Source organism: Pseudodesulfovibrio karagichevae (genome assembly GCF_041414475.1).
Taxonomy (GTDB): domain Bacteria; phylum Desulfobacterota; class Desulfovibrionia; order Desulfovibrionales; family Desulfovibrionaceae; genus Pseudodesulfovibrio; species Pseudodesulfovibrio karagichevae.
In genome coordinates this window covers 1-49,493 of sequence record NZ_JBGLYH010000025.1, presented here as the reverse complement: position 1 = coordinate 49,493, position 49,493 = coordinate 1, and the positions used below count along the sequence as shown (strand labels likewise).

51 protein-coding genes are annotated in these 49,493 nt (G+C 66.7%); 34 read left to right on the top strand and 17 right to left on the bottom strand.

Annotated features, from left to right (window positions below; all coding sequences use genetic code 11):
• Positions 1 to 149: 149 nt before the first annotated feature.
• The 5 genes from AB6M95_RS10365 (at position 150) to AB6M95_RS10345 (ending at position 5,356) form a co-directional block, all read left to right on the top strand.
• Positions 150 to 1,340, top strand: a complete 1,191-nt coding sequence (locus AB6M95_RS10365; protein ID WP_371386673.1) for a cystathionine gamma-synthase family protein — start codon at positions 150 to 152, stop codon at positions 1,338 to 1,340.
• 30 nt (positions 1,341 to 1,370) lie between these two features.
• A complete protein-coding gene (locus AB6M95_RS10360) occupies positions 1,371 to 2,429 on the top strand; it encodes a hypothetical protein (RefSeq protein ID WP_371386672.1) in 1,059 nt (352 codons plus the stop codon).
• 63 nt (positions 2,430 to 2,492) lie between these two features.
• Entirely contained in the window at positions 2,493 to 3,071 is a 579-nt protein-coding gene (locus tag AB6M95_RS10355; RefSeq protein ID WP_371386671.1) for a flavin reductase family protein, read from the top strand.
• A 3-nt stretch (positions 3,072 to 3,074) separates the two neighbouring features.
• Positions 3,075 to 4,421 carry an SH3 domain-containing protein gene (locus AB6M95_RS10350; protein ID WP_371386670.1) on the top strand — a complete coding sequence of 449 codons (1,347 nt, stop codon included), beginning with the start codon at positions 3,075 to 3,077 and terminating at the stop codon, positions 4,419 to 4,421.
• A gap of 113 nt (positions 4,422 to 4,534) precedes the next feature.
• The gene (locus AB6M95_RS10345; RefSeq protein ID WP_371386669.1) at positions 4,535 to 5,356 is read left to right on the top strand and encodes a hypothetical protein; all 822 of its coding nucleotides are present in this window, start codon (positions 4,535 to 4,537) and stop codon (positions 5,354 to 5,356) included.
• 29 nt (positions 5,357 to 5,385) lie between these two features.
• Here AB6M95_RS10345 and AB6M95_RS10340 read toward each other — a convergent pair whose 3' ends face one another.
• Entirely contained in the window at positions 5,386 to 5,592 is a 207-nt protein-coding gene (locus AB6M95_RS10340) for a helix-turn-helix domain-containing protein (RefSeq protein WP_371386668.1), read from the bottom strand.
• Positions 5,593 to 5,606: 14 nt separating this feature from the next.
• Positions 5,607 to 5,984, bottom strand: coding sequence for a DUF5675 family protein (locus tag AB6M95_RS10335; protein ID WP_371386667.1), 378 nt, complete (start codon positions 5,982 to 5,984; stop codon positions 5,607 to 5,609).
• 174 nt (positions 5,985 to 6,158) lie between these two features.
• On the opposite strand from AB6M95_RS10335, the gene AB6M95_RS10330 reads away from it, so the two are divergent.
• From AB6M95_RS10330 to AB6M95_RS10315, 4 genes are all read left to right on the top strand, one after another.
• A complete protein-coding gene (locus AB6M95_RS10330) occupies positions 6,159 to 6,905 on the top strand; it encodes a S24 family peptidase (protein ID WP_371386666.1) in 747 nt (248 codons plus the stop codon).
• 25 nt (positions 6,906 to 6,930) lie between these two features.
• On the top strand, positions 6,931 to 7,914 hold the full coding sequence (locus AB6M95_RS10325) for a HEAT repeat domain-containing protein (protein WP_371386665.1): 984 nt from the start codon (positions 6,931 to 6,933) through the stop codon (positions 7,912 to 7,914).
• 12 nt (positions 7,915 to 7,926) lie between these two features.
• Positions 7,927 to 8,328 (top strand): DUF6941 family protein, encoded by a 402-nt coding sequence (locus AB6M95_RS10320; protein ID WP_371386664.1) that lies wholly within the window; start codon positions 7,927 to 7,929, stop codon positions 8,326 to 8,328.
• Between the two features lie 332 nt (positions 8,329 to 8,660).
• Positions 8,661 to 8,882: a hypothetical protein gene (locus AB6M95_RS10315; RefSeq protein WP_371386663.1), complete on the top strand. Its 222-nt coding sequence runs from the start codon at positions 8,661 to 8,663 to the stop codon at positions 8,880 to 8,882.
• 51 nt (positions 8,883 to 8,933) lie between these two features.
• Here AB6M95_RS10315 and AB6M95_RS10310 read toward each other — a convergent pair whose 3' ends face one another.
• Positions 8,934 to 9,737 carry a 2-amino-3,7-dideoxy-D-threo-hept-6-ulosonate synthase gene (locus AB6M95_RS10310; protein WP_371386661.1) on the bottom strand — a complete coding sequence of 268 codons (804 nt, stop codon included), beginning with the start codon at positions 9,735 to 9,737 and terminating at the stop codon, positions 8,934 to 8,936.
• A gap of 223 nt (positions 9,738 to 9,960) precedes the next feature.
• On the opposite strand from AB6M95_RS10310, the gene AB6M95_RS10305 reads away from it, so the two are divergent.
• Both AB6M95_RS10305 and AB6M95_RS10300 read left to right on the top strand, forming a co-directional pair.
• Entirely contained in the window at positions 9,961 to 11,211 is a 1,251-nt protein-coding gene (locus AB6M95_RS10305; protein ID WP_371386660.1) for an EAL and HDOD domain-containing protein, read from the top strand.
• 769 nt (positions 11,212 to 11,980) lie between these two features.
• A complete protein-coding gene (locus AB6M95_RS10300; protein WP_371386659.1) occupies positions 11,981 to 12,415 on the top strand; it encodes an amidohydrolase family protein in 435 nt (144 codons plus the stop codon).
• Positions 12,416 to 12,427: 12 nt separating this feature from the next.
• On the opposite strand, the gene AB6M95_RS10295 is transcribed toward AB6M95_RS10300, so the two are convergent.
• Positions 12,428 to 13,297 (bottom strand): radical SAM protein, encoded by an 870-nt coding sequence (locus AB6M95_RS10295; RefSeq protein WP_371386658.1) that lies wholly within the window; start codon positions 13,295 to 13,297, stop codon positions 12,428 to 12,430.
• A 165-nt stretch (positions 13,298 to 13,462) separates the two neighbouring features.
• Here AB6M95_RS10295 and AB6M95_RS10290 point away from each other — a divergent pair, with 165 nt between their 5' ends.
• On the top strand, positions 13,463 to 15,904 hold the full coding sequence (locus AB6M95_RS10290) for a PAS domain-containing hybrid sensor histidine kinase/response regulator (RefSeq protein ID WP_371386657.1): 2,442 nt from the start codon (positions 13,463 to 13,465) through the stop codon (positions 15,902 to 15,904).
• A 12-nt stretch (positions 15,905 to 15,916) separates the two neighbouring features.
• Positions 15,917 to 16,285, top strand: a complete 369-nt coding sequence (locus AB6M95_RS10285; RefSeq protein ID WP_371386655.1) for a response regulator — start codon at positions 15,917 to 15,919, stop codon at positions 16,283 to 16,285.
• Positions 16,286 to 16,426: 141 nt separating this feature from the next.
• Here AB6M95_RS10285 and AB6M95_RS10280 read toward each other — a convergent pair whose 3' ends face one another.
• Genes AB6M95_RS10280 through AB6M95_RS10270 form a run of 3 tightly spaced genes read right to left on the bottom strand, consistent with a single transcriptional unit; the run spans position 16,427 to position 20,240 of the window.
• Positions 16,427 to 17,989 (bottom strand): c-type cytochrome, encoded by a 1,563-nt coding sequence (locus AB6M95_RS10280; protein ID WP_371386654.1) that lies wholly within the window; start codon positions 17,987 to 17,989, stop codon positions 16,427 to 16,429.
• Positions 17,989 to 19,344 (bottom strand): cytochrome ubiquinol oxidase subunit I, encoded by a 1,356-nt coding sequence (locus AB6M95_RS10275; protein ID WP_371386653.1) that lies wholly within the window; start codon positions 19,342 to 19,344, stop codon positions 17,989 to 17,991. The genes AB6M95_RS10280 and AB6M95_RS10275 overlap by 1 nt, the downstream gene beginning before the upstream one ends.
• A complete protein-coding gene (locus AB6M95_RS10270; protein WP_371386652.1) occupies positions 19,341 to 20,240 on the bottom strand; it encodes a c-type cytochrome in 900 nt (299 codons plus the stop codon). The genes AB6M95_RS10275 and AB6M95_RS10270 overlap by 4 nt, the downstream gene beginning before the upstream one ends.
• Before the next feature lie 277 nt (positions 20,241 to 20,517).
• Between AB6M95_RS10270 and AB6M95_RS10265 the strand changes: the two genes are divergently transcribed.
• From AB6M95_RS10265 to AB6M95_RS10250, 4 genes are all read left to right on the top strand, one after another.
• Entirely contained in the window at positions 20,518 to 21,942 is a 1,425-nt protein-coding gene (locus AB6M95_RS10265; RefSeq protein ID WP_371386651.1) for a DNA integrity scanning protein DisA nucleotide-binding domain protein, read from the top strand.
• An 18-nt stretch (positions 21,943 to 21,960) separates the two neighbouring features.
• Positions 21,961 to 22,188, top strand: a complete 228-nt coding sequence (locus tag AB6M95_RS10260) for a competence protein ComEC (RefSeq protein ID WP_371386650.1) — start codon at positions 21,961 to 21,963, stop codon at positions 22,186 to 22,188.
• A 177-nt stretch (positions 22,189 to 22,365) separates the two neighbouring features.
• Positions 22,366 to 24,921 carry a methyl-accepting chemotaxis protein gene (locus AB6M95_RS10255; protein ID WP_371386649.1) on the top strand — a complete coding sequence of 852 codons (2,556 nt, stop codon included), beginning with the start codon at positions 22,366 to 22,368 and terminating at the stop codon, positions 24,919 to 24,921.
• A gap of 295 nt (positions 24,922 to 25,216) precedes the next feature.
• Positions 25,217 to 25,381, top strand: a complete 165-nt coding sequence (locus AB6M95_RS10250; protein ID WP_371386648.1) for a hypothetical protein — start codon at positions 25,217 to 25,219, stop codon at positions 25,379 to 25,381.
• Here AB6M95_RS10250 and AB6M95_RS10245 read toward each other — a convergent pair.
• The 5 genes from AB6M95_RS10245 to AB6M95_RS10225 all read right to left on the bottom strand — a co-directional run bounded on the left by AB6M95_RS10245 (position 25,369) and on the right by AB6M95_RS10225 (position 29,801).
• Positions 25,369 to 26,478 (bottom strand): ABC transporter substrate-binding protein, encoded by a 1,110-nt coding sequence (locus AB6M95_RS10245; protein ID WP_371386647.1) that lies wholly within the window; start codon positions 26,476 to 26,478, stop codon positions 25,369 to 25,371. The two genes, AB6M95_RS10250 and AB6M95_RS10245, sit on opposite strands and share 13 nt — an antisense overlap.
• Positions 26,479 to 26,523: 45 nt before the next feature.
• On the bottom strand, positions 26,524 to 27,570 hold the full coding sequence (locus AB6M95_RS10240; RefSeq protein WP_371386646.1) for a GGDEF domain-containing protein: 1,047 nt from the start codon (positions 27,568 to 27,570) through the stop codon (positions 26,524 to 26,526).
• 618 nt (positions 27,571 to 28,188) lie between these two features.
• Positions 28,189 to 28,455, bottom strand: a complete 267-nt coding sequence (locus AB6M95_RS10235; RefSeq protein ID WP_371386645.1) for a hypothetical protein — start codon at positions 28,453 to 28,455, stop codon at positions 28,189 to 28,191.
• Between the two features lie 66 nt (positions 28,456 to 28,521).
• On the bottom strand, positions 28,522 to 28,968 hold the full coding sequence (locus AB6M95_RS10230) for a DUF2784 domain-containing protein (RefSeq protein ID WP_371386644.1): 447 nt from the start codon (positions 28,966 to 28,968) through the stop codon (positions 28,522 to 28,524).
• Positions 28,965 to 29,801, bottom strand: coding sequence for an alpha/beta hydrolase (locus tag AB6M95_RS10225; RefSeq protein ID WP_371386643.1), 837 nt, complete (start codon positions 29,799 to 29,801; stop codon positions 28,965 to 28,967). The genes AB6M95_RS10230 and AB6M95_RS10225 overlap by 4 nt, the downstream gene beginning before the upstream one ends.
• Before the next feature lie 72 nt (positions 29,802 to 29,873).
• Here AB6M95_RS10225 and mobA point away from each other — a divergent pair, with 72 nt between their 5' ends.
• Positions 29,874 to 30,479 carry a molybdenum cofactor guanylyltransferase gene (mobA, locus tag AB6M95_RS10220; RefSeq protein ID WP_371386642.1) on the top strand — a complete coding sequence of 202 codons (606 nt, stop codon included), beginning with the start codon at positions 29,874 to 29,876 and terminating at the stop codon, positions 30,477 to 30,479.
• 601 nt (positions 30,480 to 31,080) lie between these two features.
• Here mobA and AB6M95_RS10215 read toward each other — a convergent pair.
• Together AB6M95_RS10215 and AB6M95_RS10210 are read right to left on the bottom strand one after the other, a co-directional pair.
• Complete coding sequence (locus tag AB6M95_RS10215; protein ID WP_371386641.1) at positions 31,081 to 31,716, bottom strand: cyclase family protein; 636 nt, start codon at positions 31,714 to 31,716, stop codon at positions 31,081 to 31,083.
• Between the two features lie 12 nt (positions 31,717 to 31,728).
• Complete coding sequence (locus tag AB6M95_RS10210) at positions 31,729 to 32,775, bottom strand: tRNA dihydrouridine synthase (RefSeq protein WP_371386640.1); 1,047 nt, start codon at positions 32,773 to 32,775, stop codon at positions 31,729 to 31,731.
• A gap of 255 nt (positions 32,776 to 33,030) precedes the next feature.
• Here AB6M95_RS10210 and AB6M95_RS10205 point away from each other — a divergent pair, with 255 nt between their 5' ends.
• From AB6M95_RS10205 to AB6M95_RS10180, 6 genes are all read left to right on the top strand, one after another.
• Positions 33,031 to 33,864: a phage capsid protein gene (locus AB6M95_RS10205; RefSeq protein WP_371386639.1), complete on the top strand. Its 834-nt coding sequence runs from the start codon at positions 33,031 to 33,033 to the stop codon at positions 33,862 to 33,864.
• A gap of 43 nt (positions 33,865 to 33,907) precedes the next feature.
• Positions 33,908 to 34,153, top strand: a complete 246-nt coding sequence (locus AB6M95_RS10200) for a hypothetical protein (protein ID WP_371386638.1) — start codon at positions 33,908 to 33,910, stop codon at positions 34,151 to 34,153.
• A 291-nt stretch (positions 34,154 to 34,444) separates the two neighbouring features.
• On the top strand, positions 34,445 to 35,182 hold the full coding sequence (locus AB6M95_RS10195; RefSeq protein ID WP_371386637.1) for a hypothetical protein: 738 nt from the start codon (positions 34,445 to 34,447) through the stop codon (positions 35,180 to 35,182).
• The gene (locus tag AB6M95_RS10190; protein ID WP_371386636.1) at positions 35,182 to 35,400 is read left to right on the top strand and encodes a hypothetical protein; all 219 of its coding nucleotides are present in this window, start codon (positions 35,182 to 35,184) and stop codon (positions 35,398 to 35,400) included. Before AB6M95_RS10195 ends, AB6M95_RS10190 begins: the two co-directional genes overlap by 1 nt.
• A 52-nt stretch (positions 35,401 to 35,452) precedes the next feature.
• Complete coding sequence (locus AB6M95_RS10185) at positions 35,453 to 36,190, top strand: hypothetical protein (RefSeq protein WP_371386635.1); 738 nt, start codon at positions 35,453 to 35,455, stop codon at positions 36,188 to 36,190.
• Positions 36,191 to 36,337: 147 nt separating this feature from the next.
• Positions 36,338 to 36,556, top strand: coding sequence for a hypothetical protein (locus AB6M95_RS10180; protein ID WP_371386634.1), 219 nt, complete (start codon positions 36,338 to 36,340; stop codon positions 36,554 to 36,556).
• 57 nt (positions 36,557 to 36,613) lie between these two features.
• On the opposite strand, the gene AB6M95_RS10175 is transcribed toward AB6M95_RS10180, so the two are convergent.
• On the bottom strand, positions 36,614 to 37,444 hold the full coding sequence (locus tag AB6M95_RS10175; protein ID WP_371386633.1) for an MBL fold metallo-hydrolase: 831 nt from the start codon (positions 37,442 to 37,444) through the stop codon (positions 36,614 to 36,616).
• A gap of 100 nt (positions 37,445 to 37,544) precedes the next feature.
• Here AB6M95_RS10175 and AB6M95_RS10170 point away from each other — a divergent pair, with 100 nt between their 5' ends.
• Positions 37,545 to 38,027 carry a thermonuclease family protein gene (locus AB6M95_RS10170; RefSeq protein ID WP_371386632.1) on the top strand — a complete coding sequence of 161 codons (483 nt, stop codon included), beginning with the start codon at positions 37,545 to 37,547 and terminating at the stop codon, positions 38,025 to 38,027.
• Here AB6M95_RS10170 and AB6M95_RS10165 read toward each other — a convergent pair whose 3' ends face one another.
• Positions 38,028 to 38,819 (bottom strand): HAD hydrolase family protein, encoded by a 792-nt coding sequence (locus AB6M95_RS10165; protein WP_371386631.1) that lies wholly within the window; start codon positions 38,817 to 38,819, stop codon positions 38,028 to 38,030. It abuts the gene before it with no gap.
• Positions 38,820 to 39,567: 748 nt separating this feature from the next.
• Between AB6M95_RS10165 and AB6M95_RS10160 the strand changes: the two genes are divergently transcribed.
• The 9 genes from AB6M95_RS10160 (at position 39,568) to AB6M95_RS10120 (ending at position 47,990) form a co-directional block, all read left to right on the top strand.
• Complete coding sequence (locus AB6M95_RS10160) at positions 39,568 to 40,281, top strand: DUF6125 family protein (RefSeq protein ID WP_371386630.1); 714 nt, start codon at positions 39,568 to 39,570, stop codon at positions 40,279 to 40,281.
• Positions 40,282 to 40,393: 112 nt separating this feature from the next.
• Positions 40,394 to 41,212, top strand: coding sequence for a bifunctional DNA-formamidopyrimidine glycosylase/DNA-(apurinic or apyrimidinic site) lyase (gene mutM, locus AB6M95_RS10155; protein WP_371386629.1), 819 nt, complete (start codon positions 40,394 to 40,396; stop codon positions 41,210 to 41,212).
• A gap of 267 nt (positions 41,213 to 41,479) precedes the next feature.
• A complete protein-coding gene (gene murJ, locus AB6M95_RS10150) occupies positions 41,480 to 43,024 on the top strand; it encodes a murein biosynthesis integral membrane protein MurJ (protein WP_371386628.1) in 1,545 nt (514 codons plus the stop codon).
• Complete coding sequence (locus AB6M95_RS10145) at positions 43,021 to 43,794, top strand: tRNA1(Val) (adenine(37)-N6)-methyltransferase (protein ID WP_371386627.1); 774 nt, start codon at positions 43,021 to 43,023, stop codon at positions 43,792 to 43,794. The genes murJ and AB6M95_RS10145 overlap by 4 nt, the downstream gene beginning before the upstream one ends.
• Complete coding sequence (locus tag AB6M95_RS10140; RefSeq protein ID WP_371386626.1) at positions 43,795 to 44,700, top strand: C-GCAxxG-C-C family (seleno)protein; 906 nt, start codon at positions 43,795 to 43,797, stop codon at positions 44,698 to 44,700.
• A gap of 3 nt (positions 44,701 to 44,703) precedes the next feature.
• Positions 44,704 to 46,062 carry an AAA family ATPase gene (locus AB6M95_RS10135; RefSeq protein WP_371386625.1) on the top strand — a complete coding sequence of 453 codons (1,359 nt, stop codon included), beginning with the start codon at positions 44,704 to 44,706 and terminating at the stop codon, positions 46,060 to 46,062.
• Entirely contained in the window at positions 46,052 to 47,011 is a 960-nt protein-coding gene (locus AB6M95_RS10130; protein ID WP_371386624.1) for a metallophosphoesterase family protein, read from the top strand. Before AB6M95_RS10135 ends, AB6M95_RS10130 begins: the two co-directional genes overlap by 11 nt.
• Positions 47,004 to 47,324 (top strand): hypothetical protein, encoded by a 321-nt coding sequence (locus AB6M95_RS10125; protein WP_371386623.1) that lies wholly within the window; start codon positions 47,004 to 47,006, stop codon positions 47,322 to 47,324. Before AB6M95_RS10130 ends, AB6M95_RS10125 begins: the two co-directional genes overlap by 8 nt.
• Positions 47,325 to 47,990: a hypothetical protein gene (locus tag AB6M95_RS10120; protein ID WP_371386622.1), complete on the top strand. Its 666-nt coding sequence runs from the start codon at positions 47,325 to 47,327 to the stop codon at positions 47,988 to 47,990. It abuts the gene before it with no gap.
• Positions 47,991 to 48,023: 33 nt separating this feature from the next.
• On the opposite strand, the gene AB6M95_RS10115 is transcribed toward AB6M95_RS10120, so the two are convergent.
• Positions 48,024 to 48,803 carry a nitroreductase family protein gene (locus AB6M95_RS10115; protein ID WP_371386621.1) on the bottom strand — a complete coding sequence of 260 codons (780 nt, stop codon included), beginning with the start codon at positions 48,801 to 48,803 and terminating at the stop codon, positions 48,024 to 48,026.
• Positions 48,804 to 49,493 lie beyond the last annotated feature (690 nt).

Sequence of the window (49,493 nt, the reverse complement as noted above, 5' to 3'; positions counted from 1 at the left end):
ACCCTTTTCAAAGGGTTCCCCCTGGCGGGGTCTGGGGCAGCGCCCCAGCAGCCGGAGGCATCCTCCTCCCGCCCCCAGCCGCACTTGTTTCCCGTGCACGACTTTGGTATTTCTCTGCGATCATTGTGAAATCGATTTGGGAGGGGCATATGGGCAAGGAGCGAAAATACGCCATGGGGACCGAGGCGGTCTGGGGTGGCGAGGAAGGGTTGTTCGAGGGCAACGCCACGCAGGTGCCGGTGGTGCACAGCGTGTCGTTCGGGTACGAGGGCATGGACGAGTGGCTGGACGTGGCTCTGGGCAAGCGGCCGGGGCATATCTATACGCGCAACACCAACCCCACGGTGACGGTGTTCGAGGAGAAGGTCCGGCTGCTGGAGGGCGGCGAGGCGGCCACGAGCGCGTCCTCGGGCATGGGCATCATTTCCAACGCGCTGTTTTCGCTGTTGAAGCCGGGGGACCGGGTGGTTTCGGTCAAGGACACGTACGGCGGCACGAACAGGATGTTCACGGAATTCCTGCCCCGGGTGAACGTGGACGTGACGTTGTGCGACACCACGGACCACGCGGCCATCGAGGCCGAGGTGGCCAAGGGGTGCACGGTGCTCTACCTGGAGACCCCGACCAACCCGACGATCAAGGTGCTGGACATCGAGCGCCTGGCCAGGGCGGGCAAGGCGGTGAGGGCCGTGGTCATGGCGGACAACACCTTCGCCACGCCGGTGAACCAGAACCCGCTGGCCCTGGGCGCGGACCTGGTGCTGCACAGCGCGACCAAGTACCTGGGCGGGCACGCGGACGCCCTGGGCGGGGTGGCCGTGGGCAGCGCCGGGCTGATCAAGACCATCTATTCGTACCGCGAGATCGTGGGCAACGTGCTGGAGCCCATGAGCGCGTATCTGTTGCTGCGCGGCATGAAGACGCTGCACCTGCGCATCGAGCGGCAGAACGCCAACGCCCTGGAGATCGCCCGGTTCCTGGAGGGGCATCCGGGCGTGGAGCAGGTCTTTTATCCGGGGCTTAAATCCCATCCGGGGCACGAGATCGCCCGCAGGCAGATGCGCGGCTTCGGCGGGATGCTCAGCTTCGTGGCCAGGGGCGGGACGTACGCGGACGCCTGCCGGGTGCTGTCCAATTTGAAGTTGGCGCGGCGCGCGGCCAATTTGGGCGCGGTGGAGACCATCGCCGGTCCGCCCGCGACCACGAGCCATGTGGAATGCAGCAAGGAGGAGCGGGCGGCCATGGGCATCCCCGAGAGCCTGATCCGCTATTCCGTGGGCATCGAGGACGTGGAGGATTTGAAGGCCGATCTGGACCGGGCGTTGCGACAGGACGCTTGACGCGAGCCCGCCGAGAGGTGAGAACAAGATATGTTGCTGGACGTGCCCTTTTTGCCCCGCGACGACTACGTCACCTTCCTGCGCGAGCGGTCGGACCGCCTCGCGTCGGTCCATTTCTCGTTGAACGACCCGCGCGTGCCGGACGCCCGGCAGCGGCTGGAGGGGCCGGATATCGAAGGGGCCGTGCGCGGCCTGAACCGATTGCCGGGCGTGGACCGGTTCCTGTTGATGAACGGGCGGCTGCACCGGCCGGAGCGGTATTTCGACCGGACGGGCCTGGACGCGACCGCCGACCTCCTGGAGCGGCTTGTTGACGAGGCCGGGCTGACCGGCGTGATTTTTGCGGACGCGTATTTCCTGCAGGCGCTGTCCGACGCCCGGCCCGGGGTCTGCGAGCGGCTGGAGGCGGTGCCGAGCGTCAACGCCATGCCGGACACGCCCGCCAGGGTCTTCGCCCTGCTGGACATGGTCGCGCAGACCGCGTTCCGGCCGCCGTCGCGGCTGGTGGCGGACCGGGCCTTGAACCGCGACCTGGACGGATTGAGCGCCCTGGCCCACGGGCTGCGCGCCCGACATGCGGACGTGCGCCTGTTCCTGCTGGCCAACGAGGGGTGCCTGTACCAATGCCCGTACAAGCCCGCCCACGACGCGCACATCGCGCTGGTGGTGGAGGGGCTGTGCGGCGACCGGACCTTCGCCCTGAACCGGGACCTCGGCTGCGTGCGGCGCATGCTCGAAGAGCCTGGGCTGATGATCGCCTCGCCGTTCATCCGGCCCGAGGACACGGGCCGCTACGAGGGGCTGGTCCACGGGCTCAAGCTCTGCGGGCGCAACCGGGGCGCGGACTTTCTCCTGCGCGCGGTGGCCGCCTACGCGGAGGGGCATTACGAGGGCAACCTCCTGGACCTGATGGACGCCATGGGCGACCTGGCGGACCGGGTCCACATCCCGAACCACGGGCTGCCCGCCGATTTTTTCGAGCAGGTCACGGCGTGCGACAAGGCGTGCCGGGCCTGCGGCCTGTGCGCGGCCCTGGCCGAACGCATCGCCACCCGCACCGACCCCGGCCTGTCCGGGCTCGGGCGCTGACATCGCCGTTTACCCCGGCCCGTCGAGGATGGCGGGCCGCAATGCATATAAGGAGCACCCGCCATGAAGAAATCCCTCGGTCCCAACACCCTGGCCCAGCCCACCCCAGTCTGGGCGGTGGGGTCCTATGACGAGAACGGCAAGCCCAACGCCATGATCGCGGCCTGGGGCGGCATCTGCGGCTCGGACCCGGCCTGCCTGACCGTGTCCGTGCGCCCGTCGCGCCACACCTACGCGGGCATCCTCAAGCACAAGGCGTTCACCGTGTCCGTGAGCTCGGCCCCGCTGGCCGCCGAGGCGGACTTCCTGGGCATGGCCTCGGGCGACAAGGTGGACAAGTTCGCGGTCACCGGCCTGACCCCGGTCAAGGCCGAATTCGTGGACGCCCCGTACATCGAGGAGTTCCCGCTGGTCATCGAGTGCGAGCTGAAGGAGACCGTGGACCTCAACGTGCACGTCATGTTCGTGGGCGAGATCAAGGACGTGAAGTGCGACGAGGACAAGCTGGCCGACGGCAAGTACCCGGACCCGGAAAAGGTCCTGCCGCTGATCTTCTCCCCCGGCACCCGCGCCTACCACACCGTGGGCGAGAAGATCGGCAGGGGGTTCGATCTGGGCAAGAAATTTCTCAAGAAGGGCTAGCGGATGCGTCGCCCCGGCCTGCCCCCGCTTCGGCTAGCCCTCCTGCTCGCGGCCCTGCTCCTGACCGGCGCGGGGTGCGCCGTGCAACGGGCGGACGCCCCGCTGTTCCTGCCCGCGCAGGACGCCGGGGCGTATCACGGGCTGCCGGGAGACGCTCGACTCATGAGCGCGGAGATCCAGGCCGTGGCCTGGTCGGACTTCCTCCTGCGCCACTTCGATCCCTGGAACCGGACGCAGCCCGCCTACCCGGCGGACAAAGTTTTCTGGGGGCTGACCGACTTTGCCGGGAAACGGCTGTACGGGGAAAACCTGCGGCCGCGCGACCCGGCCTGGCTCGACGCCATGGCCGATGCCTCGCGGGTGGCCGAGTATCCGAGCCTGAACCGGCGGGCCATCGCCGTGGCCAACACGGCCATGCGGGTCCTGCCCACGGGCAAGCCCGCGTTCGACGATCCCCGGCAGGCGGGCGAGGGGTTCCCCTTCGACTATCTGCAGAACTCCCTGGTCCTGGCCGGGACGCCGCTGTACGCCACCCACGAGAGCGCGGACCGCGCCTGGGTGCTGGTGGAGTCGCGCTTCGCCTACGGCTGGGTGCGGAGCGCGGACATCGCCTGGGTGGACGACGACTTTGCCGGGGCCTTCCAGACCGGCGCATACGCGGCAGTGGTCCGGGACGGGGTCTCCCTGGCGGACAAGGACGGCGTGTTCCGCTTCAAGGGGTTCATCGGCACCCTGCTGCCCATCGCCCCCGCAGCCTCCAAGGGAGCGCCCGGCAGCGACCTGACCGTCATGGTCCCGGCCCGCGACGACCGGGGCCGGGCGGTCGTCAAATACGCCCGCGTCTCGCAGGGCGACGCGCAGCCCGCGCCGCTCGCGCCCACGCCGGACAACTTCGCGGCGCTGGCCAACCGCATGCTCGGCGAGCCCTACGGCTGGGGCGGACTGTACACGGACCGGGACTGCTCGGCCACGACCATGGACCTGATGGCCGCGTTCGGGGTCTTCCTGCCGCGCAATTCGAGCCAGCAGGCCAAGCTCGGCTGGGTGGAGCCCCTGGACGGCGAGGACGGCCCGGCCAAGAAGGCGCGGCTGCTCAAGGAGGGCGTGCCGTTCCTGACCCTGGTGCGCAAGCCGGGGCACATCATGCTCTACATCGGTTCGAATGACGGCCAGCCCGTGGTCCTCCAGACCATCTGGGGACTCAAGACCCGAAGCGGCGGGAAAGAGGGACGGCGGATCATCGGCCGGACCGTGATCTCCACCCTGGAGCCGGGGGAGAACCTGCGCGACCTGGCCCGGCCCGACGGCGTGCTCCTGTACTCGGTGCGCTCCTTCAACACCCTGCCCTGATCGGCCCGACCTTTTTTTGACGGCGGGCGCGCGGGCGAACAAAAGCTCCTGTGCAATGGCCTGATTTCCCACGCCTTGGCCCGTTTGGGAACAGGCCGTGCAACGCATGGGGCATGCACGGAACGAAACTCGGCAACATCCTGCTCCTGGGGGCCCTCACCGTCCTGCCCGGCTGCCTGATCGCCAACGCGGCCCTGGGCGTGTTCGGGCTCATGGGTCCGCCCGTGGCCCAGCTGGCCGGAGCGGCTTACACCGTGGCCGAATACTCCTATGAATACGGGGCCCACGACCGCACGCCGGACGAGGTCTTTCTGGCCAAGTTCGACTGGCTCCTGGACACCGGGGACGAACCCGACCCGGCCGCCTTCGCCGGTGCGCTGAGCGCGGCCGTGCCCGGCCCGCAGGTCGAGGACGCGCCGCACGCCACGGTGGTCGTGGCGAGCGCCGGGGACGTGACCGGGCCCATTGCCCGGCCAAAAGCCGACCCCGCCATCAAGCCCGTTTTCGTGGCCGAGACGAAACGGCCCGTGGAGCCGGAAAAGACGGCAACGCCCGTCATGCGGAAAAAGACGGCCGCGCCCGTGAAGCGCGCCGCCGTGGTCCGGGCGGCCGCCGCCAAGGTTCCGGCCCGGCCCGTTGTCCGCAAACCGGCCCAGGCCGCGCCGCCGCCCAAGGCCGTCCCGGTCCACCGGTATACGGCCCACGCGCCGGACCCGCTGCTGGCGCGGCTCGACCGCCTGGAGAACGGACTGGCCCAGGCCGAGGCGCTCTATCTCTCGAACTCGGCCGGCGGCCTGCGCTTGTCCGTGCCCCCGTGCGACGGTGATCCCTGCGCCCAGGGCGTGAACGGGGGAAACTCCTTGCGGCTGCCGGTCATGCGCGGCGTGCCCGGCGCTTCCCGCGCCGCCGTCGCCTTCTCCGCGCGGGCGGGCTGAACCGGTCAACTCGGAAGGCCCTCCACACCTTACCGGAACACGTAGTTGCTGATGTGCCGGTCGCGCTGCTCTCGGATCCACCTGTGCAGATCCTCAGGCAGGGCGCGCCACGAGCCCTTGTCGTCCCGCTTCCAGGCGGGCAGCCCCTTGTCCCTGACCAGTTCCGTGATGTTGCGCGGGTTCTCCCCCACGGCCTCGCAGATGTCCTTGGCCCCTTTCAGACAGATTTCCGACATGCGCGCCACCACCCCTATCCCGTGATCTCGACCTGGAAGGACTGGTCCGCAGCGCAGCTGTCCAGGAACTCCCTGAAGGCCGCGCGGGAATCGAGCACGCCGCGTTCGGGGCCGAGCCGGCCGAACCGGCTGCCGAGCAGGATGCAGCCGTGGGTGTCGCGGGCCACGTTGCCCTGGTGGAAGAGGATGGCCGTGCGGCCGGGCACGTCGACCACCTCGAAGGTCGGGCCGAAGGTGGGCGAATCCACCCTGCGGCAGGTATAGACCCCGGCCGGGATGCAGGACACGCCCACCCGGTTGCCCCGCTCGGGCGGCTCCAGGGTGACGCACTGGACCCGGCCGTCCAGGCGGAGCACGCCGAAGGTCCCTTCCTCGCCTTTCTCCAATCGCATAATATCCACTTTCTTCACGGGTTACTCCTTTGTTTTTGTATTTTGACCAAGCTATTTCGGCAGCATATAGTCACTTGTCTATTTGCTAGTCAACCATTTTCCGCATTTCTCTTTAGACATTTGCCAATTTTCATGTATAAGGGTGCACAACCATTACACAGAAAAGGGGAAGACATGGGATTCACCGAAGATGTGCGCCAGGCGCTCCTCGACCGGATCGGGCCGGGCAAACGGTACCCCAACAACAAGCGGATGGCCGACGAGCTTGGAGTCGATCCGTCGCAGCTCAACCGCTTTCTCAAGCGGGAGCGCGGCCTGAACAGCGACTCCCTGGGGCATATCCTGGACCGCGTGGGAGTGAATCTGGCCTTTTGCGACGAACCGGCGGACGCTGCGCGGGAGGTCTGCTTCCTGCCGCCGGACACGGGCAAGGCCGGACCCGGCGCACCCGAGCCCAGGGCCGACGACTACCTGGCCGTGCCCCTGGCCGCCCCGGCGGTGGCCGCTTCGGCCGGGCTGGTCCCGGAGGGGAACGTGGAGGGCTGGGTCCTGGTCTGGCGGCACCAGGAGTCCATCCGCTTCCGGTCCAACCTGGTGGCAGTGGAAGTGGGCCGGGGCGAGTTGTCCATGGCCCCCACCCTGCACCCCGGGGACATCGTACTGGTGGACCGCGACGACCGCGACCCCTGCCCGGCGGGCAAGATCATGCTCGTCCGCGAACCGGGCGAGGACGGGGTCGTGCACATCCGGCGGGTCAGCACCCGTCGGCTGGACGACGACCTGGAGCTGATCTACTACTCGGACAACAGCCGCGAATACCCGCCCGCCACCTACCGGCTCGGCCGGGACTTCGGCGGCGACATAAACAGGGCCATTGGCGGCAACGTGGTCTGGGCCTGGAGCGACATGACCCGAAAATAGCCACTTTTCCATGCAAGGAGACCCGATGTTGGACTTTCGACACGTTTTCGCGGCCAGCAGGCTCGTTCCGGCCCTGCTTTTCACCCTGACACTGGCCCTGACCCCGGCCACGCCCGCCTCGGCCTCCGGGCCGGACGCGCTGCGCATCGCCGGCCAGCTGGGCAGTGCGGACGCGGGCGAGCGGGCCCTGGGGCTGTCCGCCCTGCGCGAGAACGGCCAGGCGGCCCTGCCCGGCCTGCTCCAGGGGCTTTCCGCCCCGGACGCGGATGTGCGGCGCGGCGCGGTCTACGGGCTGGCCCTGCAACCCGCTCCCGCCCTGGCCCTGGACAGGCAGCTCAAGGCCCTGGGCGACCCGGACCCCACGGTCCGGTTCCTGGCCGCCAACACCCTGGCCCAGCTGGGCGGCCTGGCCGCCCCCGACGCGGCCCGGCTGCTGGCCAGCCCGGACGACAAGGTCCGCGTGGCCGCCTCCCTATGCCTCAGCCGCATGGGCCCGGACGCGGTCCCGGCCCTGGCCGCCATGCTGCGCCGCGACGATCCTCCGGTCCAGGCCAAGGCCGCCTGGCTGCTCGGGGCCATGGGGCCCGAGGCCCTGCCAGCGGCCCCGGCCCTGATCCGGGCGCTCAAGACCCGCGACACGCGCCTGATGCACGTCATCGCCGAGGCCCTGGACCTCATCGGCCCGGACCCGGCCCTGGTCTCCCGGCAAATGGCCCTGCTCGGGACCGAGGGGGTCAACCGGCCGTTCGCGCCCATCGGCTCGGCGGCAGCCCCGGCCCTGGTCAGGCTGCTGACCCGGCCCGGCACCCCCATGGGCCTGATGGCCCTGTACACCCTGGCCCGCATGGGCGCGCAGGCAGAACCCGCCCTTCGCGCCGTCCTGGCCACCGGCACCGACGGGCAGAAGGCGGCCGCCGCCATGCTCCTGACCGGGATCGACCCGGACCTGGCGCACACCCTGCCCGAGGACCTGCGCCGCTCCCTGAGCGGCGCCCTTCACCAAAACTGACACGGAGGCACCATGCCCGAACTCGTTTACGCCCTCATCTGCTCGGACCTGATCATCGACAAGGACTCGAGCTCGACCTCGTTCATCCGGACCATCGAACACGCGGTGGTTCCGGCCTTCCCGGCGACCCTGCCGCCCATCTACTTCGCCAGCCTGTGGGACCTGGAGGGCGCGGGGACCACCCCGTTCTCCATCGCCCTGGACCTGGTCTCGCCCGAAGGCCGGGAGATCACCCTGGGCATGCAGGAGATCACCCCCACCGGGACCATGCTGCACAAGATGAACTTCCAGTTGCCCGGCCTCAAGGTGGAGGGCGAAGGCAAGCACGTCCTGGCCGTTTCCGTGAAGGCCGACGGCGACTGGGAAACCCGCGCGCGGCTTCCCCTCTACGTGTTCAAGAGCCAGGAACAATAGACTCCCGGGACAAACGCTCTGCAAAAGGCCGCGTCATGCATGGTTATACTATGCATGATGCGGCCTTTTACATTATGCACAACACAACTACATTCTGTCTGCAGCCATTTCTGATGCAATACTGTTCAAACTACATATAAAATATGTTTTACAGCAAAACCTTAAATTGTATTTAACTAATTTTTCAAAGTAAAATAGGACATTAGATGCAAAATTAGTCAGTTTTTACTGGACATTTTATTGCTGTATTCTTACTGTTACAACGTTGATTCTATATTTATCGATTGCCAACTGCGCCGCCCTGCCGGGCGGCCGGGCACCAAGGGGGAACCATGCGTCTTGCCGTCATCATCCGGGCCGAACAGAAGGACCTGCCCACGGCCGCCGAGCTCCGCGAGGCGGGCTTTGCCGTGTCCACGGCCCTGGGGCCGGGCCGGGACGTCGGCGCGCCCGGCGGCGCCCCCTGCGACCCGTGCGACGACAAGCCGGACAGCCCCGGGCCGGAGCGGGCCGGGCCGACGTGCCGCCGTCTTCCCGAACGACAAAGACCCTGACGCCGGAAAGGCGTCAGGGTCTTTGTCTGCGTCGCTGTTGCGTAGGCCGGGCTAGAGGATGTCCTCGTACCCCTTGATGGCCTCGTCCACCGGGGCGTCCTCGTGGACGATCCGGTTGAGGACCTCCACCAGCCGGGTGGTGTCGCGGTGCTGGAACACGTTGCGGCCCACGGACAGGCCGGAACCGCCCGCGTCCAGGGAGGTGCGGACCATGTCCAGGAAGTCGCGGGTGGAGTCCATCTTGGCCCCGCCCGCGATCACCACGGGCACGCCCGCGCACTCGACCACGTGGGCGAAGCTCTCGGCGCTGCCGGGGTAGTTGACCTTGACCACGTCCGCGCCCAGCTCCGCGCCCACACGGGCGCAGTGGGCCACGATGGCCGGGTCGAACTCGTCCGGGACCTTGGGGCCGCGCGCGTAGACCATAGCCAGCAGGGGCATGCCCCACTCCGAGGCAGACGCGGCCACCCGGCCCAGGTCCATGAGCATCTGGCCCTCGGTCTCGTCGCCCAGGTTGACGTGCACGCTGACCGCGTCCGCGCCGAGGCGGATGGCCTCCTCCACGGTGGTCACCAGCCGCTTCACGTTGGGGAACGGGGACAGGCAGGTGCCCGCGGACAGGTGGACGATGCAGCCGAAATCGCGGCCCTGCATGCGGTGGCCGAGCTTGACCTGACCCTTGTGCACCAGGCCCGCGTTGGCCCCGCCAGCCACCAGGTTGGTGACCGTGTCGCGCATTTTCTCGAGCCCGGCGATGGGTCCCACGGTCACGCCGTGGTCCATGGGCACGATGATGGTCCGCATGGTGTTGCGGTTGAAAATCCTTTCCAGACGGATGGCCTTTCCGATATGCATGGTATCACCTCTCTCCTGGTGGTTGCGGTCTGTCCGATGCCTGGGTTCACATAATACAGTCCGGGCCAAGAAGAAAGCGGAATTCCCCCGCCCGGGCTCCGGTTTTCGGCTCCTTTTTGTGCGGAGTTGTTGACGAATGCCTTTCCAGGACCTATGCTTGGTACCGTGCCGTTTCCCTGCGAACCGCCATGAACGATCCGATTGCCTGCCAAAGGGGACACAGATGACCGACGAGAAGACTTATGAATCCGTCTTCGTGGCCCGCCAGCCCATATTCGACGCCCAGAACGAAACCTGGGGCTACATGATGCTCTTCCGCGACAGCGAAGACGCAGACCGCGCCGTATTCACCGATAATTCCGAGGCGACCATGAGCCTCGTGTCCAACCTCCCGCTGTGCGACACGCCGCAGAACAGCAAGACCCGGTTCCTGATCCACTTCACGCCCGAAGCCGTGATCCGGGGCATTCCCCACGCCATTCCCTGGGACAACACGGTCATCATCCTGGAGGAGCTCGAAGACCCGGACGAGGCCTTGATCGTGGCCCTGGGCGACCTGATGCTCGACGGTTACGAGCTGGCCCTGAACAACTTCGAGGGCAAGCCCGGCTGCGAGCGGCTGGCCGAACTGGCCGACACCCTGCTCATCGACGTGGAGGGCAAGGACCAGGCCGAGCTCGACACCATCGTCACCCGCGCCAAGAAATTCGGCGTGACCCGCATCATCGCCAAGCGGGTGGAGAACGTGGCGGACCTGGAAAAGGCCCGGAACGCGGGCTTCCACCTCTTCCACGGCTTCTTCTTCAAGCGCCCCCAGATCGAATCCGGGCGCAAGATCAGTTCGGCCAAGGCCACCCGGCTCAAGCTCTTCGAGATCATCGAGAAGGAGGAGCCCAACTTCGACGCCCTGGCCCCGGCCATCGAAGCGGACGTGGCCATCAGCTACCGGCTGCTCAATTTCCTCAACTCCGCCAACTTCAGCTTCGCCACCAAGGTGACCTCCATCAAGCAGGCCGTGGTCCTGACCGGGTGGAAGCCCATCCGCAACTGGCTGAGGCTGATCATCCTGACCGACCTGACCCCGTCGGAAAAGACCCTGGAGCTGGCCTACATCTCGGCCCACCGGGCCAAGCTCTTCGAGACCGCCGCCCTGGGCAGCGGGTACGAGGAGGACTCCGACACCCTGTTCATCGTCGGCCTCTTCTCCCTGCTCGACGCCATGCTCGACACGGACATGAAGGAGATCACCAACCACCTGCCCGTGGACGACGAGGTCAAGGCCACCCTGTGCGGCAAGAAGACCCGGTTCACCCCGTGGCTCGACCTGGCCAAGGCCATCGAGGCCTCGGACTGGGACGAGGTCGGCCAGCGCGCGGCGGCCCTGAACCTGCTGCCCGGCACCGTGGCCGTCAGCTACCAGCACGCCTTCACCTGGGCCGACGCCTTCTTCTCCTCCAAGCCCTGCGCCGACTAGCCCCGGCCCATGGTCCTGTCCCGGCGCGCGTTCCTGACCCTGCTGGCCGGGACCGGCGCGCTCGCGCCCGCCGTCCATGCGGCCCCGTCTCCGCCCGAAGGGACCTTCGCCCTGGCGGGCGCCGTGTATCCCGGCCGGGGAGCGCCACTGCCCGGCCACGCCGTGCTCGTCCGCGCGGGCCGCATCGAAGGGGTGGTCCCGGCCCATGTCGTGGCCGACCGCCCGGTGGTCACCCTGGATGGCGGGTCCGTCCTCCCCGGCGTGATCAACACCCACTGCCACAACCTGCACACCGCCTTTGAACGGCGCGAGCGCTGGCTCGTCCACGGCGTGACCGCCGTCGGCGACGCGGCCTCGCCGCTCGAGTTCCTGCCCGCGCTCCTCGCCTCGCCTCCCGGCCGGACGGCCACGGCCTCGGCCTGCGGGCCCATGCTCTGCCCGCCCGGCGGCTATCCCCTGCCCGTGCACAGCCCGGAGCACGCCCTGGTCGTCGCCTCGCCAAGGGAAGGCGCGGACGCGGTCAAACGGCTGGCCGCCCTGGGCGCAACGCGCATCAAGATCGCCTTCGAGCCGGGCATCCTGCCCGGGCCGTGGCCCCGGTTCGACCCGGCCACGGCAAAGGCCATCTGCGGCGCGGCGCACCGCCTCGGGCTGGCCGTGCGCTGCCACGTGGAGGACCTGTCCGGCCTGGAGCCCGCCCTGGACGCCGGGGTGGAGTTCGTGGAGCACGTCCCCCTACCGCTGGCACGACCACGGGGCCATCCGGCCCGTGCTCGGCCCGGACAACGCGCTCGTACCCCATTACCAACGCCTGCTCGAACGCATGGCCCGCGACGGGGTGATCATGACCCCGACCCTGGACGTGTTCACCCGCACGCCGTGGAACGGCCCGGCCCTGTTCGAGCCGGTGCGCGCCTTCCACGCCCTGGGCGGACGGATCGCGCTCGGCAACGACTTCCCCTACCGGCGCACGGACGCGGGCATGCCGGTGCGCGAGATGCGCCTGCTGGCCCGGGCCGGGCTGGACGAACTCGCCGTGCTCGAGGCGGCCACGGCCACGGCGGCGGACGTCTGCGGATTCGGGGACCGGGGGAGGATCGCGCCGGGCATGGCCGCCGACCTGCTCATGGTGCGCGGTGCGCCCACGCCGGACGCGCTGCAAGACCCCGTGCGCGTCGTCAAGGACGGGGTGTTTATCCGCTGAATTTTCGGGAGATCAGAGCCGCCGGGCGGACTCGGCCTTGAGCGGGGTCATGCCCGCCAGGGCCCGGTCGATGTCGTCCAGGGCCGCCTGTTTGCCCGAGGGCAGGCGGACCTTGAGCGGCAGGTAGTTGGAGGCGTGGTTGGCCAGGAACAGGCCGCGCGTCAGTTCGGTGCCCGCCAGCATCTCACGCAGTTCCCGCAGGATGCCGCGCGCGTCGGGGATCTCGAATTCGCCGCGTTCGCAGCGCTCAAACAGCGGGGTGCCGGGCACGAGCATGAGGCTGAGCGCGCCCACCTGGTCCGGGTCCATGCGCGTCAGGGCGCGGGCCGTGGCGCGCGCGTGCTCCATGGACCGCTCCACCCCGCCCAGGCCGTTGATGACCGTAACGTTGAGCTTGAACCCGGCCGCCCTGGCGCGCCGTCCCTGCGCCACGATGAAGGCCGCGTCCCCGTTCTTGCCCATCTCCCGGAGGATGGCGTCGTCGCCGGACTCCAGCCCCATGTAGACGATGCCCAGCCCCAGTTCACGCAGTTCGGCGAGCTGCGCGTCGGACTTGCGCTTCAGGCTCTTGGCGTTGGCGTAGGCGCCCACCCTGGTGACCCACGGAAGGTGTTCGCGGATGAGCGACAGGATGTCCGTCAGCCGCTCCTGGGGCAGGATCATGGCGTCCCCGTCGCACAGGAATATCCGCCGCTGGTCGCGAAAGTGGCGGGCGGCGTACAGGATATCCTCCAGCACGGTCTCGCGCGACTTGATGCCGAACCGCTTGCCCAGGTACGCGCCGCAAAAGGCGCACCGGCCGTGGGAGCACCCCAGGGTGACCTGGAGCAGAACGGACCCGGCCTCGCTCGGCGGCCGTATGATCATGCCCTGATAATCCATGCGCGCCCTCCTCGGAACGGGCCCCCACGATACGGCAACGCCGGGAAATGGCAAGCCGTGCCGGCATAGAGATTTATAATGATCGGACAGGGGTTTCCCGTTGACCTGCCCGTCCGGGTTTTTTACTACATAGTCAAGAGTGAACCTATCGAATCCACGGACAGCATGCCCTTCGACAAAAAACCCGCACGACCCACTTCCTACGTGGCCCTGGACGAGACATCCAGGGCCCTGATGGACTCCTCCGTGGAGTCCGCCTTCGTCATGGACGTGAGCGGATACGTGCTGGCCGCCAACGAGGCGGCGGCCAAGCTGTTCGACCTCAAGCCGGGCCAGAGCCTGCAACGCTCCAACATCTACGACCTCCTGCCCGCCGACGCCGCCGACTCCCGCCGGGCCAAGATCGCCGAGGCAATCGAGAGCGTGCGGGCCGTGCGCTTCGAGGAGGAGATCGGCGGCCGCTCCCTGGTCCACTCCATCGTGCCCGTGGCCAACCCCTGGGGCGAGGTCAACCGCCTGGCCGTGCACACCCTGGACCTGACCAAGCTGAGGCGCACCGACGAGGACCTGCGCCGCGAACAGCAGCGCCAGATCTTCTTCATGGAATCCCTGCCCGGCATCGTCTACCATCTCTACCCGGACCAGACCATCCGCTACGCCAACCGCTATTTCCGGCGGTATTTCGGCAGCCCCAAGAACCGCAACTGCCGCGACGCCCTGAACTGCTCGGGGACCACCTGCTCCCTGTGCCCGCCCATGGAGGCCATGAACACCGACCGGGCCGTGGAATGGGACTGGACCGACAACCAGGGGCGGACCTTCCACCTGCAGTGCAGCCCCATGACCGACTCCAACGGCGAACGCATGATCATGGTGCTGGGCATCGACATCACCGCCAGGCAGCGGGCCGAGGACGCCCTGAAAAAGGCCCGCGACAAGCTGGAGGACCGCGTCCGGCAGCGCACCGAGGAGCTGGAAAAGGCCAACCTGGAGCTGACCAGCAAGTCCCAGCGTCTGGTCACCGCCATGGAAAAGGCCGACGCGGCCACTAGGGCCAAGTCCTCGTTCCTGGCGAACATGAGTCACGAGATCCGCACCCCGCTCAACGCCATCCTGGGCATGTCCGAACTGGCCCTGTCCATCGGCGACCAGGAGCGCAAGGACCGCTACCTGCGCCGGGTCATGGAGGCGGGCAACTCGCTCCTGTCCGTGATCAACGACATCCTCGACTTCTCCAAGATCGAGGCCTCCCGGCTGACCCTGGAATCCATCGATTTCGACCTGCGCCGGGTCCTCAACGGGGCCCTGGACCTGCACCTCATCGCAGCCGGGGAAAAGGGCCTCAAGCTGCGCGCGCGGGTGGCCGAAGACGTGCCTCCGGCCCTGGTGGGCGACCCCTCGCGGCTGCGCCAGATCATCATCAACCTGGTGGGCAACGCCATCAAGTTCACCGAGACCGGCGGGGTGACCGTGGCCGTCCGGCCCGCCGCGCCGGCCGACGACCTCAAGCCCGGCGACCCGGTCACCCTGATCTTCTCCGTGACCGACACCGGCGTGGGCATCCCGGAACACAAGCAGCGGGACATCTTCCAGTCCTTTCTCCAGGCCGACGACTCCATCACCCGCAAATACGGCGGCACCGGCCTGGGACTGGCCATCTGCCAGCTCCTGGTCGGACTCATGGGCGGCGAACTCTCCCTGGAAAGCCAGGAGGGGAAGGGCAGCACCTTCACCTTCACCACCGACCTCAAGGTCGGCGACCCCGCCGCCGTGGAGCGGGAACGGCTGGAAGCCGAGACCCCGCCCCCGGACGTCACCCCCATGACCGTGCTCCTGGCCGACGACAACCCGCTCAACCGCGAACTGGCCACCACCCTGCTCAGCGAACAGGGCCACCGGGTCCTGGCCGTGAAGAACGGCATCGAGGCCCTCAACGCCCTGCGCGAGGCCCCCTTCGACCTGGTGCTCATGGACGTCCAGATGCCCATCATGGACGGCGTCTCGGCCACCCGCGCCATCCGCGACCCCAACTCCGGCGCGCTGAACCCGAACATCCCCATCATCGCCCTGACCGCCCACGCCCTCAAGGGCGACCGCGAACGGTTCCTGGACGCGGGCATGGACGACTACATCGGCAAGCCCATCAAGATGCGGGACTTCTACAACACCATCGCCAGGGCCATGAACGGCCGCTCCCATGTCCTCCCGGACCCCATGGAGGAGCAATACGCCCCTGCCCCGCCGGGCAAGCCCTTTGACCGCGAAAGCGCCCTGGAAATGCTCGGCGGCAAACAGGCCCTCCTGAACCGCATGGACGAAATTTTTCTGCGCGACGTGCCCGGCGAGCTCAAGGAACTGGTCGACCACTTCACCGGCCGCGACTGGAAAAATGCCAAACGGCTGGCCCACTCGATCAAGAGCTCGGCCCGCACCGTGGGCGCGCACCGGCTCGGCGCCATCGCCGAGCAGATGGAATACCTCTGCCGCCAGGAGGACGTCGCTTCCGCCGAAAAAGAATTGAAAATCCTTGAATCCGACGTCCGGTCCGCGCTAGACTACCTAACCGGTATTCGGGAAGAGGCAGCGGACTCCCTCCCTGAAACCTAAAGGAGCACTCTGATGAAAACCATTCTCGTCGTCGACGACGCCCCCATGATCCGGGAACTGCTCAAGTCGGTTCTCGAGGCCGAAGGTTTTAAGGTGATCGAGGCCGCGGACGGCGAAGAGGCCATCCACATCTGCCAGGACACCCCCATCGACCTGTCCATCATCGACATCTTCCTGCCCAAAAAGGGCGGGCTCCAGGTCATGGGAGAGCTGATCAAGGCCGACAGCGCCAACAAGTTCATCGCCATCTCCGGCGGCGAGGCCTTCAACCCCGAAGCCATCGTCGAACTCGCCAAGGTCTACGACGTGGTCGACACCTTCACCAAGCCCATCGACACGCGCCGCCTCGTCGAAGTCGTCCGCACCGCCCTGGCCGATTAGCCCGCGAAGAGCATCATCCAAAGAGCCGAGCGGCCGCACATGCGCGGCCGCTCGGCTCTTTTTGGGTGCCTCTCGCGGGACAAAAAAAGCCCCCGTCCCTTTGGGATCGGGGGCTTTCTTTATTACGTGTCGACCGCGCCGTTATCGCCTCAGGTTGGACGAGATGGCGACCAGGTCGCGGCGGGTTTCCTCGGGCAGGTTGCGGTAGGGTTGCATGACCGTGCCGGGGTAGCCGTCGGTGATGACCTGGAGGGACCGTTCGGGTTCCAGGGAGAACCGGCTGAGGTCCGGGGGCGCGGGGTGCAGGGTGAGGCCGAACGGAGAGGGTTGTCCGGTCGCGCCGTGGCAGGTGGCGCAGGTGTTTTTCCAGAGGTCGCGGGCCTGTTGGCCGACCGCGCGCTTGGGCACGGTGGTCGGGCCGAACATGGTGAAGGTGCTGCCCAACTGGTCGAGCAGGGAGTCGATCTTGTCTTTGTCGAACACGGTGAAGTAGGGCATGCCCGAGCCGGGCCATCCGGCCAGGAGGATCTGGCGCACGTAGTCGCGGTCCGCGCGCACGGCGGCGATGTCTTCGGCGCGGATGAGCAGCCGGGTGGCCGCCGGGCCGTCGCCCAGTCCGCCCACGCCGTGGCAGGGCTGGCAGCTCCTGGCGTAGATGGTCGGGCCGTTGTCGTAGACCGTGGCGAGCTTGAGGCGGAAGGTGTCCAGGGCCGGCTTCTGGAATTGGCCGAGGTCGGCGGATTCCCGGGCCAGGGCGGTGCGGGCCTGCCGGTGCAGGGGCATGAGGGTGGCGTCCTGCAGGGACTGGCGGGCGGCAAGCATGGACACGAAGACGACCGGCAGCAGCAGGAGCAGGGCGCGCCCGCCCCGGAGGGAGCCGTCGGTCAGGGTCATGACCGGTGCCGGGCGCAGGGTCCAGGCCATGGCCATGGCCGCCACGGACCCGAGGGTCACGGCAGCCAGCACGGTCCAGTTGAACACGTTGGCCACGGTGAACAGCAGGGGCACGCCGATGGCGACCTGGAAGAGGACGCCGCCGAACAGCCAGGCGCGCAGTCGGGCGCGTTTTTCCGTGTCCTGCCCTGCGGAGAAGAACAGGTGGAAGGCCGCGCCAAAGACGATGGCCGCGCCGAGCACGTGCAGGTAGCGGAAGAGCCAGTGCGGCAGGTAGACGGAGCCGGGCGCCATGACCTTGGCCGCGAAGCCGGTCCACTCGCCGGGCCGTTCCATGAGCGACAGGGCCCCGGTGAAGATGGCCGGGACCGTGAGCAGCGCGCCCAGGCCGATGGCGCCGCTGATAAACGGCAGCCAGGGCCGGGAGAGCATCTTGTGCTCGAACAGCTCAATGGCCAGGAAGGCGAGGATGAGCAGCGGGATGACAGACAGCCAGGTGAAGGCCTGCAGGCCTGTGGCCGTGAAGAAACCCAGGGAGTAGATGACCTGGATGATCAGCAGCGGGCCCACGCCCAGGACCACGGCCAGGCTCTTGAGGCCGAGGTGGGATTTGACCATGCGTTGGTTCCAGCCCATCTCCACCCGGTTGCCGGAGCAGCAGTCGCGCAGAAAGTAGACGAAGCCGAGCATGGCCGTGCCGAGCATGAGCAGGACGAAGAGCAGGTGCAGGCCGAAGGTCACGAAGAGCAGGATGCGCAGCCACATCTCGGGCAGCGGCAGTGCGAGGAAGAGGTCTTTCCAGGGTGCCATCACTTGACCTCCCCTTGGAGTTGCGGCCGTGGCAGGGTGTTTTTGTTGGCCATGGAATAGAGGTAGGTGGACATGGTCAGCCGCTCCTCCTCGGAGCCGTTGAACGGGGTCATGAACGGGACCATGCTCTCGGTGATGGAGGTGATGGCGTTGACGCTCTCCAGGGTCCGGCCCTGCAGGCGCACGGTGATGTCGTTGATGCCGCCGATGGTGTGGCAGACCCCGCAGTTGGCGTCGAACAGGGCGCGGCCCGACTGGGCGGCCGGGGCCTTGTCCGTAGTGGCGTTGACCCAGTCCAGGGTGGCCAGCAGCGGACGGCCCTGCTGCACGGCGGCCTCCTGGCGGACCATGCGCGTCTGGTTGGCGTACATGTAGCCGGGCAGGAGGTAGGGGCCGCGCACGAATTCGCGGACCCGCTCGAACTCGGCGACCATGCCCACGGCCAGGATCAGGGCGGGCAGGAACAGGAGCATGGCGGTCCGGCGTTGCTTGAGCAGCCCGGCGGCCGCGGCCAGTGCCAGGCAGGCCACGGCCACGCCGTTGAGCACGGGCAGCAGGTTCGGCTCCTGGGACCAGACCGAAGTGGCCACCGCGAACTTCCAGTGGGTCAGGTAGGTCTGGGGGATGCGGGAGAAGTAGATCCAGGCGAACACGGCGGTGGAGGCCATGGCCGCGAGCATGACCAGGCCGGTCAGGCGCAGCACCCGGCCGCGATCCCTGGCCGCGCCCTTGAACCGCCAGCCGGTCCAGCCGAGGATGAGCAGCGCGCCCAAAGCGATGCCCGCCGAGATGCGCAGCATGAACTGGGGCACGAAGGTCGGGTTGAAGTAGGCCTGGGTGAAGGTCCCGCCCTGGGGCCAGCCGTCCGGGGTGAGCATGAACCCGAGGATGCCGGAGATGAGCACGGCGGAGCTCAGGGCCACGGCCACGTAGCCCCAGCCGAGCGCCATGAGCAGGCGCGGCCTGCGCTGGGCCAGGCGGTCCCAGAGGAAGTAGTAGATCAGCAGGAGGACGACCTCGGTGGTGAAGGCCCACCACTCGATGAACCACGGCCAGAAGAAGAGGTGGATGAGCGAGCCGATGCCCTCGGGGGCGAGGATGCCGGTGATGAACCAGATGCCCACGCCGGTCACCGCGCCCACCGAGGTGGTCACGATGACCACCGGCTTGAGCAGGGTGCGCGCGGTCTCCTCCCAGAAGCTGCCGTGGCCCGTGGCCCCCAGGTTCTGGAAGATGACGATGAGGATGGTCATGCCGATGGCCACGCCGTGGCTGATGAGCACGTGGAGCACGGCGTCCAGGGCGATGGTCATGCCGTCGCCGAGCACGGGAACGTGGATCAGGGGGAAGGTCATTGCTTGGCCTCCCCGGGGAGCGGGATGACGCGCTCGATCTTGTTCGGATGGGTGGCCACGAACTTCGGGCGCGGTTGCGCCTTGGCGAATGCGGCCACGTCCAGGGCCTGCTCCTGGGTCAGGCTCGGGCTGGACTTGGGCATGAACCGCCAGGCGAAGACCGAGAAGGTCCGGATGCGGTCCATCCCGGCCCCGTCGTTGTAGGCCCCATCGCCCCACAGGGGCGGCGCAATGGGCGTGCCGTGCCCGTCCTCGCCGTGGCAGCGCGAGCAGACGTCCGCGAAGACCTTCTTGCCCGCGGCGGCGTCGGGCTTGTGGTCGTTCTCCAGGTGATGGGCCAGGATCGCCCACGGCGGGTTGGAGTAGATGGGAATGCCCTTGGATATCCATTGGTAATAGACCAGCAGGGACTGCATGATCTGGCTGTCCGGGGCCGGGGCCTTGCCGTTCATGCTGCGCTCGAAACACCCCTGGGTGCGCAGGGCCAGGTCGGCCGTGTACTCGCGGCGGGCCCGGTAGAGCGGATACTTGGCGGCCACGCCCACCAGGGAGATGGTGTCCTTGCTCCGCCCGCCGTCGAAATGGCAGTTGGTGCAGGCCATGTCGTTGCCCACGTACTCAGGCGCGTATTTCTTGGTCTCGGTCATGATCTTGTAGCCGAGCAGGATCATGGGCCGGATCTTTTCGGGCGCGTCTTCGAGGGCCGGCGGGTTGAAGACCGGCTCGAGCGGCGCGGGGGCCTGTGCGGCGGCCGCGCCGGTGCCGGTTCCGACAACGGCCGGAGCGGCCGTGCGCGGCATGGGCGCGGACCACTGGAAGAAGAACACCAGCCACGCGCCGAAGATAAGCAACAATACCAACAGGGTCAGTGAAAAAAAGAGTTTTGCCTGGTTCATGGGTTCTCCGTTTGAGCAGACTGGGACTTCATCGTGACGGGCTCCAACACCGGCGGCCCGAGGGAACGCCGGACCCATCCTATGCGATATTTATGTACTTGTTCAACCGTCAATGCGGGTTTCGTGAAACCGTGCTCCTTCGAACGCGCCGCGTCAACGGCCTCGCGGTCCGCGCACGGCCGCTTTCCGGGCCCAACCTTTTCTGGACATTTTCGAGACTTTTGGTCTACGGATGGGCCAAGGTCGGGGCTGCAATTCGTCAGCGGGAGCGGGAAGCATGTCGCAAGCATCATTCGAGAACATCTGCATATTCCACATCCTGGACGGCCTTCGGGAAGGGCTGTCCCACTTTTCGCCGCCGAGCCGCGTGGCCGTGGTCTACGCCATGGGCCGGGGCGAACCGCCGCGCATCTGCGACCCGCAGGGGCTGCTCGAAGGGCACGAGCCCAAGCTCCAGGACTATTTCCTCTATTCGAGCCGCTGGCGGGGCGAGGACGCCCAGATCGAGAGGCTGCGCATCCTCAGCCAGGAGGAGGTCGGGCTGGACCTGGCCGGGCTGATCACCCTGGGCGCGCGGTCCGATTCCGTGAGCTACCAGATGTGGTTCACCGAGGAGCATCCGGACATGTGTTCGCTCGGCCCCACGCGGAGCTGGCTGGAATACGCGGCCGAGCTGCTCTCCCAGCATTTCGCCATCGGCAACGTCATGGGACTGGACACCGCCGGGTTCATGCTCCAGCACTGCGCGGTCCACGCCATCCGCGACTTCATCGTGGACGAGCGTTCGCGCCTGGGATGGCTGGACACCCATATCCGGGTCTACCCGTTCCTGGACGCGATCCTGGGCGTGTCGGCCACCAAGGAGGAAGGCGCGTCGCCCCGGGGGCGCATCGTGGTGGTGGAGCCCAACCAGCTGGACCAGGTCCGTTTCATCTGCCGCTTCCCGGAAAACGAACAGCCCCAGACCGCGAATTTCAAGCACGTGCGCAAGCTGCTGCAAGCCGTGGAGGACTCGGGCCGGGTCCTGGTCTCCAACGGCACCTCGGTGCTGGGCATCGCCATCGGCCCCATGCCCGGCGCGTACCTGGCGGCCCAGTTTTCGGGCTCCTACGGCTTTTTATGGATCCGCGACCAGCTCGTATGCAGCTTCTCGGACGGGCGCTTCCACTCCTCCAACCTGCGGGCCAACCTGGTCCAGCTGGAGGAGCAGATGCTGGAGTCGGACATGAGCATGGAAAAGCAGAACGCCCTGTTCAAGATCGCCTCGACCATGGTCAACCGGGTGCGCGACCGCAAGCACGGCTGCACCCTGGTGGTGGATATGGCCCGCGAGCCCATGACCATGTCCGGCCAGCACCTGGAGGAACCGCTGGACCTGACCCGGTCCAGCGAGCTCAAGCTGGCCTGCTCCCTGGCCAAGCTGGACGGGGCCGTACACATCGGCCGGGACCTCAAGCTGCACGGCTTCGCCTGCCTCATGGACGGACGCAGCGTGCCCGGCGAGAACCGGGCGCGCGGGGCGCGCTTCAACTCCGCCCTGCGCTTCACGGCCGAGCACCGGGACCTGGTGGTCGTGGTCGTGTCCGCCGACCGCCCCGTGTCCATCATCAAGGACGGGGTGGAGCTGACCGCGCTCTGCCATTTCCAGCACATCTGCGGCTTGCGGCGCCCGCCGCTTTTGGCCGAGTGGGTCATGAGCTAGCCGGTCCGGGCTTCGTGCATGCGCGCCGACTGGATGTCCGACCCCCTGTTCTGGGCCCTGGCCCTGCCCGCCCTGGCCGTGTCCGGGCTGCTCTTCCAGATGGTCCTCTCCCTGTTCAGCTGCTGCGCGGCCTTCAGGTTCCGGGGCCGCTCCGTGCAGCTCAAGTGGTGGATGATCCCGGCCGCTTCGGTTTTGTCCGGGCTGTTGTGGCTCCTGGCCGCGCTGTACGCCGCGTTCCTCGCCTGATCCTTTCATCCTTTGATAATCATTACGGTTGTCGCTGTAACAGAAAATCCTCTCAGATGTAACGCGAGCGTTACGCCGCTGTAACAAATCGGGTCGCCAAAAACGTGCCCGCAGGTAGTCTGCCCCCTTCAATCATACGCATTCGAGCGGCCCGGCGGCGCCGCAAGAGGGGGGATAATGCGACTCAGCGTGAAGATGATTCTGTTCTGCCTGCTGGTGGGGATCGTGCCCTTGGCGGGCATGGCGGGTTACAGTTTGCACAACGCCTCGGTGAGCCTGAAGGAGCAGTCCTTCAGCAAGCTGGTCTCGCTCCAGGAGGCCAAGTCCCATGAACTGGACACCCTGACTGAACTGTGGAACCGGGACATCACCATGTATTCCGAGGCCAAGTACGTGTACAGCGCCCTGGTCCGGCTCCGGGACATCATCTTCTACGCGGCCCAGCCCGGCCAGCCCATGGACCTGGCCAACGAGGACTACGCCCACGCCCTGAAGCGAGTCGATCCGGACTTCACCCCGTGGATCAAGGTGCGCGGCTACGCCGACGCCCTGATCCTGGACGACACCGGGCGCATCGTCTTTTCCGCAGCCAGGGGCAAGGAGCTGGGCGAGGACATCGCCAAAGGGCCGCTGGCCAAGAGCCAGCTCCTTAACGCCTGGAAGCGGGCCCTCAAGGGCGAGACCGTGTTCGTCGACTTCGCCCCGTACGGGCCGCTGAACGGCCAGCCCTGCGCCTTCATCGCCGCGCCCATCCGGCGCTACGGCGAGGGCATTGAGGGCGTGGCCATGCTGCGCATTCCCATCGAATCCGTGAACACGGTCATGCACACCAGGGCGGGCATGGGCGAGACCGGCGAGGCCTACCTGGTGGGCCCCGACGGGCTCATGCGCTCCGACCTTCACTCCGATCCCGATGGCCACAGCGTCGTCGCCTCCTTCGCCGACCCGCAGACCGGGGCCATGCGCTCCGAGCCCGCCCGGCGGGCCCTGGAGGGCCAGAGCGGCCGCATGGACAGCGTGGACTACCGGGGCCGCGAGGTCCTGGCCGCCTATTCCCCGGTCAAGGTGGGCGACACCTCCTGGGGGCTGGTGGCCAAGATCGATTCGTCCGAGGCCCTGGACCCGGTGCGCAAGCTCAAGGAGGCGGCCATGGTCGTGGGCGGCGGGTCCGTGGCGGGCATCGTCCTGATCACCTTGTTTTTCCTGCGCCTTGTCCTGCTCAAGCCCCTCAAGGAACTGCGCGTCTACGCGGGCCGGGTGGCCGAGGGCGACCTGGCGGCCAAGCCCCAGGGCCGGTTCAAGGGCGAGCTCGGCGAGGTCACCGAGGCCATCGAACGGATGGTCCACAACCTGGGCGAAAAGATGGAGGAGGCCGAGGAGGCCTCGCGCCTGGCCCAGACGCGCGCCGCCGAGGCCGAGGCCGCCGCAGCCCGGGCCGAGGGCGAACGGAGGGCGCGCACGGACGCGGCCCGCGCCCAGCGCGAGGGCATGCTCCAGGCCGCGGGCATGCTCGAGACCGTGGTCTCGGGCATGCGCGAGGCGTCGGCCACGGTGAACCAGGAGTCCGACCGGATCATGGAGGGGGCCAACAGCCTGAGCACCCGCGTGGAGACCACGGCGGCCTCCATGGAGGAGCTGGCCGGGTCCATCCGCGAGGTGGCCGAGAACGCCGAGACCGCGTCCCGCGACGCGGGCAACGCCCGGCAGCGCGCCCAGGAGGGATCCGAGGTGGTCCGGCGCACCGTGGAATCCATCGGTGACGTGCACACCATCACCGAGCAGCTGCGCGAGCAGGTCGCCAACCTCGGGGCCAAGGCCGACTCCATCGGCAAGGTCATGAACGTCATTTCCGACATTGCGGACCAGACCAACCTGTTGGCCCTGAACGCGGCCATCGAGGCGGCCCGCGCGGGCGAGGCCGGGCGAGGCTTCGCCGTGGTCGCGGACGAGGTCCGCAAGCTGGCCGAGAAGACCATGGACGCCACCCGCGAGGTGGGCGGGTCCATCGCGGCCATCCAGACCGACGTGCGCGAGAACATCAAGGGCATGGACCAGGCCGCCGACCAGGTGGATGTGGCCAACCGGCTGGCCGGGGAATCGGGCCAGGCCCTGAACGAGATCATGGAATTCTTCGAGACCGTCACCCGCCAGGTGGAGGCCATCGCGGCGGCGTCCACCCAGCAGTCCCACACGGGCGAGGAGATCAACCGGGCCGTGAGCGAGGTGGACGCCGTGTCCACCCAGACCGCCGAGGCCGTGTCCCAGACCGGCGGGGCCATCGGCGAGCTGACCGGCCAGATCGAGACCCTGTCCAAGCTCTACGGGCTGTTCATGCTCCTGGGCGAGGGCGTGGTCCAGAAGCAGGTGGAGTCCCTGGCCAAGGCCCCGGACCTGATCAACGGCAATGCGGCCAGACAGCTCAACCTGCTCACGCGGGTGGTCCGGGACAACCCCAGCCTGGAGATGGCCTGGATCATCGACCCGCGCGGCGTGCAGGTCACGGAGTTCGCCATGGCCCACGGCAAGGCGGACGCGTCCCGGGGCGGGCCGGGCACCAGCTGGGCCGACCGCGACTGGTTCCGCGAGCCCGTGCGAACGGGTGAGAGTTTCATCTCGAATATTTATTATTCCAAGGTGATCGACGACTACTGCCTGACAGTGGCCACGCCGGTGAAGAACCGCGAGGGGAGCCTCGTGTCCGTCCTGGCCGTGGATGTCCGCCACGCGGGCTAGGCGACACGGACCCGTCGGCCAATCGCCACGAACCGGTCAAGAACCGATCGCGGCCGGGGACTAGTCTTCCCACTGAACCCCGCGCCGCAGGCGCAAAATGGGGTGCAGGGGTGTGAGTCCCTGCCCGCCGACCAATCCGCAGAACAGCGAATTGGGACGCTGCGGTCTTACCGCAACGCCCCGAAGGGGCGAGTCCCATGGAGGGGGCGAATCAAGGGGAAATCACCTGACAATGCCGCACAGCGGCCTTCCCTCCCCGATTTCCTCTCCGGAAAATCAACGCGGGAGAGCGAACATGATCTGGTTCCAGGACAAGACCTATACGCATGAATTCTTTGCCGCCGGGTTGAGCGATCTGTGCCGGTTGGCCCGGACGACCAAGCGCGGCATGACCGCGGTGGCGGGCTTCGCGTTGCTGGCCATGGCCGTGGCCCAGGCGTCCGTCATCTACGCCCTGTAGCGGCGGCGCAGGAGCACGATCAGGGCGGCCGCTGTGGCCAGTCCGAAGGCCCAGGCCAGGCCCGTGACCGGCAGGATCGGGCGTTCCTCCACCTTTCCGGCGGGCGGGTTGATCAACTCGGCCTTGTCCGGCGCCTTGAGCCCGTACCGGGCCAGGGCCGTGCCGTCGAAGCGCAGCACCGGTTTGGTGGGCGTGGGCAGCATCTCGCGCACGTCCTCGCCCCCAAGGATACGGAGGGCCACTCGGGCCGCGTCCGCCCCCACGTTCTTGGCCGGAATCATCCACCCCCCGACCGCCCCGGACCCGAAGACCGCGTCGCTGGCCAGATAGACCGGCGAGGCCGCGCGTTCCCGGATCAGGGTGGCCAGCTCCTCGTCCGAGACGGGGTTGCCGTCCCGGTCCTCGGAAAACCCCAGGAACAGGACCGCGCCCGTGGAGGGCACGCTGGCCAGGGTGTCGCCCAGACCGTGGAGATCGAGCCCCCGGTCGTCGCCCGCCTCGAAGCCGGGAAACATGATCTGCGCCCGGTCGAGGTAGGGGCGCATGGCCTGGTTGACCCGTTCCATGAGCCGGGCCGAGCCGGGCGAACGGTCGGTTATGGCCACCACCAGCCGGGTGTCGGGCCGCATGGCGAAGATGAGGTCCACGTTCTCGCGCACGGCGCTGGTCGTGGACAACCCCGTGCAGTTGCCGCACTCGGCCAGCTCGGCGGGGTCGGGCCGGGCCATGGCGCAGAAGATCAGCGGCGCGTCCGGAAACAGGTTGGCATACTTGCGGGCAAAGGCGAAGGCCACGGGCCCCTCGGCGACCACCGCCTCGGGCGCGTCCCCGGCCAGGGCCTCAGACAGTTGCCTGTAGACGTCGTCGTAGGCGTCCTCGTCCGTGCCGTTCGCCTTGAGAAAGGCCTGACGCACGGAGGCCGCGCTGCCGAGCCCCTCGATGAGGCCCGAGGCCAGCCGCTGGTTCCAGGGCGTGGGACCGGACCCGGAATGGAGCAGGAGGACCTCGGCGGCCAGGACCGGTCCGCAGAGGGACAGTACCCAGGCCAGGGCGAATACGGGGACTAATCGGAAGTGTGTAACACGTTCTTTTAACAAATGATTCTCCATCGGCGGTTGTCGATAACCGTCGATGTGGAGCCGCTATTTCGGGGCCGTGCAGACCCGGTTGCGGCCCGAGTTCTTGGCCTGGTACAGGGCGGCGTCCGCAGCCCCGATCAGCTCCCCGGCGGACCAGCCGACCTTCAGGCGCGCCACGCCCACGGACACGGTGAAGTTGATGGGCGTGTCCGCCAGCTGGCCGTTGGTCCGGACGCGAAAGTCGTAGTTCTCCACGTCGGCCCGCAGGGCCTCGGCCTTGACCGCCGCCCGGTTCAGGTCCATGTCCTGCATGACCACGATCAGTTCCTCGCCGCCGTAGCGGGCCGCGAAGCCGTCGTACTGGATGGCGTGGGTGGTGACTATCCCGGCCAGGGCGCGGAGCACGTCGTCGCCCGCCTGGTGGCCGTAGGTGTCGTTGACGTTCTTGAAGTGGTCCACGTCGATCATCATCAGGGACAGGGGCGTGCCCGAGCGGGCGAACTCCTCCACCGCCGCCTTGAGGTGGGCCTCCAGGGAGCGGCGGTTGTGCAGTTCGGTGAGCAGGGGGTCGAAGTCGGCGGTCATGCGGAAATGCTCGGCCTTGGCGTTGAGCAGCCGCGCCTCCTCCCGGAACTCCTCTATGAGCTCCTGGAACATGCCGCGCACCCGGGACAGGATGTGGGATTTCTGGCTGCCCTCCTGGATGACCCCCACGGTCTCCTCCTGGAAGGTGTTCAGGCGGTGGTCCTGGCGCTCGTTGGCTCCGTGCATGGTCCCGATCATCTCGTTCATCTCGCTGATGAGCAGACCGGCCGTGCGCTTCTCCTGGGTCAGGGCCTCCTCCATCTCCAGGGCCCCGATGGTCTGCAGCAGATACCCGTCGAGCAGGGCCAGGACCGTCTCCAGCCGCTCCTCGGAGAAGTCGTTCTCCATGAGATGCTCGCAGACCTCGAACTGGATCTCGGATTTCTTGTCGTCGGAATAGATGGTCAGTCTGGGAAGCAGGTTGCGGACGAACAGGATGACGGCCATCCAGTCCCCCTCGCGGGGGTTGTCGTTCGCATGCAGGCTTCTGTAGAAGCGGTCGATCTCGTTGGCAGTTTTGGACATCGTGGAGGTTTCCCGGTGTGATGGACTCTGGAAATACCCGGACTTGCCGTTGTTCGGGTAAAAGCGCCGCCTTTCCGGTTTGATAGCACCGGTTGACGACCTGATTCAAGAGGAAAGGGGTAGGGATGGGCATAAAAAAGTGCGCCTTGCCGGGTTTCCCGGCGGGCATCAGGGCCAGACATTTCAAAATTGCATTTTATGACGGCCTGGTGCGTGGTTCTTTTGGCGCACGGTGCTCTTTCTGTGAGCGGGGCGACTCCATTCGCCACATGTGTTTTCGAAGAAATCGGTGTCTATTTCCTCCCATCCTCCGTCTGCGTCCTTTCATAAGCCTCTTTCGAGGTCCCCTGCCGTTGATTAAAATATACGCCCCCACGAAATCGTGCGCAAGGGTGCGGGCCGCAGAAACCGTCACGTTGAACGCAACCTTCGGTCAGGCCTGGAGATAAAAATGCTTTTTTTTCGGAAGGGGGTCCGGGTCACCGGGCAGAGACAGACAAAAAAGAGAAGGTCCAATTATGACAATATATTGTGCCCGTGAACAAAAGGCAAGCACAAAGACGGACAGGCCCGTTTTCAGGCCTGCCCGAACCGTTTTCGCGGAGGGAAATTCCGAGCCTAGTCGTCTTCGAAGGGATCGCTGATCAGGTCCAGGACCTTGGCGTGGTCCAGGCGGTGCGCGTCCGACCCCTGAGCGGCCAGGTCGAGGCTCAGCGGGCCCAGGCTCTGCTCGGCCTCGGCCGCTTCGCGACGGCCCAGGTTCCGTGTCACGGCCGCCATGGCGTCATCCAGGCCTTCTGCGGCCCGGGCTTTGAGTTGCTCTATGCGTTCACGGGCGGCTCCGACAACGTCGGTCCGGGTCGAAACAGGTTGGATAGCAGGCATTTTCGTCTCCTTCTTGTTGGCTGCCACAACAAAAAGCAAAACCCGTGCTCCAATAAAAATATCCTTTTATCCCGAATTGTTGGATGTCGTCGTATCGCGCGAAGCGGCAGGTTTTGCCGCCCACTGGACCGGGACCAGGAACAGGGTCAGGACAATGAGCCCGAAAAACAGGCCGTAGGCCACCCCGAACCAGACCGGGTCGAAATAGTGAAAGAGCACGCGCCCCAGCCAGTACCCCACGAAGGAGGCAGGCGCATCGCCGCCCTCGCCCGCCGCGCGCCGCAGGGCCGCCTCCCAGACGGTCAGGGGGCAGAGTTTCCCGGCCACGGTCTCGGCCAGAACAACGCCCATCAGCCCCGCATGGGACCAGCGGAACCACGGGTTGCGCACGAACCGCCAACCGGCCGCCGCACCGATCCAGATGACCGGCAATCCCAAAGCGAGAAAGGCTGCAATGCCGAAGTGGACGACCAGGACCGCATCCGCCCAGAAGGCCGGGGTCCCGTCCGTCACCCGCACCGCCCCGGCAGGCCGCGCAGGAACCGGCGCAGCCCCTCGGCGTATCCCGAAGTGGTCATGAACCCGCAGTTGTGGTCGCCGGACAGGGCCCAGAACAGCTTGGGGCCGGCATACCCCTCGTACAGCGTCCGCCCCATGGCATAGGGCACCAGGTCGTCCTCCGGGCTGTGCAGGAACAGGACGGGCACCCGTACCCCGCGCAGCGCGCGCACGCTGTCGTACCGGTGCCGCACCAGCCAGCGGACCGGCAGCCACGGATAGCGCGCCGCGCCCATGTCCGTGACCGACGTGAACGTGGACTCCATGATCAGCCCGCCCGGGTCCGTGCCCGCCTCCACCAGATCGGCGGCCAGCCGCGCTGCCACGCCCCCGCCCAGGCTGCGCCCGAACAGGACCACCCGTCCCGGCTCGATGCCCTTCTCGCCCACCAGCCAGTCCCAGACCGCCCGAGCGTCGCCGCGCGTGGCCTTCTCCGATGGCCGCCCTTTGCTGCGCCCGTAGCCCGAATAGTCGAAGGACAGCACCGACAGCCCGAGATCGTGAAATATCCTGTACGTCTCCATCAGATAGGAGACGTTGCCCCCGTTGCCGTGGCACAACAGCAACACCCGGTCCGCCCCCTCGCACGGCAGCCACCAGCCGTGAATGCGCGTGCCCTGCCCGGTGGTCAGCCACACGTCCTCATACGCAAGCCCCGCCTGGTCCGGAGTCCCGGCCAGCTCCCGCCTCGGGCAATAGACCAGCCCGCGCTGGGTGATGAACACCCAGGCCGCCAGGGCCGCGTACACCACGCCCGCGCCGCCCGCTATCTTCAATACCGTCCACATATCCGGACCATACACCCGGCCGCCCGGTTTTGCACCCTTTCCATTTCCCGCCCCTTGTTCTATTTTGCCCCCATGGATATCGCAGGCATCATCCTGGCCGGGGGGCTCGGCACCCGCATGGGCCACGTCAAGAAGGCGTTCCTGACCATCAACGGCCAGACCATCCTCGACCGCCTCATCAACGTCTACCGCCCCCTGTTCCCCGAGATCCTGATCGCCGCGCGCAACAAAAACGACTACAAGGCGTATGACTATCCGGTCGCCGAAGACCGGTTCGAGGCCCGCTCGTCCCTGACCGGCATCCACGCGGGCCTGAGCGCCATGCGCGCCCCGCATGGGTTCATGGCCGCCTGCGACGGCCCGTTCCTCCAGCCCGGCCTGGTCCGGGCGCTCCTCGATCAGGCCGACCCGGCGTACGACGTCATCATCCCCCTCAAAGAGGACGGCTACGTCGAACCCCTCTGCGCCATCTACTCCAAGCGCTGCATCCCCCCCATCGAGGCCCAACTCGAACAGGAAAACTACCGCATCATCGGCTTCTTCGACCAGGTCCGCGTCAAGGAAGTCCCGGTCTCCCTGCTCCAACAAGGCGACCCCCACCACGTCTCCTTCTTCAACGTCAATTCCCCGGACGACCTCCGCCAGGCCGAACACCTGGCCACCGAACTCGGCATCTAGGCCGGGGGAAGAATGCCTCCGGCGGCTGGGGCGCTGCCCCAGACCCCGCCAGGGAACCTTTTGGAAAAAGGTTCCCTGGACCCTCCCAAACTTTTTGTGTGCCTTCGGCAGGGGCGTGCGGACGCGGGGTGGTGGATTGTTGCGCGGCTGGGCGGTGTCCCGAAGTGTTCGCGCCGGACGTCCATGGGCCTCGGAGGGCCGCCCGGCGCGAACCCTTCGGGACGGTAACCAACGCCGCAGGCAGGATGCCGGACGCGGCGAATCGGTATTACGGCGTTTTCGGACGACGCCGAAGAGGTGTTCTTAACGGGTCTTCTCCTTCCCCAAAGAAAACCCCGCGATTTCGGATGGAAAAAACGGCGTGCCCCTTCACGAGAAGAGGCACGCCGTCCCACCCGTTTTTTCTATCCGAAATCGCCAACCGGCACGGCGGAAGGCGTCCCCGTCTCGTCCTTCCGTCGCCGCACGACTCTCGCGAAGCGACACAAGAAGTTTAGGAGAGTCCAGAGAACCCTTTTCAAAGGGTTCTTTGGCAGGTCCAGGACAGCGTCCTGGTCTCCCCGAAGGGGCCGCCGGAGGCTTCCCCTCACTCACCTTTCCGTTACAGCGCAATCCCCACAGCTCTACAAGGCGAGGCTTCGCCGTCGGCTATTTTCAGGGGCAGGCAGCAGAAGATGAAGCTTTCGCTGGGCAGGTCGCCGAGGTGGGTGAGGTTTTCGACGATGGCGAGGCCGTGGTCGAAGAGGATGCGGTGTGCGGGCAGGTCATGGGAATCCACGGGGTCGGGCGACGGGGTATCGAGGCCGACGCCCTTGAGGCCGAGTCCGGCCAGGAAGCGGGCGGCGGTCGGGGTCAGGGTGGGGAAATCCCGGTAGTAACGGTCGGTATCCCAGTACTGGTCCCAACCGGTGCGCAGCAGGGCGAAGTCCAGGCTGTCGATGTCGGCCAGGGCGGCGAGATCAGGCTGGTCGATGAACGGGGTGGTCAGCGCCGTGAGGTCGAGGACCGCGCCCCAGCCGGTGAAGTTGTCCGGGCCGAGCCCGTCCAGGGCGGGCGCTTCGACGAACAGGTGCGCGGCCGCGTCCACGTGCGTCCCGATGTGGGTGGACAGGGTCAGGGCCGTCTCGGCGAACCCGTGTTTCTTGATGAAATGGGTACGGCGAACAAAGGGCGCCTCGTCGCCCGGATAGACCGGCATGCCGGTGCGGATGGTATGGCTGAGATCAATGGTCTGCATGGCTTCCCTCCGTCAGATATTGTACATGCTCAGGTTGGGCCGCTTGACGAGTTGCAGGTCAGGTTGGATGTGCTTTTGTATTACCTCCCGTATTTCATCCATGTTCCTGGCCTTGAGAAACCAGGATTGCAGGGAGTGCCCGAACAGGAAGTTGGCCGCGAAATAGATGGTGAACAACCGGTAGCGCTTGAGCGCGCGCACCGGGTCGAAGTGGCGGTCCAGGGCGTCGGCCAGGCGCAGGGCGTAGCCGCGGAAGCAGGTCTCGGGCGGGGTGTAGGGAGAGGTCCATTCGGCGAACAGCCAGGGACGGGCGATGGCCATGCGGCCCACCGAGACCCCGGCGCAGTTTGTCGTTTCGAGCATGTCGAGGCAGTCGGCGGGGGTGACCACGTCGCCGTTGCCGAAGACCGGGATGGAGACCGCGTCCGCCACGGCCTTGATGTGGCTGCGGACCGGCGGCCGGGTGCGCTTGTCCGGGGCCATGCGCGGGTGGAAGACCAGGCAGTCCGCGCCCGCGTCCTCGAACCGGCGGGCGAGTTGCACGGCGGGCTCGATGTCCGGGGTCCAGCCGGTGCGGAACTTGATGAACAGGGGGATGGAGATGGCCTTGCGCACGGCTTCGACCACGCGCACGGCCTGGTCCGGGTCCTTGAGCAGGGCCGCGCCCGCGTTCTTCTTGACGATGCCGGAGACCGAGCAGCCCATGTTGATGTCGAAGCCGAAGAAGCCGCAGTCCTGCACGCGCCGGGCGGCCGGGACCATCTGCTCCGGGGTGGCCCCCGCCACCTGGCAGACCAGGCGGGGCAGCTCGGCCTCGCGCCAGCGGAAGACCGGCGAGACCAGCGGGCTCTCGGTGGGCACGCTCTTGGCCCCGCACATCTCGGTGAACATCAGCCCGCACCCGCCGTAGCCGTCGAGCACCTCGCGGAAGGCCACGTTGCCGAGCCCAGCCAGGGGCGCAAGCCAGAGGCGGTTGGCCACGGTCTTGGAGCCGATGGTCAGCGGTTGGTCGAGGCGGGCGGCCAGGGCCTGCCTGCGGGTGTCGTCGAGCGGTTGCATACCGGCCGAATCTGCCCGGATTTGAATCCCTGTCAAGTTGCTTTTTTATACCTCTCGACTGTTTTTCCCTGACATTCTTCAACGAAACCGGGGTTTGCGAAAAACCCATGCTAGGTTTTGCGCACCCGGCCCGGAGGTCTTGCACGCGGCCCGGGGACGGAGGCGAACGGTTCGCCTTCCGGCCCCGGACACCCGCCAGGCGGACGCAGTTCGGATACCCGGCCTGTCACAACCGCAACGGACAAGGAGAAACCGATGTCCACGACTGTCAGCAATGCCTTTGTCTCCCAGTATGTCGAGATGGTCCACCAGGCCTATCAGGCCCAGGGCTCCAAGATGCGCCAGACCGTCCGCCTCCAGACCGAGGTGGAGGGCTCCAAGTGCATCTTCCAGAAGGTCGGCAAGGGCGCGGCCGGGAAGAAGACCCGCCACGGCAACGTGCCGCTCATGAACCTCAACCATTCCAACGTGTCCTGCACCCTGTCCGACTGGTACGCCGCCGAGTACATCGACAAGCTCGACGAGCTCAAGGACAAGAGCGACGAGAAACAGGTGGCCGCCAACGCCGGCGCCTGGGCGCTCGGCCGCAAGATCGACGAGTTGATCATCACCAAGCTCGAAGGGGCCACCAACGTGGTCGCCGAGGCGGCCACCGGCCTGACCAAGGACAAGATCCTCCAGGCCTTCGGCACCCTGAACGCCAACGACGTGCCGGATGACGGCCACCGCTTCGCCGTGGTCGGCCCGCACCAGTGGAACGAGCTCCTGAACATCCAGGAGTTCAAGTCCAGCGACTACGCGGGCGAGCAGTACGCCTGGCTCAAGGGCACCGAGTCCCGCACCTGGCTGGGCATCACCTGGATGTTCCACACCGGCCTGCCGCTGGACGAGGCGGGCATGCGCAAGTGCTACATCTACCACCGCAACGCCGCGGGCCTGGCCGAGGGCCAGAAGGTCCAGGCGTTCGTGGACTGGGTGCCGGAAAAGGCCGCCCACCTGGTGGACCATATGCTCTCGGCCGGGGCCTGCCTCATCGACCCGGACGGCGTGGTCCAGATCCAGTGCGACGACGACGCCGCCATCGCCTAGGACCGCAACCGACCACAACCAACCGTAAAAGGAGAAACACACCATGGCATACACCAGCGAAGACATGCGGCTCATGGGCGGCGTCCCCGGCCAGCAGCTGTTCATCTACCGCACCGAGGACGACGCGGCCACCGTGTCCGGGCCGGGTTACTTCGACCAGGCGACCGAGGACTACAACCTGGAGACCGGCGACATCGTCATCGCCTGTACCGGCGCCAACTACGCCGCCGCCATCGACCTGATGGTCGCAGCCAACACGGACGGCGCGGTCACCGTGATCACCGCCTAGCGGACAAACAGAGGAGATTGACGTTGGGGGGCATTCACTCCCCCGCCACGGGCCTCCTTCGGGAGGCCCTTTTCAGGCTGTCGGGAAACGGCCATCTGCGTCGTTAAGTGAATTGTAGGCGAATCCTGGAGCCGAACAAGATCTTACGCCCCAGGTGTGCTGCGAAAAATCCAGACCCTCGCGTATGCCCAATACGCTTCGGTCCTGGATTTTTCTTGCGCCTAGCGTCTGACCATTTCCCGACAGCCTGAATGTCGTTTTACTATCAACGGACGGAAGAGGACAATCGATATGAACGACCTGTTGAAAAGCGATGCATTTACCCGTACAAGAGTGGACAGGTTCACCGGCGAACCCCGTCGGCAGTGGCTCGAATATGCGGACGGCGTGATGGAGCCGGTCCGCAAGGAGGGCAGCCTGGCCAAGAAGTCCCACGGCAACAAACGGTCCCTGGACTGGTGGACCGTGGAAAAGCCGCTCGACTGGGACCCCGCCGAGGAGGGGAGAAAGGTCTCCCTGAATCACGACTACGGCCGACCGGAACCGTTTGTGGACCAGCCGCCGAACGCACCGAGGGCCCGGCCCCGCACCCTGCTCGCCATGGGCGCGCAGGCCGCAAAGGAGGCCGGGGTGGGCACGGCGCAGAGCGCTCCCCAGGCTGCCGAAGACCTGAAACAGTGGGAGCGCGACCGGGGGATCGACCCGAACCGGAGTTCGGATGATGCCAAGCGGCCGCCGTCCTCGTCCAGGGATGCGGCGGCGATGGATAAAGCTATACGGGGGCGGGACGCAAAAGAGTCCGCGGATTGGATGAACAGGATAAGGAACAATCCTCCCTGGGCGGACAAGGAGAAGACCCCGGCGCAGAAGGTGCAAGGCGTGACCCATCCGCTTGGAGAATCGGTGGGTAATGAAATGATGAGTGAATTTATGAAAAATAGTGGCAGTAAGATCCTTAGGATCCTCGGACGAATGGAAAAGGTCGGCCCTCTGATGGATGTATTAACATCGCCGGAGGATGCTTGGTAATGAAGAAATTGACCAGGAATCTGCTCCGGCACTATGTGGTGGACACGCTGGTGGCGATCGTTCTTGCCGTCGCGGTGTACGTATATTCGAAGTCCTGGGAATTCGCGGTGCTTGTGTGCCTGCTGGTTATTGCCGGGTCATTACGCGACTCCATCAGCACCTACTTCGGCTTGCGCCGCAACCCCGAATACCAGAAGGACGTGAAGGACAAGAGTTGAAACAAGGGATGCCTCCGGGCGTCCCTTGTCCATTTGACCCCAAGGGCCACCCATGTACAACATCGCTCTGAATGTCTGCACGCTTGCCATCCTGGCCTTGTTCTCGAATCATGTTCGCGAAACCGTGGTGCAGGGGCAAAGCGTGGCTCTTGCCGTAGCCTTTACGGTGCTGCTCTCGTTGGAATTGCCCATTTGCCTGTTGTCTTTTCGGACGAAGCGGGCGGTCTTCGGCAGGGCGCTCGGCGGGCTGCTCGTCCTCCACATCCTTTATCCCGCGTATCTGGTCGTGTCCTTGGCCTTTGTATCGCCGGAATCGCTCTCAACCCCGTATGGCGCGGGCATGCTCCTCTTCGTGCTCGTCGTGTTCGCCGATGCGGCGGGCCTTGTCCGGCCGGGGCGCGGCGGAGCGACGGCCACCGTCGATGGGTGGGCATGGTATTGCGCGCTGTTTCTCCTGACCTATACGCCCCTGGTCAACCTGACCGCCTTCCCGTCCCATGACGCCGCCGGGCTGGCCAACGACTATGCCTGGTTCCTCTATTTCGTTCTCGCCCTGTTCCTGGCCTCGTTGTTGCGGAGCAAAGTGCTCGCCGCCGTCGCTCCCGCCATCGCGCTCTTCTCGGCGGTGTATCTGGCGACGCATTTCCTCGGTGCTCCCTACCAAGGCCGCTTTATTCCCGTGCTCTTGGGGGCGCACGGCGCATATGTCGTCTTGTTCGCCGCCGTTTGGTTCGCCAAGCGGAGGGCGGGAAGACCGCACGATGAGCCCCCTCTTGCGCAGGCAGATTAGTCGAAATCCGGCCGGAATGGACGGGATATGAAGAGGGATGGTTGAGGAATGGGGACAAAGATCGTTGTGGATGATGATCGATAGACACGGGCCAGGGAACTCCGGGCCGATACTGGATATCTCGACAACTTCCGAGGATGCTTGGTAATGAAAAGACTTACTAGAATACTGTTGGTGACCTATGGCCTTGGGCTGATTGTCGGCCCGTTGGCCGGAATGCTGACATATTTCTATACCGCCTCTTGGGAGTTGGGAGCGGCTGTCGGGATCGTTCTCTTCGCCGGTTTTGTCAAGAACGCAAGCAGCTCCTATTTTGCCTATCGGGGAAACCCCGAGTATCAAAAGGACGTGAAGGACAAGAGTTGAAGCAAGGGATGCCTCCGGGCGTCCCCTGTTTTTTCCTGCCGTCTTTTCGGTCCCGGCCTAGAACGCCAGCTTCATGCCCGAGCCCACCTCCCGGACCGGGCACTTGGCGGCCAGACCGATCTTGGCGGCCAGGTCCGTGCAGTGGCAGCACCACAGCCCTTCCAGGTCGAGCGCGGCCAGGTAGTCCGCCGTGGGGTCGAGCCGCTCGGGCCGGGCCTTTTGCAGGTGGAACCCGCCGAGCACCGCGCGGACGTTGTCCACGCCCGTCACCCGTTTCGCCTGCTCCACGGTGTTGCAGATGCCCGTATGGGCGCAGCCCGCGATGACCACCAGCCCCGTGTCCGAGACGTACGCCAGCGCCGTGTCGTCCGGAATGTCGTCCGGCACAAACGCGCCGCCCTCCAGCCGCTCGCCCAGGGGCGCGGGCTTCTCGAAATCCGTGACCCGCTCGATCTCGCCCAGAGCGACCAGGGAGTCGGTCAGCCAGACGGGCTCGGCCGTGAGTTGCAAATCGAAATAGCTGGCCAGCTTGTCCTCGGCCACCAGGGAGCCGAACTCGGGGATGCCCCGATGCCGCTTGGTGCCGAGCGCCTTGGGATGGGCGATCAGCCCCGCCTGGGTGCGGTCCTCGCACGCCGTCATGTCGTAGTGCCGCAGCAGCATGCCCAGCCCCCAGGTGTGGTCCGAGTGGCCGTGGGACAGGGCGATCCAGTCCAGGTGGTCCATGTCCACGCCCAGGCACCGGGCGTTGGCCAGGAACGCGTCCGAATAGCCGGTGTCGAACAGCACGCGCTTTCCGTCCGCTTCGAGGAGCATGGACAGCCCGGCCTCTGCCAGGAAGCGGCTGCCCACCAGGGCGTTGTTGTCCACGAGAAAGGTCAGTTCCATGAGGGGCCTCCGGGGTTGCGGTCTACTGGCAGGACACGGGAAAAGAGTCTATGCTCAATCCATGCTTCGCCGCAACTCCCTTTTCCCCCGCGCTTTTTTCGTGGCTTGCCTGCTGGCCTACGTCTGTCTTTCGCCCGCTTTCGCCGGGGCCGAGGGGTTGGACGCCCGCTTCCTGCGCGCCCTGGACGGCGACTCCCTGCGCGTGGACCACGCGGGCGACACCCTGGAAGTCCGCCTCATCGGCGTGGACGCCCCGGAATACAAGCAGGAATACAGCCGCAAGGCCAAGGACTTCTCCCGGAGCTTCTGCCAGGGCAAGACTGTGCATCTGGAGTTCGACAGGGACCGCCGCGACCGCTACGGCCGCACCCTGGCCTACGTCTACGCGGACGGCCGCATGCTCAACGAGGAACTAGTGCGCGCCGGGCTGGCCATCCCCATCCGGATCAAGCCGAACACCCGCCACTACGACCTCATCAAACAGGCCGAAGCAGAGGCGCGCCGGGAAAAGCGCGGTTTCTGGATCAAGGGCGGCCTGGACATGACACCGGGCCAGTGGCGCAGGACCCACCCCAGGAAGTAGTTACGCCCGCGCCGCGGTCAGCACGTCGGCCATCTCGCGGATCACGCCGCAACCGCCCTTGGCGTCGGTGACGTAGTCGGCCAGGGCCAGGATGGACGGGTGGGCGTCGGCGGGCGCGGCCTTGAACCCGGCCAGCCCCATGGCGCCGGAATCGTTAATGTCGTTGCCGATGAAAAGGATCTCGCCCACGGACATCTGATACTTCTCCGCCAGCCGGAGCAGGGCCGAACCCTTGTCGTGGATGCCGTGCAACGCCTCCAGCCCGATCTTGTCCGCCCGTGCCTTGACCACGGGGTTGGCCTCGGTGGACAGGATCACCTGCCGGATGCCCAGCCGCTGGATGAGCCCTATGCCCAGCCCGTCGCTGCGGTTGGCCCGGACCGACTCGCGCCCGTCCTGGTCGGTCAGCACCTGGTTGTCCGTCATCACCCCGTCAAAGTCGTAGACCACCATGCGGATGCGTTCCGCGCCCGGCAGCCCGCGCCCGGCCAGGGCCAGCATCTCGCCGTCCGGCCCCAGATACAACGGCGCGTCGCCCATCAGCTTCTCGGCCCGGCCCCCGCCGTTGTCCAGAATGGCGTCCACGGCCCGGCCCACGTCCGGCACCTCGATGGTCACGATCACACACCCCCCGGCCGTGGTCCCCGGTCCCTCCACCAGCCGCAGCGACTGGCCGTACGGACCGACCAAAAGCCCGTCCCAGGCCAGGTCGAATCCCAACGCCGCCTTGTAGAAGCGCGCGGATTTGTCAATGTTTCGAACCAACACGGTGACAGGCGGAAATGTGGCCATCTCGACTCCTTGACGTAGCGATTTGCCATGTAACCTACCTTGCCCGGCCCAACCGCGCAACATTCGGGGGAAAGAGGCCTCCGGCGGCTGGGGCGCTGCCCCAGACCCCGCCAGGGAACCTTTTGGGAAAAGGTTCCCTGGACCCTCCAAAACTTTTTGTGTGCCTTCGGCAGGGGCGTGCGGGCGCGGGGATGGCGGAGTGTTGCGCGTGGGGGGGGAGTAGCTTGGCCGGGCGGTGTCCCTAAGTGTTCGCGCCGGACGTCCACGGGCCTCGGAGGGCCGTCCGGCGCGAACACTTAGGGACGGTAGCCAACGCCGCTGGTGGGGCAGGCGGAACTCGGAAAATGGGTTTTGCGGCGTTTTCGAACGGCGGCGAAGAGCCCTTTTTTACCGAAGCCCCCTTTCTTAAAAGAAAAACCTGCGATTTCGGGCAGAAAAAACGGCGTGCTTCCTCTGCAAAGAAGCACGCCGTTCCACCCGTTTTTTCTGCCCGAAATCGCCAACCGGTACGGCGGAAGGCGTCCTGTCCCAGCCTTTCGGCGCCGCACGCCCTTGAGCGAAGCGAACACGGGATTCTTAAGGCCCTCGGCCTTAAGCGGGTCCAGGGCAGGGCCCTGGCCGCCGGAGGCGCCTGCCCGGCGAGGGCACTCCCCGGAGGGGCCGCCGGAGGCATCACCCGTCATCCATCCTCGGCCCTTGCCTCGACTTCCGCTTCCCGTGTAGTGCGGACCGAAACCAGGAGGCAGGCGTGAGCGAGACGAGCGCGGACAAGGCGGCGGAGTTGGCCGGGGTAATCCGGCAGTTGGCGGCGCATTACGGGTTGTGGCTGGCCGAGAGCGTGCACCAGCTCGGGCTGGACGCGGCGTTGACCGCCGAGGGCGAGGCCGGGGACCGGTTGGAGTCTATCTTGCGGGGCAAACTGGAGCGGGCGCTGGGCAGGGAGTCGGGCGGGCTGCTGGCCGACGTGGCCCCGGAGGTGCTGGACGATGCGGCCCAGGCGTTGCGCACGGGCTGGCTGGCTGCGGACGGGGTTTGGTTCCAGGCCGTTGAGCGCATGGCGGGCATGGACGCGGCCAAGCGGGTCAACGACACCTGCTGGGCCCGGTTCGCGCCGCTGGAGGCCCGGCGGGTCAAGGCCCTGCTCAAACTGCCGGAGAGCGGGGGCATCGGTGCGCTCAAGGCCGGGCTGGCGGCGCGCATGTACGGGCAGCTCAATGAATGGGAGTTCGTCGAGGAGACGGAGGACTCCATTGTTTTCCGCATGACCGACTGCCGGGTGCAGACCGCTCGCAAGCGGCGGGGGCTGGCGGATTATCCGTGCAAATCCGGCGGCACCACCGAGTACACCGGGTTCGCGCGCGAGATCGATTCCCGGCTGCGCTGCGAGTGCGTGGGCTGCCCGCCGGACCCGCATCCCGAGGAATGGGCCTGCGCCTGGCGCTTCACCCTGGTCGAGGAGTAGCCGGTCCGGCCGGGTTCGTCATCGGGCGGGGCGATTCCCCCTTTGAAACTTCCGATGGCGGGAGAGGTGGAGCCGCTTTTCACCCGCACGGATTTCGGGTACTCACCAAACCATGCCGGAACTGCCTGAAGTGGAAGTCATTGCGCGCGGGTTGGACGCGTCGGTAACGGGCCGGTCCATCGAGTCGGTGGAGGTGCCGGGCCTGACGCGGCTGAGCGAGCCCGAGGAGACCCTGGTGCCTAAGGTGCTGGGCCGCACGATCACGCGCGTCCGGCGGCGGGCCAAGGTGCTGCTCGTGGAGCTGGACAACGGCTCGACCCTGGCCTTCCACCTGAAGATGACCGGGCGCGTGGTCCACGGGCCCCGGCGCGCGGCGGAGAAGCACGACCGGATTTTCTTTCATCTGGACGACGGTTCGTTGTTGTCCTTTGCGGACATGCGCAAGTTCGGCTACGTGCGCTGTTTCCCGGCGGGCGAGTTGGACTGCTGGGACTTCCTGTGCAAGGCCGGGCCCGAGCCGCTGGAGACCGCGCCCGAGGTCCTGGCCGAGCGCGTCACCGGGCGCAACTGCGCCATCAAGGCGCTCTTGCTGAACCAGTCGGTGGTGGCGGGCGTTGGCAACATCTATGCGGACGAATCCCTGTTCCGGGCGGGCATCAACCCCGAGACCCGGGGCAGCAAGGTGGGGCGCGAGCGGGCTGTGAAACTGTTCACCGAGTTGCAGGCCGTGCTCGAACAGGCCATCGCCGAGAACGGCAGCTCCATCTCGGACTACGTGAACTCGCACGGCGATGCCGGGGCGTTCCAGAACAGCTTCAACGTGTACGGGCGCAAGGGACAGGCGTGCAGGCGATGCGGCGAGACGCTGCGTGCCGTGACCGTGGCGGGTCGGACCTCGACCTTCTGCCCCAAGTGCCAGCGCAGGCGATGAATTTTTGACCGCAACGGCCTGCGAAAGATGGTTGCGGTTCGCGGGACGAATCCGGCCTGCCGCCCGTGCCGCTCTTTGGTTGCGGCGGACCGGGACGGCCCAATGGAACCACTGGCCGGATCGGCGGCCCATCAGCGGATCGGGCATGCGGAAACGGATGGAATAGGCAGTTATTCCGGGTTGGAAAACAGTTCTCTATAAAATCTCTAGAGTTTATCCTGTGCAAAAAAATGAACGGCGGCGAAACGAATCCGGGCGGTGGACCGAGTGAGTGATCACGGCAGGCGCATAGCCCGAAACGCGGCGGTGGTGGCGGGCGCCACCCTGGTCTCGCGCATCCTGGGGTTCGTTAGAGACATCATCGTGGCCTTCGCCCTGGGCGCGGGCCTGTTCGCCGACGCCTTCTTCGTGGCCTTCCGCATCCCGAACCTGCTCCGGCGGCTGTTCGGCGAGGGCTCCCTGACCATGGCCTTCATCCCCATCTACTCCCGGCTCATGGAGGAGGAAGGGGAAGAGGCGGCCCAGGCCATGGCCCGGTCGGCGGCGGCCTGGCTGGCCGTGGTCCTGGTCGGCATCACCCTCGTCGTGGAGCTGCTGGCCCGTCCGCTGACCATGGCCATCGCTCCGGGATTCCTGGACAACCACGAGCAGTTCACGGTCACCGTGGACCTCGTGCGCATCTGCTTCCCCTATGTGGTGCTCATCTGCGGGGTGGCCCTGTGCATGGGCATCCTCAACTCGCGCAATCATTTCCTGGCCCCGGCCCTGGCCCCGGTGGCCCTGAACGTCTCGCTCATCGGCGCGGCCCTGTTCGGCTATTTCGCGGGCTACAACGTGGCCTACTGCATGGCCTACGGCGTGCTCATCGGCGGCGCGGCCCAGTGGCTGCTGCAACAGCCGTTTCTCGGGCGCACCGGGTTTTCCTGGCGCGGGCCGTGGTCGTGGCGGAACAAGGGCGTGGCGCGCATGGGCATGCTCATGCTGCCCACGGTCTTCGGCGCGGCCGTGTACCAGCTGAACATCCTGCTCGGCACCCTGCTGGCCTCGTTCCTGCCGGTGGGGTCCGTGTCCTATCTTTATTACGCGGATCGGCTGGTCCAGTTCCCGCTGGGGGTGTTCGGCATCGCCATCAGCACAGCGGCCCTGCCGTCCCTGTCCCGGCTGGCGGCCAAGGGCGAGATGGCGGAGTACGACGAGGCCCTGTCCGCGTCGCTGGGATTGACATTATTCATCAGCCTGCCTGCGGCGGCCGGACTCATCGGGCTGGCCTCGCCTGTCATCGGCCTGCTCTTTCAGCGCGGGGCGTTCACGCCCGAGGCGGTCACGGCCACCTCCAACGCCCTGGTGGCCTATTCCGTGGGGCTGCCGTTCATCGCCCTGTCGCGCCCGCTGGTGGCCGGGTTCTACGCCCTGGAGGACACCCGCACCCCGGTCAAGATCGCGGTGCTCTGTCTGGCGGCCAACATCGGCCTGGGCGTGCTGCTCATGCAGTTCCTGGCCCACGTGGGCTTGGCCCTGGCCGTGAGCGCGTCCTCCCTGCTCAATTTCGGACTGCTGTACGTGCTGCTGTGCCGCAAGCGCGGCTCGTCCCCCCTGCCCGTGGGGGCCGCCCTGCGCATGCTGCTGCTGTCCGCGCTCATCGGCGGGGGCGCGTTCCTCAGCGCGGGCTGGCGTCCGTGGTGGGTGCTGCTCATCCCGGCCTGGATCGGAATCTACATGTTCCTGTCCCTGGTTCTCGGGCTGAAGGAGGCTCGCCTGTTCGCGGACATGTTCCGCTCACGGGTGCGGCGCAAGCTGGCGGGGCGCAAATGAGCGGCGTGGACACCCGGGCGATCCTCGAGCGTCGCGCCTATTTCCCGCGCGGCCTGGTCCAGCCCGAGGACGGCTACCGCTTCTCCCTGGACTCCCTGCTCCTGGCCTCCTTCGCCAACGTAACCCGTGGTCAGAAGGGCGTGGACCTGGGCTGCGGCTGCGGCGTGATCGGCCTGGCCCTGCTCCTTCGTCAGCCTGGGCTCCGCCTCACCGGCATCGAACTGAACCCGCAGTCCGTGAGGGCTGCCGAGGAAAACGCGGCCAATCTGTATTTTACCGATAAGTTAACGATAGAACGGGGCGACGTGGCCGATTGGCGGCCCGATGGGGTGGTGGATTTCGTGGTCGCCAACCCGCCCTACCGCAAGCTCGGCAAGGGCCGGGCGAGCGGGGAGGAGAGCCGCAGGAACGCCCGCTTCGAGGGGACCGGGACCTTTGCCGGGTTCGCCCGCTGCGCGGCCCTGGCCCTCAAGACGCGGGGCCGGTTCGCCTTCGTGCACCTGCCCGAGCGGCTGCCCGGGCTCATGGCCGACCTGGCCGAGGCCGGGCTGGCCCCCAAGCGGTTGCGCATGGTCCATGGCAAGGCGGACCAGGAGGCCCGCATGGTGCTCATGGAGACGGTCAAGGCGGCCAGCCAGGGGCTGCGCGTCGAGCCGCCGCTGATTCTGCACGAAGGGACAGGAAAGGGGACCCGCCTGAGCGGGCAGGCCCTGGATTTCTGCCCGTTTCTGGCCTGCAACCCCAAAGAGGACGAGGAAGAGGATACATAGATGGCGAACGATTTCGTGAAGAACCGGTTGCTGGAGCTGTTCGGCGACAACAAGTTCCTGTGCGCCGAGTCCGTGGTCCAGGTCATTGCCGAGGCGGGCGGGCGGGAGAGCCGGGACGTGACCCGCGCGGCCACGGGCTTTTGCAGCGGCCTGTCGCGGACCTGCGGCCAGTGCGGGGCCGTGTCTGGCGCGGTCATGGGCATCGGCCTGTACGCCGGGCGGGGCGAGGCCGGCGAGGACCATGAGGCCTGCTACGCCCTGGTCCAGGAGTTGCTGGACCGCTTTGACGGCCAATTCGGGTCCATCAACTGCTTCGAACTGATCCAGTGCGATTTCACCGACCCGGACGACAAGGCGCGCTACCGCCGCGACAACCTGCGCCTGGACTGCTACCGCATGGCCGTGTTCGCGGTCGAGACCGCCCTTTCCATTCTCCGGGAACACGGCTACCTTCCGGATGAGGCCGACTGGATCAGGTCCAGGCTCGCCCCGTGCGGTCTGCTCTGCGGCCAGTGCGCGGCCTTCGCGGACGGTCCCGTCCACCGCGCGAGCCGGGAGCTGCGCGACCAGCTCGGGCCGAACTTCGCGGCCTACGCCAAGCGGTTCGAGGCCATGAACCCGGTCTTCGCGGGCTATCCGGCCTTTGCCGAGCTGCTCGACTTCCTGGCCAAGGGGTCCTGTACCGGGTGCCGGGAGCAGGGTTGTCTGTTCCAGGCCTGCAAGGTGCCGGGCTGCGCCAAGGCCCACGGCGTGGACTACTGTTTCGAATGCGGGAAGTTCCCCTGCGACGAGCACGGCATGCCGGACCGCCTGGGCGACGTCTGGCGGGCCAACAACGAGAAGATGCGCGAGTGCGGTGCCGCGAAGTGGTATCGGAAACTCAAGGATAAGCCTAGATACCCTTAAGATATGATTAATAAAATCATTATCGATAACTTCATGGCCCACGAGCATACCGAGCTTGAGCTCGGGCCCGGCGTGACCATCCTGACCGGTTCCAACAACACCGGCAAGTCCGCCGTGGTCGAGGCCCTGCGCTGTCTGGCCACCAACCCGGCGCGCAGCCCCAACCCGGCCTTGTACATCCGCCACGGAGCCAAGGAGGCGCGCGTGGAGGTGGAGGTGGACGACGGCACGCGCGTGGCCTGGGTGCGCACCAAGCGGTGGGCCAAGTACGAGGTCTGGGCCCCGGACGCCGAGGAGCCCGAGGAGTACCACAAGCTCCAGGGCAGGGTGCCCGAGGACGTGGCCAGAATCCTGCGCCTGGACCAGGTGGAGCTGGAGACCCGCAAGGACGCCGTGGACGTGCACCTGGGCAACCAGCGCGACCCGGTCTTCCTGCTCAACCAGCCCGATTCGGTCATGGCCGAATTTTTCGCCGCGTCCACCGAGTCCGCCCACCTGCTGGCCATGCAGAACGCCCTCAAGATGCGCGTGCGCGACGCCAAGCGCGAGGAGCGCGCCCTGGACGAGCAGGCTGGGCGCATCGGCGCGGACCTGGACCGCCTCGCCCCCCTGCCGGACATCACCCGGCGCATGGAGGAGGCCGAAGCTCTGGAACGCGCCGCCACCGGTCTGGAACGGACCATCCCGGCCCTGGAAGCGGCTCTGGCCGGGCAGCGCTCCCTGGCCTCCGCCCTCGGTCGCGAACGGGCCTCGGGCGCGGTCCTCGAAGCGGTCCAGCCCCCGCCGCCGGTCCAGGACGTGGACCGGCTCAAGCGGCACATCGGGTCCATGGGCACGGTGTCGGCCCTGCGCGACCGGGCGGCCCGCACCGCCGGGGCTCTGGCCGGGCTCGACGGTCCGCCCGAGACGGCGGACACGGCCCCCCTGCGCCACCTCCTGCGCGACCTGGCCCTGACCGGGGCGACCCTGCACCGGGCCTCTATCCATCAGGCGGCCCTGGCCGGACTGGCCGTTCCGCCGGCCCCGGAGAACACCGCGCGGCTGGCCCGGCTCGTGGACGAGCTGTACGTCCTGCGCGCCCGCAACAAGCGGCTGGCCAGCCTAGAATCGGTCTTGGGGAAGATTGCTGAACCGCCCGCGCCCGCACCCCTGGGCGGACTGGGCGGCATGGTCACGGAACTCACCGGATTGACAGATAAAATTTCGGAACGGCAGGCCGAACTGGGCGGTCTGGAAGCGGACTTGCTGTCCGTTGTGGTCGCCATGGACGAGCGAATCCAGGCCATCGGCTGCTGCCCGGTCTGCGGCGGCGACCTGACCACCGACTCCTTCCTGGACCACGGGTGCCGACATGGCGCTTGACCGCATCAAGGCCAACGGCCTGTTCCTGGTGGCCGACCCGCACCTGGCGGACCATCCGCCGGGCCAGCGGCTGGAGGGGTATCTCGACCAGATCCTGGCCAAGCTGACCGCCTGCCTCAAGCGGGCCGACGAACTCGGCATGGCCTTCGTCCTGCTCGGCGACCTCTTCCACTGGCCGCGCGACAACTCCAACCGCATGCTCGTGGAGCTCATCCGTCTGTTCGGCGGCCGCATCGGCGATCAAACCGTGTTCGTCCTGGTGGGAAACCACGACAAGTACCAGTCGCGCTTCACGGACGACGTGTCCCTGGCCGTGCTTGAGACGGCGGGCGCGGTCCGGCTGATGAAGGAGATCGGCCCGCAGTTCATCCTGGACACTCCGGACGGCCCGGTCCTGGTCGGGGCCAGTCCGGACGGCGCGCCCCTGCCCAAGGCCTATGAGCACGAACAGGGCGACCCGGAGACCGTGGTCTGGCTGTCCCACCACAATATCCGCTTCCCGGAGTTCATCGACCGGGCCTACTCCATCAGGGAGCTGCCGGGCATCGACTGGGTCGTCAACGGCCACATCCACCGGCCCCAGGCCACGGTGACCAAGGGGCGGACCACCTGGGCCAACCCCGGCAACATCACCCGGCTGACCTTCACCCGGCGGTCCATGGCCCGCGAGCCCGCCGCCGCCATCTGGACGCCCGGCTGCGAGGAACTGGAGAAATGGGTGGTTCCGTACCTGCCCTTCGACCAGGTCTTCCCGGACCAGGACCTGCCCCCCGAGGAGCAGGAGACCGAGGGCGAATCGAATTTCATCAAGGGGCTGGAACGGCTGGCTTGGCAGCGCACCCACGAGGGCACGGGCCTGCGGCAGTTCCTGACCGAAAATCTGAGCACCGAAACCCCGGAGGGCAAGCTCATCTGGGAACTCTACGAGGAGGTCGTATCCGGTGAATAACAACCCCAACCAAACAGGGACGAACAGGGATTCCCAGGTGGAACAGGAGCTTAACGCCCTGCGCCGCCAGTACGAGCAGTTGCGCGACCGCAAGGTGCGCACCGAGGAGGCCGTGGCCCAGCTCTCCCACCAGCTTCAGACCCTGAAACAGCAGGCCGAGGCCGAATACGGGACCAGCGACCTCAAGGAACTGCAACAGCTTCTTGAAGAGAAACGGTTGCAAAACGAAGAGGTTGTCGCCCAGTACCGCGAACACATCCAACAGGTGCAGGCCGACCTCGCCCAGGTGGAAAACGCGGTGGAGGGCGACTAGGTGACCCTGTCCGCCGACCTGAACGAGCTGCGCCAGGCCCGCCGCCGGGCCGATGGGCGGCTGCACCGGCTGTCCGCTTTGGGCGAGCAGTGGCACGCCGAGCACGGCCGCGTGCGCCGCAAGCTCGCCGAGGTGCGCGAGTTCCTGGACCTCGCCCCCAGGGCGAGCGACACCCTCGAGGAACTGTCCACCGCCCTGTTTGGCCGCATCCTCGACGAGGTGGAGGCCAACCTGACCCACGCCATCCGCGAGATACTGGGCCAGGACCGGGTGGTGGTCACCGAGCGCGAGGTCAAGAACAACCGGCTGCAGATCCATTTCCTGATCCGCAACCAGGGCCGCGAGGACGAGATCGAGGATATCATGTCCGGCCAGGGCGGCTCGGTCTGCAATATCCTGTCCGTGGGCCTGCGCCTCATCGCCCTGTCCCAGCTGCCCGAGGCCGCCCACCGGCCTTTCCTGGTGCTCGACGAGCAGGACTGCTGGCTCAAGCCCGGCCTGATCCCCAAGTTCATGAAGCTGATCCAGGAGATCGCCGCCCGCCTGGGGCTCCAGCTCCTGGTCATCAGCCATCACCCGCTGGACCTGTTCGCCGGGTCCGCCGACCGCATCTTCGAACTGACCCCGGACCGCGAGGCAGGGGCCGTGGTCAAGCAGGTCAAGTGACCCTCCCGCAGGAGGGCCGTCCCATTCTTCCGCTTACAGCCAGGTGACCCGCGCCGCGTTCCGGGGCGGGACCAGGCGGTGCTTCAGCCGGGGATGCCCGAGCATGATCGCGCCGCCGACCTTGCTGCCTTCGGGCACGCCGAGCACCGGGAGCAGTTCCGGAACCGCCGTGCTCGCGTAAGTCACCAACCCGGCCCAGCAGGTGCCGAGTCCCATGGTCGCGGCCAGCAGCTCCATGTAGGTCAGGGCGAGGGTGCCGTCGATGGCGGTCCAGAAATAGTCCGCGGGGCCGTGGACCACGGCCAGGGCCGTGGCGTCGCGCAGGATCACGTCCCGCCCCTGCCGGGCGGCTTCGATATGGTGTGAGCGCGCCGGGTCGGTGGCCATCCACTCAAGAGAGAGCTCGCGCACGCGGTCCAGCCGCTGCGGGTCCTGGATCATGGTCCAGGACAGCTTCTGGGCGTTGGACGCCGTGGGCGCGCGCCGGGCCGTCTCCAGAAGCCGCTCCAGCTGCTCGCGCTCGACCGGCTTCTTGCGGAATGACCGGGCCGAGCGCCGGGAGATAAGCAGGTTCTCCATGGCCTCGGCGTCGGGCTGCTTGTCGGGCACCGGGAGAAACTCTCCGGCGGGGGTAAGGATATTGTCCAGAGCGCCCGTTGGGCACACGGCCACGCAGTGCCCGCAACGGATGCAGCGGTCGGCGGCCCCGTCTACCTCTTCGGGGAGGCCGCCGTCCAGCTTGATGAGATTCACGGGACAGGCCAGGACGCAGAAACCGTCCTGTGTACATTTCCGGGCATCGATGGTGATCATGACGAAATATCTCCTGTATGGTCTTCTTGGCTTCCCTTGAACATACCACCTGCCGCCCGCAAGGCAAGAAGGCACGGCCCGGTGCCCCGGTTCCCGCCAGGAAACCGCCCCCCGGCACCGCCTTTGCCGCCGATTTCGCGGGTTGCCCTCTGGACAACTGCGTCGGAATGCTTACTTCTATAGTGCCAAAGATGGCCATAAGGGAAAGGCCCGAAAGGGATTGGCCCATAACATATAGAACGAGCAACCCGAACGGAGGATTCCACCCGTTAAACCACAGCTAACCATATATCAGCGAATCGAGTCGCGCTCCCGCAAAGCATAGTGTGCGCATGGACCCCCGAGGCAATCAGAGCCAGGGACCGCCGGGTAATCCGGTCAGCGCACTTTTTTTGCGCCTTTTTTTCGAGGGAGCCCTCGCCGGGCGGGCGTCTCCGACGGCCAGGGCGCTGCCCTGGACCCGCCAAAGAACCCTTTGAAAAGGGTTCTCTGGACTCTCCGAAACTTTTTGTGTGCCTTCGGCAGGGGCGTGCGGAAGCGGGAGGGTGTGCTTTTTATTCAAAGGAAAATTATCGCGTTTCCTCCCCGCGAAGCGGCATAAAAAGTTTAGGAAGGAAAAGGGGATGGGGGTCCGGGGGAAGGGGGAAAGGAAAGCCCTTTCCAAAGGGTTTCCTTTCCCCCTTCCCCCGG

What these genes read in the sequence shown, in the direction of transcription:
- AB6M95_RS10365 (WP_371386673.1), top strand. Translation starts at nt 150, where the DNA reads ATGGGCAAGGAGCGAAAATACGCCATGGGGACCGAGGCGGTCTGGGGT.
- AB6M95_RS10360 (WP_371386672.1), top strand. Translation starts at nt 1,371, where the DNA reads ATGTTGCTGGACGTGCCCTTTTTGCCCCGCGACGACTACGTCACCTTC.
- AB6M95_RS10355 (WP_371386671.1), top strand. Translation starts at nt 2,493, where the DNA reads ATGAAGAAATCCCTCGGTCCCAACACCCTGGCCCAGCCCACCCCAGTC.
- AB6M95_RS10350 (WP_371386670.1), top strand. Translation starts at nt 3,075, where the DNA reads ATGCGTCGCCCCGGCCTGCCCCCGCTTCGGCTAGCCCTCCTGCTCGCG.
- AB6M95_RS10345 (WP_371386669.1), top strand. Translation starts at nt 4,535, where the DNA reads ATGCACGGAACGAAACTCGGCAACATCCTGCTCCTGGGGGCCCTCACC.
- AB6M95_RS10340 (WP_371386668.1), bottom strand. Translation starts at nt 5,592, where the DNA reads ATGTCGGAAATCTGTCTGAAAGGGGCCAAGGACATCTGCGAGGCCGTG.
- AB6M95_RS10335 (WP_371386667.1), bottom strand. Translation starts at nt 5,984, where the DNA reads ATGCGATTGGAGAAAGGCGAGGAAGGGACCTTCGGCGTGCTCCGCCTG.
- AB6M95_RS10330 (WP_371386666.1), top strand. Translation starts at nt 6,159, where the DNA reads ATGGGATTCACCGAAGATGTGCGCCAGGCGCTCCTCGACCGGATCGGG.
- AB6M95_RS10325 (WP_371386665.1), top strand. Translation starts at nt 6,931, where the DNA reads ATGTTGGACTTTCGACACGTTTTCGCGGCCAGCAGGCTCGTTCCGGCC.
- AB6M95_RS10320 (WP_371386664.1), top strand. Translation starts at nt 7,927, where the DNA reads ATGCCCGAACTCGTTTACGCCCTCATCTGCTCGGACCTGATCATCGAC.
- AB6M95_RS10315 (WP_371386663.1), top strand. Translation starts at nt 8,661, where the DNA reads ATGCGTCTTGCCGTCATCATCCGGGCCGAACAGAAGGACCTGCCCACG.
- AB6M95_RS10310 (WP_371386661.1), bottom strand. Translation starts at nt 9,737, where the DNA reads ATGCATATCGGAAAGGCCATCCGTCTGGAAAGGATTTTCAACCGCAAC.
- AB6M95_RS10305 (WP_371386660.1), top strand. Translation starts at nt 9,961, where the DNA reads ATGACCGACGAGAAGACTTATGAATCCGTCTTCGTGGCCCGCCAGCCC.
- AB6M95_RS10295 (WP_371386658.1), bottom strand. Translation starts at nt 13,297, where the DNA reads ATGGATTATCAGGGCATGATCATACGGCCGCCGAGCGAGGCCGGGTCC.
- AB6M95_RS10290 (WP_371386657.1), top strand. Translation starts at nt 13,463, where the DNA reads ATGCCCTTCGACAAAAAACCCGCACGACCCACTTCCTACGTGGCCCTG.
- AB6M95_RS10285 (WP_371386655.1), top strand. Translation starts at nt 15,917, where the DNA reads ATGAAAACCATTCTCGTCGTCGACGACGCCCCCATGATCCGGGAACTG.
- AB6M95_RS10280 (WP_371386654.1), bottom strand. Translation starts at nt 17,989, where the DNA reads ATGGCACCCTGGAAAGACCTCTTCCTCGCACTGCCGCTGCCCGAGATG.
- AB6M95_RS10275 (WP_371386653.1), bottom strand. Translation starts at nt 19,344, where the DNA reads ATGACCTTCCCCCTGATCCACGTTCCCGTGCTCGGCGACGGCATGACC.
- AB6M95_RS10270 (WP_371386652.1), bottom strand. Translation starts at nt 20,240, where the DNA reads ATGAACCAGGCAAAACTCTTTTTTTCACTGACCCTGTTGGTATTGTTG.
- AB6M95_RS10265 (WP_371386651.1), top strand. Translation starts at nt 20,518, where the DNA reads ATGTCGCAAGCATCATTCGAGAACATCTGCATATTCCACATCCTGGAC.
- AB6M95_RS10260 (WP_371386650.1), top strand. Translation starts at nt 21,961, where the DNA reads ATGCGCGCCGACTGGATGTCCGACCCCCTGTTCTGGGCCCTGGCCCTG.
- AB6M95_RS10255 (WP_371386649.1), top strand. Translation starts at nt 22,366, where the DNA reads ATGCGACTCAGCGTGAAGATGATTCTGTTCTGCCTGCTGGTGGGGATC.
- AB6M95_RS10250 (WP_371386648.1), top strand. Translation starts at nt 25,217, where the DNA reads ATGATCTGGTTCCAGGACAAGACCTATACGCATGAATTCTTTGCCGCC.
- AB6M95_RS10240 (WP_371386646.1), bottom strand. Translation starts at nt 27,570, where the DNA reads ATGTCCAAAACTGCCAACGAGATCGACCGCTTCTACAGAAGCCTGCAT.
- AB6M95_RS10235 (WP_371386645.1), bottom strand. Translation starts at nt 28,455, where the DNA reads ATGCCTGCTATCCAACCTGTTTCGACCCGGACCGACGTTGTCGGAGCC.
- AB6M95_RS10225 (WP_371386643.1), bottom strand. Translation starts at nt 29,801, where the DNA reads ATGTGGACGGTATTGAAGATAGCGGGCGGCGCGGGCGTGGTGTACGCG.
- mobA (WP_371386642.1), top strand. Translation starts at nt 29,874, where the DNA reads ATGGATATCGCAGGCATCATCCTGGCCGGGGGGCTCGGCACCCGCATG.
- AB6M95_RS10215 (WP_371386641.1), bottom strand. Translation starts at nt 31,716, where the DNA reads ATGCAGACCATTGATCTCAGCCATACCATCCGCACCGGCATGCCGGTC.
- AB6M95_RS10210 (WP_371386640.1), bottom strand. Translation starts at nt 32,775, where the DNA reads ATGCAACCGCTCGACGACACCCGCAGGCAGGCCCTGGCCGCCCGCCTC.
- AB6M95_RS10205 (WP_371386639.1), top strand. Translation starts at nt 33,031, where the DNA reads ATGTCCACGACTGTCAGCAATGCCTTTGTCTCCCAGTATGTCGAGATG.
- AB6M95_RS10200 (WP_371386638.1), top strand. Translation starts at nt 33,908, where the DNA reads ATGGCATACACCAGCGAAGACATGCGGCTCATGGGCGGCGTCCCCGGC.
- AB6M95_RS10195 (WP_371386637.1), top strand. Translation starts at nt 34,445, where the DNA reads ATGAACGACCTGTTGAAAAGCGATGCATTTACCCGTACAAGAGTGGAC.
- AB6M95_RS10190 (WP_371386636.1), top strand. Translation starts at nt 35,182, where the DNA reads ATGAAGAAATTGACCAGGAATCTGCTCCGGCACTATGTGGTGGACACG.
- AB6M95_RS10185 (WP_371386635.1), top strand. Translation starts at nt 35,453, where the DNA reads ATGTACAACATCGCTCTGAATGTCTGCACGCTTGCCATCCTGGCCTTG.
- AB6M95_RS10180 (WP_371386634.1), top strand. Translation starts at nt 36,338, where the DNA reads ATGAAAAGACTTACTAGAATACTGTTGGTGACCTATGGCCTTGGGCTG.
- AB6M95_RS10175 (WP_371386633.1), bottom strand. Translation starts at nt 37,444, where the DNA reads ATGGAACTGACCTTTCTCGTGGACAACAACGCCCTGGTGGGCAGCCGC.
- AB6M95_RS10165 (WP_371386631.1), bottom strand. Translation starts at nt 38,819, where the DNA reads ATGGCCACATTTCCGCCTGTCACCGTGTTGGTTCGAAACATTGACAAA.
- mutM (WP_371386629.1), top strand. Translation starts at nt 40,394, where the DNA reads ATGCCGGAACTGCCTGAAGTGGAAGTCATTGCGCGCGGGTTGGACGCG.
- AB6M95_RS10145 (WP_371386627.1), top strand. Translation starts at nt 43,021, where the DNA reads ATGAGCGGCGTGGACACCCGGGCGATCCTCGAGCGTCGCGCCTATTTC.
- AB6M95_RS10140 (WP_371386626.1), top strand. Translation starts at nt 43,795, where the DNA reads ATGGCGAACGATTTCGTGAAGAACCGGTTGCTGGAGCTGTTCGGCGAC.
- AB6M95_RS10135 (WP_371386625.1), top strand. Translation starts at nt 44,704, where the DNA reads ATGATTAATAAAATCATTATCGATAACTTCATGGCCCACGAGCATACC.
- AB6M95_RS10130 (WP_371386624.1), top strand. Translation starts at nt 46,052, where the DNA reads ATGGCGCTTGACCGCATCAAGGCCAACGGCCTGTTCCTGGTGGCCGAC.
- AB6M95_RS10115 (WP_371386621.1), bottom strand. Translation starts at nt 48,803, where the DNA reads ATGATCACCATCGATGCCCGGAAATGTACACAGGACGGTTTCTGCGTC.